This window comes from Klebsiella sp. JN_Kp127, assembly GCF_040062505.1.
In the GTDB taxonomy this organism is placed as follows: domain Bacteria; phylum Pseudomonadota; class Gammaproteobacteria; order Enterobacterales; family Enterobacteriaceae; genus Klebsiella; species Klebsiella quasipneumoniae.
This window is the reverse complement of the sequence record NZ_JBEAHS010000054.1, coordinates 169,870-226,659: the sequence shown is the minus strand read 5'-3', so window position 1 is coordinate 226,659 and position 56,790 is coordinate 169,870. Positions and strand designations below refer to the sequence as shown.

53 protein-coding genes and 1 other RNA gene (2 of these 54 cut by a window edge) are annotated in these 56,790 nt (G+C 57.1%); 34 read left to right on the top strand and 20 right to left on the bottom strand.

Annotated features, from left to right (window positions below; translation table 11 throughout):
• Together ampG and ABLV04_RS25145 are read right to left on the bottom strand one after the other, a co-directional pair.
• On the bottom strand, positions 1-966 hold the 5' portion of the coding sequence (gene ampG, locus ABLV04_RS25150) for a muropeptide MFS transporter AmpG (protein WP_032453853.1). 510 nt of this gene lie to the left of the window's left edge; 966 of the gene's 1,476 nt are visible here — the first part of the coding sequence; the start codon lies at positions 964-966; the stop codon falls past the left edge of the window.
• Positions 967-1,009: 43 nt separating this feature from the next.
• Positions 1,010-1,588, bottom strand: coding sequence for a lipoprotein (locus ABLV04_RS25145; protein WP_004204800.1), 579 nt, complete (start codon positions 1,586-1,588; stop codon positions 1,010-1,012).
• A 302-nt stretch (positions 1,589-1,890) separates the two neighbouring features.
• Here ABLV04_RS25145 and bolA point away from each other — a divergent pair, with 302 nt between their 5' ends.
• The 9 genes from bolA to ABLV04_RS25100 all read left to right on the top strand — a co-directional run bounded on the left by bolA (position 1,891) and on the right by ABLV04_RS25100 (position 12,448).
• A complete protein-coding gene (bolA, locus tag ABLV04_RS25140; RefSeq protein WP_002891649.1) occupies positions 1,891-2,208 on the top strand; it encodes a transcriptional regulator BolA in 318 nt (105 codons plus the stop codon).
• Positions 2,209-2,553: 345 nt separating this feature from the next.
• Positions 2,554-3,852, top strand: coding sequence for a trigger factor (tig, locus tag ABLV04_RS25135; protein ID WP_023288613.1), 1,299 nt, complete (start codon positions 2,554-2,556; stop codon positions 3,850-3,852).
• 309 nt (positions 3,853-4,161) lie between these two features.
• A complete protein-coding gene (gene clpP / locus ABLV04_RS25130; protein WP_002891804.1) occupies positions 4,162-4,785 on the top strand; it encodes an ATP-dependent Clp endopeptidase proteolytic subunit ClpP in 624 nt (207 codons plus the stop codon).
• A 249-nt stretch (positions 4,786-5,034) separates the two neighbouring features.
• On the top strand, positions 5,035-6,309 hold the full coding sequence (gene clpX / locus ABLV04_RS25125; RefSeq protein ID WP_002891807.1) for an ATP-dependent protease ATP-binding subunit ClpX: 1,275 nt from the start codon (positions 5,035-5,037) through the stop codon (positions 6,307-6,309).
• Between the two features lie 183 nt (positions 6,310-6,492).
• Positions 6,493-8,847, top strand: coding sequence for an endopeptidase La (lon, locus tag ABLV04_RS25120; protein ID WP_023288614.1), 2,355 nt, complete (start codon positions 6,493-6,495; stop codon positions 8,845-8,847).
• A gap of 209 nt (positions 8,848-9,056) precedes the next feature.
• Complete coding sequence (gene hupB / locus ABLV04_RS25115) at positions 9,057-9,329, top strand: nucleoid-associated protein HU-beta (protein WP_002444653.1); 273 nt, start codon at positions 9,057-9,059, stop codon at positions 9,327-9,329.
• A gap of 214 nt (positions 9,330-9,543) precedes the next feature.
• Positions 9,544-11,418 carry a peptidylprolyl isomerase gene (gene ppiD / locus ABLV04_RS25110; RefSeq protein ID WP_180266058.1) on the top strand — a complete coding sequence of 625 codons (1,875 nt, stop codon included), beginning with the start codon at positions 9,544-9,546 and terminating at the stop codon, positions 11,416-11,418.
• A 148-nt stretch (positions 11,419-11,566) separates the two neighbouring features.
• Positions 11,567-11,935 carry a helix-hairpin-helix domain-containing protein gene (locus ABLV04_RS25105; RefSeq protein ID WP_048334171.1) on the top strand — a complete coding sequence of 123 codons (369 nt, stop codon included), beginning with the start codon at positions 11,567-11,569 and terminating at the stop codon, positions 11,933-11,935.
• Between the two features lie 111 nt (positions 11,936-12,046).
• Positions 12,047-12,448 carry a YbgC/FadM family acyl-CoA thioesterase gene (locus ABLV04_RS25100; RefSeq protein ID WP_023288617.1) on the top strand — a complete coding sequence of 134 codons (402 nt, stop codon included), beginning with the start codon at positions 12,047-12,049 and terminating at the stop codon, positions 12,446-12,448.
• Between the two features lie 128 nt (positions 12,449-12,576).
• On the opposite strand, the gene queC is transcribed toward ABLV04_RS25100, so the two are convergent.
• A complete protein-coding gene (gene queC / locus ABLV04_RS25095; RefSeq protein ID WP_147733608.1) occupies positions 12,577-13,278 on the bottom strand; it encodes a 7-cyano-7-deazaguanine synthase QueC in 702 nt (233 codons plus the stop codon).
• A 66-nt stretch (positions 13,279-13,344) separates the two neighbouring features.
• On the bottom strand, positions 13,345-15,042 hold the full coding sequence (locus ABLV04_RS25090) for an SgrR family transcriptional regulator (RefSeq protein WP_048296861.1): 1,698 nt from the start codon (positions 15,040-15,042) through the stop codon (positions 13,345-13,347).
• 127 nt (positions 15,043-15,169) lie between these two features.
• On the opposite strand from ABLV04_RS25090, the gene cof reads away from it, so the two are divergent.
• Positions 15,170-15,988: an HMP-PP phosphatase gene (gene cof, locus ABLV04_RS25085; protein WP_044521268.1), complete on the top strand. Its 819-nt coding sequence runs from the start codon at positions 15,170-15,172 to the stop codon at positions 15,986-15,988.
• Between the two features lie 44 nt (positions 15,989-16,032).
• On the opposite strand, the gene ABLV04_RS25080 is transcribed toward cof, so the two are convergent.
• Positions 16,033-17,085 (bottom strand): PLP-dependent cysteine synthase family protein, encoded by a 1,053-nt coding sequence (locus tag ABLV04_RS25080; protein ID WP_180266059.1) that lies wholly within the window; start codon positions 17,083-17,085, stop codon positions 16,033-16,035.
• Between the two features lie 115 nt (positions 17,086-17,200).
• On the opposite strand from ABLV04_RS25080, the gene ABLV04_RS25075 reads away from it, so the two are divergent.
• The 5 genes from ABLV04_RS25075 (at position 17,201) to amtB (ending at position 23,148) form a co-directional block, all read left to right on the top strand.
• Entirely contained in the window at positions 17,201-17,659 is a 459-nt protein-coding gene (locus ABLV04_RS25075) for an Lrp/AsnC family transcriptional regulator (protein ID WP_048296864.1), read from the top strand.
• 43 nt (positions 17,660-17,702) lie between these two features.
• Positions 17,703-19,475, top strand: a complete 1,773-nt coding sequence (locus ABLV04_RS25070; RefSeq protein ID WP_023288622.1) for a SmdA family multidrug ABC transporter permease/ATP-binding protein — start codon at positions 17,703-17,705, stop codon at positions 19,473-19,475.
• Positions 19,468-21,246, top strand: a complete 1,779-nt coding sequence (locus ABLV04_RS25065) for a SmdB family multidrug efflux ABC transporter permease/ATP-binding protein (protein WP_064157825.1) — start codon at positions 19,468-19,470, stop codon at positions 21,244-21,246. Before ABLV04_RS25070 ends, ABLV04_RS25065 begins: the two co-directional genes overlap by 8 nt.
• A gap of 243 nt (positions 21,247-21,489) precedes the next feature.
• Positions 21,490-21,828: a P-II family nitrogen regulator gene (gene glnK / locus ABLV04_RS25060; protein WP_002891893.1), complete on the top strand. Its 339-nt coding sequence runs from the start codon at positions 21,490-21,492 to the stop codon at positions 21,826-21,828.
• A 33-nt stretch (positions 21,829-21,861) separates the two neighbouring features.
• Entirely contained in the window at positions 21,862-23,148 is a 1,287-nt protein-coding gene (gene amtB, locus ABLV04_RS25055; protein ID WP_004204781.1) for an ammonium transporter AmtB, read from the top strand.
• A 51-nt stretch (positions 23,149-23,199) separates the two neighbouring features.
• Here amtB and tesB read toward each other — a convergent pair whose 3' ends face one another.
• Complete coding sequence (gene tesB, locus ABLV04_RS25050; RefSeq protein WP_023288624.1) at positions 23,200-24,063, bottom strand: acyl-CoA thioesterase II; 864 nt, start codon at positions 24,061-24,063, stop codon at positions 23,200-23,202.
• A 216-nt stretch (positions 24,064-24,279) separates the two neighbouring features.
• On the opposite strand from tesB, the gene ABLV04_RS25045 reads away from it, so the two are divergent.
• Complete coding sequence (locus ABLV04_RS25045) at positions 24,280-24,771, top strand: YbaY family lipoprotein (protein WP_023288625.1); 492 nt, start codon at positions 24,280-24,282, stop codon at positions 24,769-24,771.
• Between the two features lie 37 nt (positions 24,772-24,808).
• Here the strand turns inward: ABLV04_RS25045 and ABLV04_RS25040 are convergent, their stop codons facing one another.
• The gene (locus tag ABLV04_RS25040; protein ID WP_023288626.1) at positions 24,809-25,120 is read right to left on the bottom strand and encodes an MGMT family protein; all 312 of its coding nucleotides are present in this window, start codon (positions 25,118-25,120) and stop codon (positions 24,809-24,811) included.
• A gap of 65 nt (positions 25,121-25,185) precedes the next feature.
• A complete protein-coding gene (locus tag ABLV04_RS25035; protein ID WP_017898905.1) occupies positions 25,186-25,593 on the bottom strand; it encodes a hypothetical protein in 408 nt (135 codons plus the stop codon).
• Between the two features lie 241 nt (positions 25,594-25,834).
• Between ABLV04_RS25035 and ffs the strand changes: the two genes are divergently transcribed.
• The 3 genes from ffs to ABLV04_RS25020 all read left to right on the top strand — a co-directional run bounded on the left by ffs (position 25,835) and on the right by ABLV04_RS25020 (position 26,710).
• An RNA gene (gene ffs / locus ABLV04_RS25030) (signal recognition particle sRNA small type) lies at positions 25,835-25,931 on the top strand.
• A 309-nt stretch (positions 25,932-26,240) separates the two neighbouring features.
• Complete coding sequence (locus tag ABLV04_RS25025; RefSeq protein WP_023288627.1) at positions 26,241-26,498, top strand: hypothetical protein; 258 nt, start codon at positions 26,241-26,243, stop codon at positions 26,496-26,498.
• Positions 26,495-26,710, top strand: coding sequence for a hypothetical protein (locus ABLV04_RS25020; protein ID WP_004142688.1), 216 nt, complete (start codon positions 26,495-26,497; stop codon positions 26,708-26,710). Before ABLV04_RS25025 ends, ABLV04_RS25020 begins: the two co-directional genes overlap by 4 nt.
• 134 nt (positions 26,711-26,844) lie before the next feature.
• On the opposite strand, the gene ABLV04_RS25015 is transcribed toward ABLV04_RS25020, so the two are convergent.
• Positions 26,845-28,272 (bottom strand): PLP-dependent aminotransferase family protein, encoded by a 1,428-nt coding sequence (locus tag ABLV04_RS25015; protein WP_032453861.1) that lies wholly within the window; start codon positions 28,270-28,272, stop codon positions 26,845-26,847.
• Positions 28,273-28,360: 88 nt separating this feature from the next.
• Here ABLV04_RS25015 and ABLV04_RS25010 point away from each other — a divergent pair, with 88 nt between their 5' ends.
• A complete protein-coding gene (locus tag ABLV04_RS25010; RefSeq protein WP_032453862.1) occupies positions 28,361-28,975 on the top strand; it encodes a membrane protein in 615 nt (204 codons plus the stop codon).
• Between the two features lie 44 nt (positions 28,976-29,019).
• Here ABLV04_RS25010 and ABLV04_RS25005 read toward each other — a convergent pair whose 3' ends face one another.
• Complete coding sequence (locus ABLV04_RS25005) at positions 29,020-29,856, bottom strand: nickel/cobalt efflux protein RcnA (protein WP_180266060.1); 837 nt, start codon at positions 29,854-29,856, stop codon at positions 29,020-29,022.
• Positions 29,857-30,020: 164 nt separating this feature from the next.
• Here ABLV04_RS25005 and ABLV04_RS25000 point away from each other — a divergent pair, with 164 nt between their 5' ends.
• Positions 30,021-30,293, top strand: a complete 273-nt coding sequence (locus ABLV04_RS25000) for a metal-sensing transcriptional repressor (RefSeq protein ID WP_004204767.1) — start codon at positions 30,021-30,023, stop codon at positions 30,291-30,293.
• Positions 30,294-30,355: 62 nt separating this feature from the next.
• Here ABLV04_RS25000 and ABLV04_RS24995 read toward each other — a convergent pair whose 3' ends face one another.
• Positions 30,356-31,915 carry an EAL domain-containing protein gene (locus ABLV04_RS24995; RefSeq protein ID WP_117128685.1) on the bottom strand — a complete coding sequence of 520 codons (1,560 nt, stop codon included), beginning with the start codon at positions 31,913-31,915 and terminating at the stop codon, positions 30,356-30,358.
• A 235-nt stretch (positions 31,916-32,150) separates the two neighbouring features.
• Positions 32,151-33,260, bottom strand: coding sequence for a sn-glycerol-3-phosphate ABC transporter ATP-binding protein UgpC (gene ugpC / locus ABLV04_RS24990; protein ID WP_023288632.1), 1,110 nt, complete (start codon positions 33,258-33,260; stop codon positions 32,151-32,153).
• A 354-nt stretch (positions 33,261-33,614) separates the two neighbouring features.
• Between ugpC and ABLV04_RS24985 the strand changes: the two genes are divergently transcribed.
• The 6 genes from ABLV04_RS24985 (at position 33,615) to ABLV04_RS24960 (ending at position 40,753) form a co-directional block, all read left to right on the top strand.
• The gene (locus tag ABLV04_RS24985; RefSeq protein ID WP_180266061.1) at positions 33,615-34,847 is read left to right on the top strand and encodes a maltodextrin ABC transporter substrate-binding protein; all 1,233 of its coding nucleotides are present in this window, start codon (positions 33,615-33,617) and stop codon (positions 34,845-34,847) included.
• 62 nt (positions 34,848-34,909) lie between these two features.
• The gene (locus ABLV04_RS24980) at positions 34,910-36,217 is read left to right on the top strand and encodes a sugar ABC transporter permease (RefSeq protein ID WP_048296875.1); all 1,308 of its coding nucleotides are present in this window, start codon (positions 34,910-34,912) and stop codon (positions 36,215-36,217) included.
• 10 nt (positions 36,218-36,227) lie between these two features.
• Positions 36,228-37,079 (top strand): sugar ABC transporter permease, encoded by an 852-nt coding sequence (locus ABLV04_RS24975; protein WP_004204761.1) that lies wholly within the window; start codon positions 36,228-36,230, stop codon positions 37,077-37,079.
• 4 nt (positions 37,080-37,083) lie between these two features.
• Complete coding sequence (locus tag ABLV04_RS24970; RefSeq protein ID WP_180266062.1) at positions 37,084-38,286, top strand: arabinogalactan endo-beta-1,4-galactanase; 1,203 nt, start codon at positions 37,084-37,086, stop codon at positions 38,284-38,286.
• Positions 38,287-38,316: 30 nt separating this feature from the next.
• The gene (locus tag ABLV04_RS24965; protein ID WP_110211636.1) at positions 38,317-40,374 is read left to right on the top strand and encodes a beta-galactosidase; all 2,058 of its coding nucleotides are present in this window, start codon (positions 38,317-38,319) and stop codon (positions 40,372-40,374) included.
• Positions 40,375-40,438: 64 nt separating this feature from the next.
• On the top strand, positions 40,439-40,753 hold the full coding sequence (locus ABLV04_RS24960; protein ID WP_023288637.1) for a glucose PTS transporter subunit EIIB: 315 nt from the start codon (positions 40,439-40,441) through the stop codon (positions 40,751-40,753).
• 136 nt (positions 40,754-40,889) lie between these two features.
• On the opposite strand, the gene ABLV04_RS24955 is transcribed toward ABLV04_RS24960, so the two are convergent.
• Positions 40,890-42,161, bottom strand: a complete 1,272-nt coding sequence (locus tag ABLV04_RS24955; protein ID WP_023288638.1) for a maltoporin — start codon at positions 42,159-42,161, stop codon at positions 40,890-40,892.
• A gap of 270 nt (positions 42,162-42,431) precedes the next feature.
• Between ABLV04_RS24955 and ABLV04_RS24950 the strand changes: the two genes are divergently transcribed.
• The 3 genes from ABLV04_RS24950 (at position 42,432) to ykgO (ending at position 44,022) form a co-directional block, all read left to right on the top strand.
• Complete coding sequence (locus ABLV04_RS24950; RefSeq protein ID WP_023288639.1) at positions 42,432-43,502, top strand: LacI family DNA-binding transcriptional regulator; 1,071 nt, start codon at positions 42,432-42,434, stop codon at positions 43,500-43,502.
• Positions 43,503-43,618: 116 nt separating this feature from the next.
• Positions 43,619-43,882 carry a type B 50S ribosomal protein L31 gene (locus ABLV04_RS24945; RefSeq protein WP_004204754.1) on the top strand — a complete coding sequence of 88 codons (264 nt, stop codon included), beginning with the start codon at positions 43,619-43,621 and terminating at the stop codon, positions 43,880-43,882.
• Entirely contained in the window at positions 43,882-44,022 is a 141-nt protein-coding gene (gene ykgO, locus ABLV04_RS24940; protein WP_002892018.1) for a type B 50S ribosomal protein L36, read from the top strand. The genes ABLV04_RS24945 and ykgO overlap by 1 nt, the downstream gene beginning before the upstream one ends.
• Here the strand turns inward: ykgO and ABLV04_RS24935 are convergent.
• Positions 44,019-44,717 carry a GNAT family protein gene (locus tag ABLV04_RS24935; RefSeq protein WP_180266063.1) on the bottom strand — a complete coding sequence of 233 codons (699 nt, stop codon included), beginning with the start codon at positions 44,715-44,717 and terminating at the stop codon, positions 44,019-44,021. The genes ykgO and ABLV04_RS24935 overlap by 4 nt on opposite strands.
• 100 nt (positions 44,718-44,817) lie before the next feature.
• Here ABLV04_RS24935 and ABLV04_RS24930 point away from each other — a divergent pair, with 100 nt between their 5' ends.
• Positions 44,818-46,275 carry a PLP-dependent aminotransferase family protein gene (locus ABLV04_RS24930; RefSeq protein WP_147733616.1) on the top strand — a complete coding sequence of 486 codons (1,458 nt, stop codon included), beginning with the start codon at positions 44,818-44,820 and terminating at the stop codon, positions 46,273-46,275.
• Here the strand turns inward: ABLV04_RS24930 and ABLV04_RS24925 are convergent.
• The gene (locus ABLV04_RS24925) at positions 46,244-46,714 is read right to left on the bottom strand and encodes a YlaC family protein (protein ID WP_023288642.1); all 471 of its coding nucleotides are present in this window, start codon (positions 46,712-46,714) and stop codon (positions 46,244-46,246) included. The genes ABLV04_RS24930 and ABLV04_RS24925 overlap by 32 nt on opposite strands.
• A gap of 33 nt (positions 46,715-46,747) precedes the next feature.
• On the opposite strand from ABLV04_RS24925, the gene ABLV04_RS24920 reads away from it, so the two are divergent.
• On the top strand, positions 46,748-46,879 hold the full coding sequence (locus tag ABLV04_RS24920) for a hypothetical protein (RefSeq protein ID WP_032428629.1): 132 nt from the start codon (positions 46,748-46,750) through the stop codon (positions 46,877-46,879).
• On the opposite strand, the gene maa is transcribed toward ABLV04_RS24920, so the two are convergent.
• From maa to acrA, 5 genes are all read right to left on the bottom strand, one after another.
• Positions 46,851-47,417 (bottom strand): maltose O-acetyltransferase, encoded by a 567-nt coding sequence (gene maa, locus ABLV04_RS24915; protein WP_023288643.1) that lies wholly within the window; start codon positions 47,415-47,417, stop codon positions 46,851-46,853. The genes ABLV04_RS24920 and maa overlap by 29 nt on opposite strands.
• Before the next feature lie 158 nt (positions 47,418-47,575).
• On the bottom strand, positions 47,576-47,794 hold the full coding sequence (locus ABLV04_RS24910) for an HHA domain-containing protein (protein ID WP_002892050.1): 219 nt from the start codon (positions 47,792-47,794) through the stop codon (positions 47,576-47,578).
• A gap of 26 nt (positions 47,795-47,820) precedes the next feature.
• A complete protein-coding gene (gene tomB / locus ABLV04_RS24905) occupies positions 47,821-48,195 on the bottom strand; it encodes an Hha toxicity modulator TomB (RefSeq protein ID WP_002892066.1) in 375 nt (124 codons plus the stop codon).
• A gap of 480 nt (positions 48,196-48,675) precedes the next feature.
• Positions 48,676-51,822, bottom strand: a complete 3,147-nt coding sequence (acrB, locus tag ABLV04_RS24900) for a multidrug efflux RND transporter permease subunit AcrB (RefSeq protein ID WP_023288644.1) — start codon at positions 51,820-51,822, stop codon at positions 48,676-48,678.
• A gap of 22 nt (positions 51,823-51,844) precedes the next feature.
• Entirely contained in the window at positions 51,845-53,038 is a 1,194-nt protein-coding gene (gene acrA / locus ABLV04_RS24895) for a multidrug efflux RND transporter periplasmic adaptor subunit AcrA (RefSeq protein ID WP_023288645.1), read from the bottom strand.
• A 142-nt stretch (positions 53,039-53,180) separates the two neighbouring features.
• Between acrA and acrR the strand changes: the two genes are divergently transcribed.
• Positions 53,181-53,831 (top strand): multidrug efflux transporter transcriptional repressor AcrR, encoded by a 651-nt coding sequence (gene acrR, locus ABLV04_RS24890; RefSeq protein ID WP_023288646.1) that lies wholly within the window; start codon positions 53,181-53,183, stop codon positions 53,829-53,831.
• 129 nt (positions 53,832-53,960) lie between these two features.
• On the top strand, positions 53,961-56,790 hold the 5' portion of the coding sequence (gene mscK, locus ABLV04_RS24885) for a mechanosensitive channel MscK (RefSeq protein ID WP_044521298.1). 518 nt of this gene lie beyond the right edge of the window; the window shows 2,830 of its 3,348 coding nt (coding positions 1-2,830); the start codon lies at positions 53,961-53,963; its stop codon lies off the right edge, out of view.

Genomic DNA, 56,790 nt, shown 5'->3' with positions numbered 1-56,790 from the left:
CGCGGTCGCCATGGAATAGAGGTGCTTATCGGTAATCGACAGCAGCCAGTAGCCGGCGTTGGAGACCCCCTGCAGCAGACCGAAGATCAGCAGCGCCCGGAACAGCGTCAACCGCTGCATCAGGACGCCGCCGTACAGGGCACCGAGAATGGTGGCGAACAGGCCTAAGGTTTTGTTCACCATCCCCACTTCACCGGCGTCAAAACCGACGCCGCGGATGAGAAAGGTGGTGGTCAGGCTCATGGCAAACGCATCGCCAAGCTTATAAAGAACGATGAGCAACAGAATAAGCCAGGCGTTGTTGCGGCCGAAAAAATCGCGCAGCGGTGCAACCACCGCCTGCTCCAGCGATCGGGGAACCGGGATGACGTCGCTCGGCTCGGGCGCCAGCAGCGTGGCGATGATGCAGGGCACCAGCAGCGCCGCCATCAGCCAGTACATCCCCTGCCAGCCGAGATAGCGGTCGGCGAGCCACAGAGCCAGACCGCCGGAGACCAGCATCCCGAGGCGATAGCCCAGCACGCTGATCGCGGCGCCGGCGCCGCGCTCTTCCGCCGGCAGAACGTCGGTTTTCCAGGCGTCAAAGACAATGTCCTGCGACGCTGAACAGAAGGCGATCACCACCGCCAGCGCCGCCATCCAGCGCAGCTGGGAGACGGGTTCAAGAAAGCCCATCGCCGCGATGGCCAACAGGAGCAGGATCTGGGTGGTGACCAGCCAGCCGCGACGTCGGCCGAGAAACGGCGGCGTGTAGCGGTCCATCAGCGGGGACCAGAGAAATTTAAAGACATAGGCCTGGCCGACCAGCGAGAAAAAACCGATCGTTTTCAGATCGATATTTTCCACCGTCATCCAGGCCTGCAGGGTACCGGAGGTGAGGGCCAGCGGCAGACCGGAGGCGAAGCCGAGGATCAGCAAAATCGCTGATTTAGGCTGCTGAAAAATGCGTAAGTAATGACTGGACATAGCATAAAGCACGAACCCGGCGGAGGCCGGGTTCGTGGTGGCATTAACGCGCGTTTTGCTTGATGAAATCGTGAATGCTGGTGTCCTGCGCCATATCGGCGATGGTATCGGTCAGGACGCTGTTAACGGCATCAGCGATGTTTTTGTTCGAGGCCTGGAAGGCGCCTTCAACCGAGTAGCTGGCGCGGTAGTTTTTGGTCATCTTGGTGCCGTTTGCCGCGGTGGCGATGATGGCGATATCGGCTTTGGTGGCGATGTTGTAGCGCACGTTGCCCTGGGAGACGTCAGCGTAAAGTTTGTTGACGATGATCTGCAGATCGACTGCGCCGTTCGGGCCAATCATATAGCCGCGCGCGGTCATTTGTTTCTCCAGCACTTCCTGCAGCAGGAAGCGCAGGTCGCGGGAGGCGGTGAGGGTGACCTGTTGGTTGTCGCGCGTCACTTTCGCCAGCGCCTGGTCCGGACGCTGGTCGGCGCCGTTGATGCTGACGGTCACGCCCATCAGGCTCGGATCCTGCTGCGGCAGCGTGATTTTCGGCGATACTTCAATGGTGGTCGGCGGCGTGGCGCATCCTGCCAGCATAAACATGGCGACCAACGGGAAAAGGATCTTCTTAAGCATGTTCAGGTCTCAACGCATGGTGTTGTTATAAGGAAAATTACCGCCATCATAGCATTGCCAACGGCAAGGGGAAGTGGCAACGCGTGTAAATCCATCGCCCTGGCGGTTTTCTGAGCGCCCCGCTACGGTTAATCGCTCTTTCCCCGGCGGATCTGGCGACCAGAGCCAGTAAACGTGATACTTTTGAATGAAAATATCAGAACAATGCTAATTTTTTGTTGTTTTCTCCTAATGGAAGCGGTAAAAGCGGCTAACATTTAAAAGGAGTGGCGGCATCTCAGCGTTGTCGGAGGAGAAAATTCATGATGATACGTGAACAGATCGAAGCAAAACTTAGAGCAGCGTTCGACCCGATGTATCTCGAAGTCGTGGATGAAAGTTATCGTCACAACGTCCCTGCGGGCTCTGAAAGTCATTTTAAAGTGGTGTTAGTGAGCGATCGCTTCACTGGCGAGCGTTTCCTTAATCGCCACCGTATGATCTACGGCACGCTAACCGAGGAGCTGTCGAATACGGTGCACGCCCTGGCGTTGCACACCTACACGATTAAAGAATGGGAAGCGCTACAGGATACGGTTTTCGCCTCGCCGCCGTGCCGCGGCGCGGGGAGCATCGCCTAGAAATCCCATTTGCAACCGCTGGCGCTTTTCCAGTATGTTGCTTGCAGATTTAGCAAAAACGGCCTACGGGCCGTTTTGTTTTGCCTGGAAAATGCGCAAAGTCAGCGCTTTTGCGGACAAAATTGAGCGGGAAATGTGAAAAATGCCGCAGCACCAGGCGACAACCGTTCTCGACTCACAAAAGTGATGCCGCTATAATGCCGCGTCTTATATATGAATGTCTTCGGGATGATTCTGACGACAGGGAATGTGTTTCTGATTTGAAGAGGGCATCCCGGTTCTGCGAAGCCACCTACACGCGCTTCCAGAGTTGACCGAGCACTGTGATTTTTTTGAGGTAACAAGATGCAAGTTTCAGTTGAAACCACTCAGGGCCTTGGGCGCCGTGTAACGATTACTATCGCCGCTGACAGCATCGAGAATGCTGTCAAAAGCGAGCTGGTCAACGTAGCGAAAAAAGTTCGCATTGACGGCTTCCGTAAAGGCAAAGTGCCGATGAATGTTGTTGCTCAGCGTTATGGCGCATCCGTTCGCCAGGACGTGCTGGGCGACCTGATGAGCCGTCATTTCGTTGACGCGATCATCAAAGAAAAAATCAATCCGGCCGGCGCGCCGAACTACGTTCCGGGCGAATACAAACTGGGCGAAGACTTCACCTACGCGGTAGAGTTCGAAGTGTACCCGGAAGTTGAACTGCAGGGTCTGGAAGCGATCGAAGTAGAAAAACCGGTTGTTGAAGTGACCGACGCTGACGTTGACACCATGCTGGAAACCCTGCGCAAGCAGCAGGCCACCTGGAAAGACAAAGAAGGCGCAGTTGACGCTGAAGATCGCGTAACCATCGACTTCACCGGTTCCGTAGACGGCGAAGAGTTCGAAGGCGGCAAAGCGTCTGACTTCGTACTGGCGATGGGTCAGGGTCGTATGATCCCGGGCTTCGAAGACGGTATCAAAGGCCACAAAGCGGGTGACGAGTTCACCATCGACGTGACCTTCCCGGAAGAGTACCACGCTGAAAACCTGAAAGGTAAAGCGGCTAAGTTCGTTATCAACCTGAAGAAAGTTGAAGAACGTGAACTGCCGGAGCTGACCGAAGAATTCATCAAACGTTTCGGCGTGGAAGATGGTTCCGTCGCTGGCCTGCGCGCTGAAGTGCGTAAAAACATGGAACGCGAGCTGAAAGGCGCTGTGCGTAACCGCGTGAAGTCTCAGGCTATCGAAGGTCTGGTTAAAGCTAACGAAATCGACGTTCCGGCGGCCCTGATCGACAGCGAAATCGACGTGCTGCGTCGCCAGGCTGCTCAGCGTTTCGGTGGCAACGAGAAACAGGCTCTGGAACTGCCGCGTGAGCTGTTCGAAGAGCAGGCTAAACGCCGCGTAGTGGTTGGCCTGCTGCTGGGCGAAGTGATTCGCACCAACGAGCTGAAAGCTGACGAAGAGCGCGTGAAAGGCCTGATCGAAGAGATGGCTTCTGCTTACGAAGATCCGTCAGAAGTGGTTGAGTTCTACAGCAAGAACAAAGAGCTGATGGACAACATGCGCAACGTGGCGCTGGAAGAGCAGGCTGTTGAAGCCGTGCTGGCGAAAGCCAAAGTGTCTGAAAAAGCCACTTCCTTCAACGAACTGATGAACCAGCAGGCGTAATTTCGCCGCGATGGTTTAAGGTTCGTGCAAAAACCCGTTGCCGAAAGGCGGCGGGTTTTTTTTTAGGATAATGCCAGCCTCAGGCACGGTGCTAAAACGCATTTACCATGATAGCGTTACAGCAAAAGCTTGTTATGCTTGAAATATGGCAACGCCATCCCCATTACCGGGGGAGGCAAGTGCATCCGCAATTGCACGCGTGTTGAAGAGGCGGTGACGCGTTCAGCGGATAGAAACTGTGGCTGATAATCCGTCCGTAAGGTTACAATCAGTGCAGCAGGTATTTTAAAATTACTCCAGGAGACGGAAATGTCATACAGTGGCGAACGAGACAACTTTGCACCCCATATGGCCCTGGTGCCGATGGTCATTGAACAGACCTCACGCGGTGAACGTTCTTTTGATATCTACTCCCGTCTGCTTAAGGAACGCGTCATTTTTCTGACCGGCCAGGTCGAAGACCACATGGCAAACCTGATCGTGGCGCAGATGCTGTTTCTGGAAGCGGAAAACCCGGAAAAAGACATTTACCTGTACATTAACTCTCCGGGCGGGGTGATCACCGCCGGGATGTCGATCTATGACACCATGCAGTTCATCAAGCCGGACGTCAGCACCATCTGTATGGGACAGGCCGCGTCCATGGGCGCGTTCCTGTTGACCGCCGGGGCGAAGGGCAAGCGTTTCTGCCTGCCGAACTCCCGCGTGATGATCCACCAGCCGCTGGGCGGCTATCAGGGGCAGGCGACGGATATTGAGATCCACGCCCGTGAAATCCTGAAGGTGAAAGGACGCATGAATGAGCTGATGGCGCATCATACCGGCCAGTCTCTTGAGCAGATTGAGCGTGACACCGAGCGTGACCGCTTCCTCTCTGCTGCGGAAGCCGTGGAGTACGGACTGGTCGACTCTATTTTGACCCATCGTAATTGATGCCCGAGGCGCAAGGGTGCCGCTTTACGCTGCATCCTTCTCGCCACGTCTGCTAAGCGGTTGGCATTTTTCCGGAGGCTTGCCGGGCAGGCAGGCGGCCGGTAGCTTCGCTACCGCCTCGATGTAGCGCGAAGGATTTTGTGTATATACTAATGAAGGGCGGCACAACGCTATATGGCGGCTTGCGCCTGAGAATGGCATTTGCGTCGTCGTGTGCGGCACAAAGAACTTAAAAAGAGGTTTGGACTCATGACAGATAAACGCAAAGATGGATCGGGCAAATTGTTGTATTGCTCTTTTTGCGGCAAAAGCCAGCATGAAGTGCGTAAGCTGATCGCCGGGCCATCCGTGTATATCTGCGACGAATGCGTTGATTTATGTAACGACATCATTCGCGAAGAGATTAAAGAAGTTGCGCCGCACCGCGAGCGCAGCGCGCTGCCGACGCCGCACGAGATTCGCCACCACCTTGATGACTACGTCATCGGTCAGGAACAGGCGAAAAAAGTGTTGGCGGTCGCGGTATACAACCACTACAAACGTCTGCGCAATGGCGATACCAGCAATGGCGTAGAGCTGGGTAAAAGTAACATTCTGCTGATCGGGCCGACCGGCTCCGGTAAAACGCTGCTGGCGGAAACGCTGGCGCGCCTGCTGGATGTGCCGTTTACCATGGCGGACGCCACCACCCTGACCGAAGCCGGTTATGTGGGTGAGGACGTCGAAAATATCATTCAGAAACTGCTGCAGAAGTGCGACTACGACGTGCAGAAAGCGCAGCGCGGCATCGTCTATATCGACGAAATCGACAAAATTTCGCGTAAATCCGACAACCCGTCGATTACCCGCGACGTCTCCGGCGAAGGCGTGCAGCAGGCGCTGCTGAAGCTTATCGAAGGCACCGTCGCCGCCGTTCCACCGCAGGGCGGGCGCAAACACCCGCAGCAGGAGTTCCTGCAGGTTGATACCTCCAAGATCCTGTTTATCTGCGGCGGCGCGTTTGCCGGTCTGGATAAAGTGATTTCCCACCGTGTGGAAACCGGCTCCGGCATTGGTTTTGGCGCGACGGTTAAAGCGAAGTCCGACAAAGCGAGCGAAGGCGAACTGCTGGCCCAGGTCGAGCCGGAAGATCTGATCAAGTTTGGTTTGATTCCGGAATTCATTGGCCGTCTGCCGGTAGTGGCGACCCTGAACGAGCTGAGCGAAGAAGCGCTGATCCAGATCCTGAAAGAGCCGAAAAACGCCCTGACCAAGCAGTATCAGGCGCTGTTTAGCCTGGAAGGCGCAGAGCTTGAATTCCGCGACGAAGCGCTGGATGCCATCGCCAAGAAAGCGATGGCGCGTAAAACCGGCGCCCGTGGCCTGCGTTCCATTGTGGAAGCGGCGCTGCTGGACACCATGTATGACCTGCCTTCGATGGAAGATGTCGAAAAAGTGGTCATTGATGAGTCGGTTATCGCCGGGCAGAGCAAACCGTTGCTGATCTACGGCAAACCGGAAGCTCAGCAGGCATCTGGCGAATAATTAGCCATTTCACTCAAGCAGTTAACAAAAAGGGGGGATTTTATCTCCCCTTTTATTTTTCCTGCATTCCCGCCGTTGAATGTGTGGAATACATCCCCATATACTGGATTACATATTAACGACGATGCAGTGGAGTGTGGCGTCGTCGGCTACCTGGCGGACTTTAAACTAAGAGAGAGCTCTATGAATCCTGAGCGTTCTGAACGCATTGAAATCCCCGTATTGCCGTTGCGCGATGTGGTGGTTTATCCGCACATGGTCATACCCCTGTTCGTAGGGCGGGAAAAATCTATCCGTTGCCTCGAAGCGGCCATGGACCATGATAAAAAAATCATGCTGGTTGCGCAGAAAGAAGCGTCGACGGATGAGCCGGGTGTAAACGATCTTTTCACCGTTGGAACCGTGGCGTCTATTTTGCAGATGCTGAAGCTGCCGGACGGCACCGTGAAGGTGCTGGTCGAAGGGCTACAGCGTGCACGCATTTCTGCGCTGTCTGATAATGGCGAACATTTCTCGGCGAAAGCGGAGTATCTCGACTCGCCGGCGATTGACGAACGTGAGCAGGAAGTGCTGGTTCGTACCGCTATCAGCCAGTTTGAAGGCTATATCAAGCTGAATAAAAAGATCCCACCGGAAGTGCTGACGTCGCTGAACAGCATCGACGATCCGGCGCGCCTGGCGGATACCATCGCGGCGCATATGCCGCTGAAGCTGGCGGACAAGCAGTCCGTGCTGGAGATGTCCGACGTCAACGAACGTCTGGAATATCTGATGGCGATGATGGAATCGGAAATCGATCTGCTGCAGGTTGAGAAGCGCATTCGCAACCGCGTCAAAAAGCAGATGGAGAAATCCCAGCGCGAGTACTATCTGAACGAGCAAATGAAAGCGATTCAGAAAGAACTCGGCGAGATGGACGACGCCCCGGACGAAAACGAAGCGCTGAAGCGCAAGATCGACGCGGCGAAAATGCCGAAAGAGGCGAAAGAGAAAACCGAAGCGGAACTGCAGAAGCTGAAGATGATGTCGCCGATGTCTGCGGAAGCGACCGTCGTGCGTGGCTACATCGACTGGATGGTGCAGGTGCCGTGGAATGCGCGCAGTAAGGTCAAAAAAGACCTGCGTCAGGCCCAGGAGATCCTCGATACCGATCACTATGGTCTGGAGCGCGTGAAGGACCGCATCCTTGAGTATCTCGCGGTGCAGAGCCGGGTGAACAAAATCAAGGGGCCGATCCTCTGCCTGGTGGGACCGCCGGGGGTAGGTAAAACCTCGTTGGGTCAATCTATCGCCAAAGCGACCGGCCGGAAATACGTCCGCATGGCGCTGGGCGGCGTGCGCGATGAAGCGGAAATTCGCGGTCATCGTCGGACCTATATTGGCTCGATGCCGGGCAAACTGATCCAGAAAATGGCGAAAGTGGGGGTGAAAAACCCGCTGTTCCTGCTGGATGAGATCGACAAAATGTCTTCCGACATGCGCGGCGACCCGGCTTCCGCGTTGCTTGAGGTGCTGGATCCGGAACAGAACGTGGCCTTTAACGACCACTATCTGGAAGTGGATTACGATCTCAGCGACGTGATGTTCGTGGCGACGTCCAACTCCATGAACATTCCGGCGCCGCTGCTGGACCGTATGGAAGTAATTCGCCTCTCGGGTTACACCGAAGATGAAAAACTGAACATCGCCAAGCGTCACCTGCTGCCGAAGCAGATCGAACGCAACGCGCTGAAGAAAGGCGAACTGACCGTCGACGATAGCGCCATTATCGGCATTATTCGTTACTACACCCGTGAAGCGGGCGTTCGTAGCCTGGAGCGTGAAATCTCCAAGCTGTGCCGTAAGGCCGTTAAGCAGCTGTTGCTGGATAAAACGCTGAAACACATCGAAATTAACGGTGAGAATCTGCATGATTATCTCGGCGTGCAGCGCTTCGACTATGGCCGCGCCGATAGTGAGAACCGCGTCGGTCAGGTGACCGGTCTGGCGTGGACGGAAGTGGGCGGCGATCTGCTGACCATCGAAACCGCCTGCGTACCGGGTAAAGGCAAACTGACCTACACCGGCTCGCTGGGCGAGGTGATGCAGGAGTCGATTCAGGCTGCTCTGACCGTGGTACGTTCGCGGGCGGACAAGCTGGGCATTAACGCCGACTTCTACGAGAAGCGTGATATTCACGTCCACGTACCGGAAGGGGCGACGCCGAAGGATGGTCCGAGCGCGGGTATCGCCATGTGTACGGCGCTGGTCTCCTGCCTGACCGGCAACCCGGTACGCGCCGATGTGGCGATGACCGGGGAGATTACGCTGCGTGGTCAGGTGCTGCCAATCGGCGGTCTGAAGGAAAAACTGCTGGCGGCGCATCGCGGCGGTATTAAGACTGTTCTGATTCCTGATGAGAACAAACGCGACCTTGAAGAAATTCCGGATAACGTTATCGCCGATTTGGATATCCATCCGGTGAAACGAATCGAGGAAGTTCTGACACTTGCGCTGCAGAACGAACCGTTCGGCATGCAGGTTGTGACCGCGAAATAGTGATTCTGCGCAAATTGCGCTAATAAAAATAGGGCTGGTAAGTCATTTCGGACTTGCCAGCCTTTTTTTGTGTAGCTAACTTAGATCGCTGGCAGGGGGGTCATCGACAACTGCTGTTGTAAGGGCATGACAGTCCTGATATAACTGCTGCGCGGTCGCACTATGAAGGACTCTGGTGCGATATAAATTATAAAGAGAGGAAGAGAACAGTGAATAAATCTCAACTGATTGACAAAATTGCTGCGGGTGCGGACATTTCTAAAGCTGCAGCTGGACGTGCGTTAGATGCTTTAATCGCTTCTGTTACTGAATCTCTGCAGGCTGGGGATGACGTTGCGCTGGTAGGTTTCGGTACCTTTGCTGTTAAAGAACGTGCCGCCCGTACTGGTCGCAACCCACAAACAGGTAAAGAAATTACTATCGCTGCCGCAAAAGTGCCGGGCTTCCGTGCTGGTAAAGCGCTGAAAGACGCGGTGAACTGATCGGCTTTCCCGTCAGGGAATGTGACGAAGTACAAGGGCGCATCGTGAGATGTGCCTTTTTTATTGCCTTTTCAGACCACTTTATGTGTGTTTATCGCCACTTGTGGGCTGACAATCACCCTGTTTTCTTGTCAAAATACGTCCTCACGCGCGGCGGCCATCACGTGCTATGCTGCGCGAGCTAAAGTCATCTACAGCGGAGCGTTGTTACACCATGATGGACAACCTACGCACGGCCGCCAACAGCGTCGTGCTCAAGATTATTTTCGGTATCATTATCGTCTCGTTCATTTTGACCGGGGTGAGTGGTTACCTGATTGGCGGTGGCAAAAACTATGCCGCAAAAGTGAATGGCCAGGAGATTGGCCGTGGGCAGTTTGAAAACGCCGTCGCCAGCGAACGTAACCGTATGCAGCAGCAGCTTGGCGACCAGTTCTCCGAGCTGGCGGCGAACGAAAACTACATGAAAACCATGCGCCAGCAGGTGCTGAACCGCCTGATCGATGAGTCGCTTCTGGATCAGTATGCCCGCGAGCTGGGCCTCAGCATCAGCGATGAGCAGGTGAAGCAGGCGATCTTCCAGACCCAGGCGTTCCAGACGAACGGTAAGTTCGACAACCAGCGTTTCAGCGGTATTGTCGCCCAGATGGGAATGACCACCGATCAGTACGCCCAGGCGCTGCGTAACCAGCTGACCACGCAGCAGCTGATTAACGCCATTGCGGGTACCGACTTCATGCTGCCGGGCGAGTCCGATCAGCTGGCGGCGCTGGTGTCTCAGCAGCGTGTCGTCCGCGAAGCGACCATCAACGTCAACGCCCTGGCGGCAAAACAGACCGCCAGCGATGAGGAAATCAACGCTTTCTGGCAGCAGAATCAGGCCCGTTTTATGGCGCCGGAGCAGTTCCGCGTGAGCTACATCAAGATGGATGCCGCCAGCATGCAGGAAAACGCCTCTGACGAAGAAATCCAGTCATGGTATGACCAGCATAAAGATCAGTTCACTCAGCCGCAGCGTAATCGCTACAGCGTGATTCAGACTAAAACTGAAGCCGACGCGAAAGCGGTGCTGGCCGAGCTGCAAAAAGGCGCTGATTTCGCCACGCTGGCAAAAGAAAAATCGACCGATATTATCTCTGCCCGCAACGGCGGCGATATGGGGTGGATGGAAGATGCCTCTACCGTGCCTGAGCTGAAAGAGGCCGGCCTGAAAGAGAAAGGCCAGCTCTCCGGGGTGATCAAATCCTCGGTTGGCTTCCTGGTGGCCCGTCTGGACGACGTCCAGCCGGCGCAGGTCAAACCGCTGGCTGACGTGCGCAATGACATTGCGGCGAAAGTGAAGCAGGAGAAAGCGCTGGATGCTTACTATGCGCTGCAACAGAAGGTGAGCGATGCGGCCAGCAACGATAATGAATCGCTGGCGGGCGCGGCGCAGGTCGCCGGAGTGCAGGTGGTGGAAACCGGCTGGTTTGGCCGCGATAACCTGCCGGAAGAGCTGAACTTTAAACCGGTCGCTGACGCTATCTTCAACGGCGGTCTGGTCGGTGTGAACGGCGCGCCGGGCAGCAACTCTGACATCATTACCGTTGATGGCGATCGCGCTTTTGTTCTGCGTATCAGCGAGCACAAAGCCGAGGCGGTGAAACCGCTGGCCGAAGTGAAGGCGCAGGTCAGCGATATCGTTAAGCACAATAAAGCGGAACAGCAGGCGAAGCTGGATGCCGATAAGCTGCTGGCGGCGCTGAAAGACGGCAAAGGCGATGAGGCGATGAAGGCGGCTGGCCTGAGCTTTGGCGCGCCGCAGACGCTTTCCCGTACCGGCCAGGATCCGCTGAGCCAGCTGGCATTCACTCTGCCGCTGCCGCAGCAGGGCAAACCGGTCTATGGCGTTGGCAGCAACATGCGAGGCGATGTGGTGCTGGTGGCGCTGGATGAAGTGAAAGCAGGCAGCATGCCGGAAGAGCAGAAGAAGGCTATGGTTCAGGGGATTACCCAGAACAATGCCCAAATCGCTTTCGAAGCGCTGATGAGCAACCTGCGCAAGGCGGCGAAAATTAAGCTGGGCGACAGCATCGACCAGCAGCAGTAATTTCGCGTCGTTTCGCAAAAATACGCAACACCATGTAATCCTCAGGGGCCGCTTTCGCGGCCCTTTCCATTTCTGTGATTTGCCTTTTGTCGGCCATCCGCACTGACGCTATCGTAGCCTTGCTGTCTACACACAAGGAGATATCAGCATGAAATATGGAATAAAAGCACTGATGGCCGCGGGCGTTCTGGTTTTCGCGGTAGGCGCACAGGGCGCGCTGGCCGCCCCCGCCAGCGGCAAAGCGGTGGTAACCAAAGAGCATGTCCCGGGGTCCTCTTCGGCGAAAGCGAAAGCGGAACCCGGCGAGGCCGACAACGGGGCGACCAAAGTCAGCATTAACCACGCCAGCGCCGAGCAGCTGGCGCAGGCTCTGAATGGCGTGGGGTTGAAAAAAGCCCAGGCGATTGTCAGCTACCGTGAGGAGTACGGGCCGTTTAAAACCCTTGATGACCTGAAGCAGGTCCCGGGGATGGGCAGTGCGCTGGTGGAGCGGAATTTAGCCCATCTAACGCTGTAAATTTTATGCCAGCGCTTGCACAGCGGTGATTTTTTGCCAGGATAAAGAGGTTGCATTAAGTGGTGTGACCTCTTACCTCACAAACAACAATAACAGAAAGGCATTGATGCTATGCAAACACAAATTAAAGTTCGCGGCTATCATCTGGACGTCTACCAGCATGTGAATAACGCACGCTACCTGGAGTTCCTTGAGGAGGCCCGCTGGGATGGTCTGGAAAATAGCCCGGCGTTTCAGTGGATGACCGAGAAAAACATCGCCTTCGTGGTGGTGAATATTAATATCAACTACCGCCGTCCGGCGGTCCTGGGCGATGTGCTGACGGTGAGCAGCAAACTGGAGCAACTCAACGGCAAAAGCGGCACGCTCAGCCAGGTGGTCACCCTCAACCCCAATGGCGAGGTGGTGGCCGATGCGCTGATCACCTTCGTCTGTATTGATTTGAAAACCCAGAAGGCGCTGCCGCTGGAAGGGGAACTGCGTGAGAAACTCGACCAGATGAACTTGCGCTGACAACCGTCGCGTGCGTGCCGGGCGGTGGCGCGCCTCGACCTCCGGAAGGTGATGAACCCCTTGCCCCGGTATGCGTAGCGCCACCGGGGAATTTGAACTGAAGCTTCGGGCAGATACCTCTTCGGAGGCTATGCCTGTGTCAAGCCGGTTTTTTGCTTCATCGCCGCCATTACCCCGACCTTATCGGCCAGATACTGGTTGAGCCCGTTAGCGCGCAGGTTGCAGGCGGCGCACTGGCCGCAGCCATCGCCCTTAATGCCGTTGTAGCAGGTGAGGGTTTCCCGGCGCACCAGATCCAGCTGACCCCAGTAGTCGGCCAGCGCCCAGGTCTCGGCTTTGTTCAGCCACATCAGCGGGGTTTCAAAGCGAATGTCTTTCGCCATCCCAAGGCTGACGGCGTGGTGCAGCGCTTTGACAAACTCATCGCGGCAGTCCGGGTAGCCGGAGAAATCGGTCTCGCACACGCCGGTGATGATAGCCTCGGCTTTTACCTGATAGGCGTAGATTGCCGTCAGGGTTAAAAACAGAATATTGCGCCCCGGGACAAAAGTATTGGGAATGCCCTCGGCATCAGGCTGATAGTCCGGTACCGGAATGTTATCGCGGGTCAGGCTGCTGACCGCCAGTTCATTGAGCAGGGTAACGTCCAGCACTTTATGCGCGACGGCGCCAAGTTTCAGGGCGAGTTCGCGCGCAACGTCGATTTCCGCGCGGTGGCGTTGGCCATAATCAAAAGTGACGCAATGCACTTCATCATACTGTTGCAGAGCCTGCACCAGACAGGTGGTTGAATCTTGTCCTCCGCTGAAGACAACTACGGCGCGTTTCATGGCAATTCCTGACTTAATGAGTAAAGGCGATATGGTAGCGCCAGACGCCCGCCACCACCAGCTCTCTCACGTCGACGCCGGCAGCCAGGCGCTGGCGAAGTCGAACCAGCCGCGGGCGTTGAGGCGCAAGCCATTGACACCCGGCGGGGCGCTGATCCGATAGTTGTATTTAAACAGCGGCGTCATGATGGCGTCTTCCATCAGGTTGTTGAATACGTTGCGCAGCGCATCGTTGCGGCTGCGGGCTTCCGGCTGCGCCTGTACCGCGTCTAATGTCGCCTGCAGATGGGCATATTGCGCCCCGGTCAGCAAATTGGGCCACAGCATATCGCAGCGCAGCCACTGCTCCAGGGCATACTCTGGCGCTTCGCCGATCAGGCGGTCGCCCATCATCAGGTCGGCCTGCCCCAGATGCTGGCAGCCCTCCCAGTTTTTGGCGTCATGAAACAGAAGCGTCAGCTCGCAGCCCAGCACAGCCAGCCGCTGTCTCAGCTGTTCGGCCATGGCGTGGAGTTCGACCGGCAGATGGTAGAGCAGCGTGAGCCTGGCCGGCAGCGGCACCGCGCTGTTTTCCGGCCCCTGCGGGATGGACCATCCCGGCAACACCTCATGGCTTGGCGTAATCAGATCCTCGTCGAGCGGCAGCGTTTCCAGCAACGATGAGCGGTGAATTATCGATACCAGCCGCTGGGCCTGCGCTTTGCTAAGCCGAGGGCTGTGACGCAGGGTCAGATAGCAGAAGCCAAGACTGATGCTGTTGCTGACCTGGCGCAGGTTATGGAGCTCTTCGCGATCGCCAATCGTGATCTGCACCGGGTGGCGGCAGCTGGTCCCGAGATCGCGATCGAAGAGCTGGGGGGTGATCCAGTACTCCACCGCCTGGATCAGCGGATGCCGCAGATGGTAGCGGGGATGGTTCTCCAGGCGGACGAGTTCCGGACTAAACCGCTTCAGGCGGAACGGTCCGCAGCCGATGGCCGGATCGTCAGGATGGGCCAGCACGCTGCAATAGCTGGCGAGGCGGAACGGCAGCCAGTAGTCAGGACGATGCAGCGTGATGGTGAGGCACTGGGCGTGAGTGACATCGATGCGGCTGATGCTGGCGAAGAGGGTCCGCAAGGCGGGCAGATCCAGCAGCAGCAGTAAGCGCTGCCGCAGCTGTGCGGTTTCCACCGCATCGCCGTTGTGCCAGCACAGCGTGGAGCGGATATAAAACTGCCAGCGCAGGCCGTCAGGGGAGACCTGCCAGTGGTGCGCCAGATCGCCGATCGGCATAGTGTCGCCTTCGTCGAAGCGCGTCAGCCCGGCATAGATCTGCCCGGCCAGATGCTGCTCGGCGCGTCCGGGCAGAAAGCCGGGGCGTAGCGGCTCCAGCGGGCGATAGTATGGAATACGCAGCGTCGGGGTATTGTTTTGCCACTGACCGCCCAGAAAGGGGTGGAGCAGGGCTTTCAGCTCCACCGGGGCCAGCTGCGCCAGCTCCAGCGCGTTTTGCTGCTGACCTTTATGCAGCGCCAGCTCCATCATCTCATTGCGCAGACGTTCCGGCGTTTTATAAAAAGAGAGCAGTCCGCGCTTGCCGCGCCCGGAGCGGGCCTGCCAGCTTAACCATCCGGCCTCTTGCGCCTGACGCAGCAGGGTACGGACATGGCGTTCGCTGCAAAAACAGCGTTCCGCCAGTTCGCCGACGGTGACCTGCTGCGGCGCCCCGGCTGAGGGTTGCCACAGCCGCTGGTACTGATTTAAACGGTGTAAGAGTCGCATAAGCGCTGTCGTCCACCGGGCCGTAATAAACCCGGAACAATTTATATTATCTATTCACTATTACTTCCGTATATCCCAGGTGATACTGCAGCACAAGCGAAGCCCATCACACATTGGGGAAAACACCATGGCAAAACTGGCAGCATTTGATATGGACGGCACCTTGCTGATGCCGGACCATCGTCTCGGAGAAAAGACGCTCACCGCGCTGAAACGGCTGCGGGAACGCGATATCACCCTGACGTTCGCCACCGGCCGCCATGCGCTGGAGATGCACCATGTGATGGGTGAGTTTTCCCTGGACGCCTTTCTGATCACGGGCAACGGGACGCGCATCCACTCGCTGGAAGGGGAGGAGCTGTACCGTCAGGATCTCAATCCCGAGGTAGCGGAAGAAGTGCTGCATAGTCGATGGGATACCCGGGCCAGCATGCACGTGTTTAATGACGGCGGTTGGTTCACCGGCCAGGCAAGGCCTGAGCTGCTGAAGGCGCATGTCTTTAGCGGGTTTCGCTATCAACTGTGCGATCCGAAACGTATGTCGGCGCATCATGTCACTAAGATCTGCTTCTGCGGCGATCATGACGATCTGCGCCGCCTGCGGATCCAACTGAATGAGGCGCTGGGCCAGCGCGCGTTTCTCTGCTTCTCGGCGATGGACTGTCTGGAAGTGCTGCCGGTTGGCTGCAATAAAGGCGCGGCGCTGGCGAGGCTGAGCCAGCACCTGGGCCTCACCCTACAGGAGTGCATGGCCTTCGGCGATGCGATGAACGATCGCGAGATGCTTCGCAGCGTCGGGCGGGGGTTCATCATGGGCAACGCGATGCCGCAGCTGAAAGCCGAGCTGCCGCATCTCCCGGTTATCGGCGACTGCCGGCATCAGGCGGTCTCCCATTTTTTAACGCATTGGCTGGATAATCCTGATCTTCCTTATTCCCCCGAATAGAGAGACCCTTCCAGCAAGCCAGATAGCATTCTATCTGGCTTTTTTTATGTTCTGCCGACCAGCCGGGCGAGCTCCGCCTGCCAGGGGGTGATATCGCCGATGTTGGCCGCCACCCACTGTGGGTTGTAATAGCTTTCCAGATAACGCTCGCCGCTGTCGCACAGCAGGGTCACGAGGGAACCCGTGCGTCCTTCCTCGCGCATCCGCGCGGCCAGCTGCAGCACCCCCCACATATTGGTTCCGGTCGAGGCGCCGACTTTCCGTCCAAGCTGCGTTTCCAGCCACAAAGCAGTGGCCACGCTTGCCGCATCCGGCACGCGCAGCATCTCATCGACAACGTCGGGAATAAACGATGGTTCGACCCGCGGTCGGCCGATGCCTTCAATTTTGCTGCCGACCGGGCTGCGCAGGCTGGCGTCGCGTGTCTGCCAGTAATCGAGGAACACCGAATTTTGCGGGTCGACAACCATCAGCTGCGTCTCGTAGCCCTGGCTGCGAATATAGCGGCCAATGGTCGCTGAGGTGCCGCCGGTGCCGGCGCTCATCACGATCCACGATGGCTGCGGGTGCGGCTCATGGCTCATCTGGCGGAAAATACTGTCGGCGATATTATTATTGCCGCGCCAGTCGGTGGCCCGCTCGGCGAAGGTAAACTGATCCATATAGTGACCGTTCAGCTCGCGCGCCAGCGTTTCGGAAGCCGCATAGATTTCGCAGGCGTTCTGCACAAAATGGCAGCGTCCGCCGTAGAACTCGATCTGTTCGATTTTGCGTCTGGCGGTGCAGGAGGGCATCACGGCGATAAACGGCAGCCCCAGCAGGCGGGCGAAATAGGCTTCAGAAACCGCGGTCGAACCCGAAGACGATTCGATAATCGTGGTGCCTTCTTTGATCCAGCCGTTGCACAGGCCATAGAGAAACAGCGACCGCGCCAGACGGTGTTTAAGGCTACCGGTCGGATGCGTACTTTCATCCTTCAGATAAATCGGGATCCCGGGAAAACCAGGCAGCGCCAGGCGAATCAGGTGTGTATCGGCGGAACGCTGATAGTCGGCGTTAATTTCACTAATGGCGTGTTTTACCCAGGCGCTATTCATCTCGGATTCCTGTTTGTCATTTAGTGCCCAGCTTAGCGGATTGTGCGGGAAAAATTGTTGCTATTTAGCCTTTCAATTACAATTGCGGGAGTAAATTATTCTCTCTGGTGGCCCTATGTTAGATAAAATTGACCGTAAGCTGCTGGCGCTGCTGCAGGAAGATTGTACCCTCTCTTTGCAGGCGCTGGCTGATGCCGTTAATCTGACCACGACCCCTTGCTGGAAACGCCTGAAACGACTCGAGGATGACGGTATTCTCCGCGGGCGCGTCGCCTTACTGGATGCGGAAAAGGTGGGGCTGGGGCTGACGGCGTTTGTCCTGATCAAGACCCAACATCACAGCAGCGACTGGTATTGCCATTTTGTGAGCGAAGTGACGCAGATGGCTGAAGTGCTCGGCTTCTGGCGGATGGCGGGGGAGTATGACTATCTGCTGCGGGTACAGGTGGCCGATATGAAGCGCTATGACGACTTTTATAAACGTTTGGTGAACAGCGTGCCGGGGCTGTCGGATGTCACTTCGAGTTTTGCCATGGAACAGATAAAATACACCACCGCCTTGCCTGTCGAATAACGGTATTGCGCCGTAACCCATAACAAAATCAGGATCTTACTGCTTGCGATTATTTGCACAACTCAGCTGGTATTTCCGCCGGGAGTGGCGCCGCTATCTTGGCGCCATTGCCCTGCTGGCCATTATTGCCGTCCTGCAGCTTGTTCCGCCGAAGGTGGTGGGCATTGTGGTCGACGGCGTGACGCAACAACATTACACCGCGGAGAAGGTGTGGATGTGGATCGGCGCGCTGGTGCTGATCGCGGTGATGGTTTACCTGCTGCGCTATGTCTGGCGCGTGCTGCTGTTCGGCGCCTCTTACCAGCTGGCGGTTGAACTGCGGGAAGACTTTTACCGGCAGCTGAGCCGCCAGCATCCGGCGTTCTATTTGCGCCATCGTACCGGGGATCTGATCGCCCGCGCCACCAACGACGTGGACCGGGTGGTGTTTGCCGCCGGTGAAGGGGTGTTAACCCTGGTGGATTCCCTGGTGATGGGCTGTGCGGTGTTGATTGTGATGTCGACGCAGATTAGCTGGCAGCTCACCCTGCTGGCGCTGCTGCCGATGCCGCTGATGGCCCTGGCGATCAAACGCAACGGCGATGCCCTTCACGAACGTTTTCGCGTTGCCCAGGCGGCCTTTTCCAGCCTCAACGATCGCACGCAGGAGAGCCTGACCAGCATCCGCATGATTAAGGCGTTCGGGCTGGAGGATCGCCAGTCGGCGCAGTTTGCCGCCGATGCGGCCGATACCGGAGCGAAAAATATGCGCGTGGCGCGCATTGACGCTCGCTTCGACCCTACTATCTATATCGCCATCGGGGCGGCGAATCTGCTGGCCATCGGCGGCGGCAGCTGGATGGTGATCCACGGTAGCCTGACGCTGGGTCAGCTCACCAGCTTTGTGATGTACCTTGGTCTGATGATCTGGCCGATGCTGGCGCTGGCGTGGATGTTTAACATCGTGGAGCGCGGTAGCGCGGCCTATGGTCGTATTCGCACCATGCTCGAAGAGGCGCCGGCGGTGGACGACGGGACCGAGACGGTACCGGCTGGCCGCGGCGTCCTGCAGGTCGCTATCCGCGATTTCATCTATCCGCAGGCGAGCAAGCCTTCGCTGGAACAGGTTAATTTTACCCTGCAGCCGGGGCAAATGCTGGGCATCTGCGGGCCGACGGGCGCTGGCAAAAGCACCATTCTGGCCCTGCTGCAGCGCCATTTTGACGTCACCAGCGGCGAGATCCGCTTTCACGATCTGCCGCTACCGCGTCTGCAGCTCGACAGCTGGCGCGAACGGCTGGCGGTGGTCAATCAGACGCCGTTTTTATTCTCCGATACCGTCGCTAATAATATCGCGCTGGGAAAACCGGACGCGACGCCGGAACAGATTGAGCGGGTGGCGCGGCTGGCCAGCGTGCATGACGACATTCTGCGTCTGCCCCAGGGGTACGATACCGAAGTGGGCGAGCGCGGCGTGATGCTCTCCGGCGGCCAGAAACAGCGCATCTCGATTGCCCGCGCCCTGCTGCTGGAGGCCGAAATTCTGATCCTTGATGATGCTTTATCCGCGGTGGATGGCCGCACCGAACACCAGATCCTGCATAACCTGCGTCAGTGGGGAGAGGGGCGGACGGTGATCATCAGCGCCCACCGCCTGTCGGCGCTGACTGAGGCCAGCGAAATCCTGGTGCTGCAGCATGGGCATGTCGCCCAGCGCGGCCGCCATGAGGCGCTGGCGGTGCAGCCCGGCTGGTACCGCGACATGTATCGGTATCAGCAGCTGGAAGCCGCGCTCGACGAGGTTCCCCAGGAGCAAGAGGAGGCCCTGGATGCGTAGCTTTACCGAACTCTGGCCGACGCTTAGACGCCTGCTGGCCTATGGTTCACCGTGGCGTAAGCCGCTGGCCATCGCGGTGGCGATGATGTGGATCGCGGCGGCGGCGGAGGTGAGCGGCCCGCTGCTTATCAGCTATTTCATTGACAATATGGTGGCGAAACAGACTCTGCCGCTGAAGCTGGTGGCAGGCCTGGCGGCAGCCTATATCGGTCTGCAGCTGCTGGCGGCGCTACTGCATTATAACCAGTCGCTGCTGTTTAACCGCGCCGCGGTCGGCGTGGTCCAGCAGTTACGCAGCGATGTGATGGATGCCGCCCTGCATCAGCCGCTCAGCGAGTTTGATACTCAGCCGGTCGGGCAGCTGATCTCACGCGTGACCAACGATACCGAAGTCATTCGTGACCTGTATGTGACGGTAGTGGCGACGGTGCTCCGCAGCGCGGCGCTGATTGGCGCGATGCTGGTGGCGATGTTTAGCCTCGACTGGCGGATGGCGCTGGTGGCGATCGCGATTTTCCCGGCGGTGCTGATCGTGATGATCATTTATCAGCGCTATAGCACGCCGATCGTGCGCCGGGTGCGCGCCTGGCTTGCCGACATCAACGATGGCTTTAACGAAGTGATCAACGGCATGGGGGTCATCCAGCAGTTCCGCCAGCAGGCGCGCTTTGGCGAACGGATGCGCGAGGCCAGCTACGCCCACTACCTGGCGCGGATGCAGACGCTGCGCCTGGACGGTTTTCTGCTGCGTCCGCTGCTGAGCCTCTTTTCCTCGCTGGTGCTGTGCGGGCTGCTGATGCTGTTCGGCTTTAGCGCGGCGGGCACGATTGAGGTCGGGGTGCTGTACGCGTTTATCAGCTATCTCGGACGCCTCAACGAGCCGCTCATTGAGCTGACCACCCAGCAGTCGATGCTGCAGCAGGCGGTGGTCGCTGGCGAACGCGTTTTCGAACTGATGGACCGTCCGCGCCAGGCGTGGGGCGCCGATGACGCGCCGCTGAGCAGCGGTCGGGTGGAAATCGACCATCTCTCCTTTGCCTACCGCGGGGATCGTCTGGTCCTCCAGGATATCACGCTGGATATACCTTCCCGCAGTTTTGTGGCGCTGGTCGGGCATACCGGCAGTGGGAAGAGTACCCTCGCCAGTCTGATGATGGGCTATTACCCGTTAACCCACGGGGAGATCCGTATCGATGGCCGGCCGCTCTCTTCTCTCAGCCACAGCGCGTTGCGTCGGGGCATCGCGATGGTGCAACAGGATCCGGTGGTGCTGGCGGATACCTTCTACGCCAACGTCGCGCTGGGCCGGGACATCAGCGAAACACAGGTCTGGGAAGCGCTGGAGGCGGTGCAGCTGGCGGCGGTGGCGCGCAGCATGAGCGACGGCCTGTATACCCAGCTGGGCGAGCAGGGCAATAATCTCTCCGTCGGACAGAAGCAGCTGCTGGCGCTGGCGCGCGTGCTGGTGGAGACCCCGCAGGTTCTGATTCTGGATGAGGCGACGGCGAACATCGACTCCGGCACCGAGCAGGCGATCCAGCAGGCGCTGGCGAAGGTTCGCCAGCATACCACTCTGGTGGTCATTGCCCATCGCCTGTCGACCATCGTTGAGGCGGATACCATTCTGGTCCTGCATCGCGGTCAGGCCGTCGAGCGGGGCAACCATCAGCAACTGCTGGCGGCGAAAGGCCGCTACTGGCAGATGTATCAGCTACAGCTGGCTGGTGAAGAGCTGGCGGCCAGCGCCAGAGAAGAGTCGCTCAGCGCCTGATGCACCACCAGCAGGCAGCGAAGGCGGGTCGGCCTGTCGTGGTGCAAAAACGTTACATCAAATGCACCGCCGTGGTGCATTTTTGCTCGTTAAACGCCTTTACGCAGGCTAATGCCTGACCTCTCGCCTGTTTTTTGCCATCAAAGGGCCGCTCAGCGGCCTTTTTTCATTTCTGGCATAGCCCTTGCTTTATATCCATCGTGTTAGCTGCGGCCATTACCGAATACTGACTGGAGGGGACTTATGAAGCTGGTTACCGTGGTAATCAAACCATTCAAACTGGAAGACGTGCGTGAAGCCTTGTCTTCCATCGGCATTCAGGGCCTGACGGTCACTGAAGTCAAAGGATTTGGCCGTCAGAAAGGTCATGCGGAGCTCTACCGCGGCGCCGAGTATAGCGTCAACTTTCTGCCAAAAGTGAAGATTGATGTGGCGATCGCCGACGATCAGCTGGATGAAGTTATCGATGTCATCAGCAAAGCGGCTTACACCGGAAAAATTGGCGACGGCAAAATTTTTGTCGCTGAATTGCAGCGCGTCATTCGCATCCGTACCGGCGAAGCTGACGAAGCGGCACTGTAATTTCCAGACCACACAGTGATGGGGAACGAAACAATGAAAATGGCAACAATGAAATCGGGTCTGGGGGCGTTAGCCCTTCTTCCGGGGCTGGCGATGGCCGCGCCTGCGGTGGCGGACAAAGCCGATAATGCGTTTATGATGATTTGCACCGCGCTGGTTCTGTTTATGACTATCCCGGGGATTGCGCTGTTTTACGGCGGGCTGATCCGCGGTAAGAACGTTCTTTCCATGCTGACGCAGGTGATTGTCACCTTTGGCCTCGTCTGCGTACTGTGGGTCATTTATGGCTATACCCTGGCCTTCGGCACCGGCGGCAGCTTCTTCGGCAGCTTTGACTGGGTAATGCTGAAAAATATTGAACTGAAAGCGCTGATGGGCACCTTCTATCAGTATATCCACGTCGCCTTCCAGGGCTCGTTCGCCTGCATCACCGTCGGGCTGATCGTCGGCGCGCTGGCTGAACGTATCCGTTTCTCCGCGGTGCTGATTTTCGTGGTGGTGTGGATGACGCTCTCCTACGTGCCGATTGCGCATATGGTCTGGGGCGGCGGTCTGCTGGCGACCCATGGCGCGCTGGATTTCGCCGGCGGCACCGTTGTGCACATCAACGCCGCGGTCGCCGGGCTGGTGGGCGCCTATATGATGGGCAAACGCGTGGGCTTCGGCAAAGAAGCGTTCAAACCGCATAACCTGCCGATGGTGTTCACCGGCACCGCTATCCTCTATGTGGGCTGGTTCGGCTTCAACGCCGGCTCTGCCAGCGCAGCGAATGAAATCGCGGCCCTGGCGTTCGTTAACACCGTCGTGGCGACCGCCGCGGCTATCCTGGCGTGGACCTTTGGCGAATGGGCTCTGCGCGGCAAACCTTCACTGCTGGGCGCCTGCTCCGGGGCAATTGCCGGTCTGGTTGGCGTTACGCCGGCGTGTGGTTATATCGGTGTCGGCGGCGCGCTGATCGTCGGTATCGCCTCTGGCCTGGCGGGCATCTGGGGCGTGACTGCGCTGAAACGCTGGCTGCGTGTGGATGACCCTTGCGACGTCTTCGGCGTCCACGGCGTCTGCGGCATCGTCGGCTGCATCCTGACCGGTATCTTCGCGGCGACGTCTCTGGGCGGCGTCGGTTATGCGGAAGGCGTCACCATGGGCCATCAGCTGCTGGTGCAGCTGGAAAGTATCGGCATTACCGTGGTCTGGTCCGGCGTCGTCGCTTTCATCGGCTACAAAGTGGCGGATATGACCGTAGGGCTGCGCGTACCGGAAGAGCAGGAGCGCGAAGGGCTGGACGTCAACAGCCATGGCGAAAACGCCTACAACGCCTGACAGAAAACCCTTCTCCATGTAGCAAAAAGCCTCCCGTCAGGGAGGCTTTTTTTATGCGTTGCGGTTGCGCATCACCCCTTCCTGGACCGTTGAGGCAACCAGCGTGCCATCCTGCGTGTAAAACTCGCCGCGAACGAAGCCGCGGGCGCTGGAGGCCGAGGTGCTTTCAACGCTGTACAGCAGCCACTCATTGATATTAAACGGCCGATGGAACCACATTGAGTGGTCGATGGTGGCGACCTGCATGCCGGGCTCAAGGAAACCAACGCCGTGCGGCTGCAGCGCCACCGGCAGGAAGTTAAAGTCCGAGGCATAGCCCAGCAGATACTGATGAATGCGCAGATCGTCGGGAACGGCGCCGTTGGCGCGCAGCCAGACCTGGCGCGCCGGCTCGGCGATATGGCCTTTCATTGGGTTATGAAATTCCACCGGGCGGATCTCCAGCGGCTTATCGCAGAGGAATTTGTCTTTCACCTGCGGCGGCAGGAGATGCGCCAGCTTGCGGGCGATGTCGGTTTCCGAAGGCAGTCCGTCAGGGGAGGGGGCGGCCGGCATCGCTTTCTGATGCTCATAGCCGTGCTCTGGCGCCTGGAAGGAGGCGGTCATATAGAAGATCGGCTTCCCGTTCTGGATGGCGGCGACCCGGCGGGCGCTAAAGCTGTTGCCGTCGCGCAGGACCTCCACATCGTAGACGATCGGTTTTTGACTGTCGCCGGGGCGCAGAAAGTAGCTGTGAAACGAATGCACCAGACGTTCAACGGGCACGGTCTCTTTTGCGGCATACAGCGCCTGGCCCACCACCTGGCCGCCAAAAACCTGGCGCAATCCCAGGTCTTCGCTCTGTCCACGGAACAACCCTTCCTCAATTTTTTCCAGATCTAATAATGCCAGCAGGTTAGAGAGTGCCTGACTCATACTTATCCTCAATTAACAATGGCGGCGCCGTGCGCGTAATGTGGCAAAGTATAACCTGGAATCGCAAGTGGTCCGATGGGTGTAATAATCTGAATAACAACCGGTCAACAGGAAGAAATCTGAGATCTGTGCCACACTTATTGACGACACGAAAGTTCCTGCCGGCGAAGCGGCGGAACATCCTCCTGGGTATAAAGGGATGATAAGGAGAACATCATGAAATTTGCCTATATGTTTAGTGCCTTAGCCGTCGCCGCGACGCTGACCGCCTGTGCTAATCACCACTCCACCAGTTCTTCCGCTCAGGCAGCCGCACCCGACCCTTACGGTATTGCGACGCTGAGCGTGGCGCAGCAGCAGCCGAGCGTCACGGGGACGATTAATATCCGCCAGAGAATCGCATTACCGCCGGATGCGGTGCTGACGGTGACCCTGTCGGATGCTTCTCTGGCAGATGCGCCAGCCCGCGTATTGTCGCAAAAAGCGGTGCGTACCGAAGGCAAGCAGGCGCCATTTAACTTTGCCCTGCCTTACAACCCGGCAGATATTCAACCGAACGCCCGCATTCTGTTGAGCGCAGCGATTACGGTTAATGGCCAGCTGATGTTCATTACCGATACCGTGCAGACGGTGATCAATCAGGGGGGCACCCATGCCGACCTGACGCTGGTTCCGGTTCAGCAGACCGCCGTACCTGTCGCACAGTAAGCTCGATGAGCCCCCGGATGGGGGCTTTTTTTTGTCTTCAGTAAACCCAGCGATAGTGCTGGAGATCGATATGGCCGCTGCCGGAGACCTGTACCCCTTCGGCCAGCAATGCCTGACGCTGCCGCTGCAGATCGGGGCCGGTGAGGGAGATATCGCCATGGCGATTGACCACCCGATGCCAGGGCAGAGTGGACCCTTCCGGCAGACGCTTCAGCACACCGCCCACCTGGCGCGCCGCGCGCGGAGAACCGGCCAGCCTGGCGACATCGCCATAGGTCGTGACATACCCTTCCGGTATTGACGCCACAATGTGCCAGACACGTTGGGGAAATGTATCGAGCGGATCCATATTCAGTCCTGTTACCCGAAAAACGCCAGCATAAGCGCTGATCTGCAGGCTGTACAGCCTGCAGATCAGGCGGGCTGTTCGACGGTGAACGTCAGGGCCAGGCCGAGGATCTGCATGCCATGGACATTGTCGGAAGGTGAACTGGCGATGAGGCTCTCCAGGAATTTTAACCGCTGCGAGGTGGCGTTGATGATCAGCTTCGCACGCAGGCCCGGCATGGTCAGCGACGAGATGGGGTAGACCACCCGACCGCTGATGTAGACCGGTAGCTTGCGCAGTTCCACCTGACGCAGCACGCCGACGGTGGAATAGAGCAGCGCCAGCGGCGTGACCGCCCGCACCGGCGCCTGACTGATAGTCACGAAGTCGAGCATTTTTTCCGGGCGCAGATAATTCACCCCCTGAAAGGCGATGGTCATCCCTTCAATGGCGGGTAAAGGCAGAGTGATGGTCTGTGGTGATGAGTCAGTCATTCGATTACCGTAGAGACAATGCGCTGATGATAAAAGAGAACATAAGGTGGATAAGTATGGTGGATATCCCGACTGTGTGCTGAGCGCACGCTCTCACTCTCACAGATTGAGCGTGAGTGACTGGTTTTATTCGCGTTATTGCGCAATAAACCAGCAGGCAGTCGGGGCGCGCTTGCAATTCACCAGGTCAGCAGGGATAATGCGCCAGCGCGTTGGGTAACAACGCTCTCAATGGGGGCTCTGTTGGTTCTCCCGCAACGCTACTCTGTTTACCAGGTCAGGTCCGGAAGGAAGCAGCCAGAGCAGACGACGTGTGTGCCGGGATGTAGCTGGCAGGGCCCCCACCCATTTCGCCCTCATGATATATCCCTTATATTTTCCCGGTCTTTATTCCTGCTATATTTAATACCTGATACAGATCACATATTATTTTTTGTTGCTAAAACAACCCGTTTTTATTCCATAATATTGACTTGTCATAAATCTGAAATGCTACTGCAATATTAATGTCATTTTCGTGTCATAAACAAAGCGCATCTTATTGCTGGGAATTTGTTGCCAGATCCATGCTATAAAATATATCTCTGGATCAGCATGTTAACTTCGTGTATTAATTATGATGATTTTATTGCACGGGAAGCGTAGCTATGACCACAGTGGTTTTGAATGTAAAAATTGACGCTGAGTTAAAAGAGAAGTTGCGTCATTATGCGGAAGTGAATAACGAGAACCTGGGTACGGCAACGGAAAAGCTGCTGCAGCTGGCTTTTCAGCTGGAGGCATCAGCAGGTGAGGCGGGGGTGACGGAAGAGGACATTGACAGCCAGCATACCGAAGAGGAAGCGACGCCATTAACCCCTAAAGAAATCAAAGCATTAAGAAAACTTCTGAAGAAGAAAAAATGAAACAACAATTCTCTACAGCCAGCAACTATAGCGAAGCCTGCGATATGTTGCGCTCAGGATACGTAAAACACGTTCGCCTGAACTGGAATATCGGTAGTGATGAGTTCTTTCGCATTGCCTCCGACTGGTGTGACACCGGCGCTAAAATTAAAAAAGATGAAGATGGCTTTATTATTTCCCTGAAAGGGTTTCCTATTCCGCGCCAGCATTAATGAAATTGCCTTATTTCCGTCACCGGGTTGCCATAACCAGATGGCAGGATACTCAGGCAATTTTATAAAAACATCTCATATACCTCATGGATGACGGACTTTTGACGGGCTGAAGCCAGCCCGTCGATATTTTCTTATATTATTTTCCGCAAACGCGTATTTTCCCGCTGTTCTGCAAGGCTATGCCACAATGGTTGTAGCGTGGAGAAGGCCTGGCGCAATGCTTCGTCCGGCAAGGTAAACGGCAGACGTAAATAGCGATCGAACGCGCCCTCCAGACCAAACCGCGTCCCGGTGCCGATATGGATCCCCTGGCTTTCCGCCCGCGCAGAGAACAGGGTGGCCAGCATGTCAGGGAGTTCCACCCAAAAAGAGAGTCCGCCTTCCGGTGGCGTAAAGCGCCAGCGGGGAAAATACTCTTTCATCAGCACTTCGCACATGTCCCGGCGCGCCTGCAGCATTTCCCGTCGCGGCGGCAGCAGCGTGGCGGCGTTTGCCAGCAGCCAGCTGCAGGCCAACTGCTCCAGCAGCGGCGTACCCAGGTCCAGAGAGTCGCGGGCCTGAATCAGCGAGGCGATCGTTCGCGCGCTGGCGCGGATCCAGCCGATGCGCAGTCCCCCCCAGAAACTTTTCCCGGCCGAACCGATAGTGATCACCGCGGCGTCGGGATTAAAGCAGGCCAGCGGCGGCGGGGGCGGGGCGTTATACCAGAGGTCGACCATGGTCTCATCGATCACCAGCGTTGTTCGCGTCCTGGCCGCGATGTCCGCGACCCGCTGGCGGGTAGGGGCATCCATACAGCGCCCGGTAGGGTTGTGAAAATCCGGCATCAGCCATGCCAGACGCGGCGCGGTCTGCGCAATGGTCGCCGCTAATCCATCACAGTCCCATCCCTGCTGGGGGAGTGCGACCCCGACGGGCCGGCAGGAGGCGCCCTGAATGGCGCTGATGGCCATTGGATAGGTCGGGGCGTCAATGACCACCCGGTCACCGGGGCCGGTGAACAGACGCAGGATCAGCGCGAAGGCGCTGAGCGCGCCGTTGACCACCATCACTTCATCGGGCCGCGTCGGCAGGCCACGTTCGCTGTAGCGCCGGGCAATCGCCTCCCGCAGCACCGGGAGCCCCTGCTGATCGTAGCCGGTCTGGGTGAGATAGGGCGGCAGCAGGGTCATGGCGTGCTGGAAGGCCTGATGGACCTCCGGACCGGCGCTGAGGGCAGCGGTAGAGAGATTGATCGTCGAGGGGGTCGCAGAGGGCGGCGGCAGATCGGCAGGGCGTTCCGGCAGGACAATGCGCGACCCGCTCCCCTGGCGGCTATGGAGAAACCCCTCCTCCCGCAGTTGGCCGAGGGCGCTGGCGATGGTCGTCCGGCTGACGTTGAGGGCTGCCGCCAGCTCGCGCTCGCCGGGCAGGCGCGTCTGTAGCGTCAGACGGCCATCGAGGATCAGCAGGCGGAGCGCTTCCGCCAGCTGGCGCCATAGCGGTGTGCGGGAACTGGACTCCTGCCAGTTGCCAAGCAGGCGTACCAGGGACTGTGTTCCAAAGCGTCGGGCTGACATAGCGATCCACTTTTCCAAAACTGGCCATTAATTATCAGTCCATTTTTGCTGATGATGAGGGCATTCGCAATGATGTTGAGGAAAAAATATGCTTCGTCGCCTGCTGCAGTTATATATCGGTCTGGTGCTCTACGGCGTGTCCACGGCGCTCTTCGTGCATGCTAATCTCGGCGCCGATCCGTGGGACGTTTTTCATCTTGGGGTGGCTAAACAGCTGGGGATCAGTTTCGGGACCGTGATTATCCTGACCGGCGCCGCGGTGCTGCTGCTATGGATCCCGATTCGGCAGATGCCGGGGCTCGGCACGGTGAGTAATGTTATCGTGCTGGGGCTGGCGGCGGACGCCACGCTGGCCGTCCTGCCTCCGCTGGAGTCGCTGGTGGCGCGCAGTGCGCTGCTGGTGGTGGCGATTGTGATGAACGCTATCGCCACCGGGATGTACATTGGCGCGGGCTTTGGCCCGGGTCCGCGCGATGGCCTGATGACCGGCCTGCACGCTCGCACCGGCTGGTCATTGCGCGGTATCCGTACGGCGATCGAGCTCTCCGTGCTGCTGATTGGCTGTCTGCTGGGGGGCAAGTTTGGCGTCGGAACCGTCATTTACGCGCTGTCGATTGGGCCGCTGATCCAGCTGTGCCTGCCGTGGTTCAGCCAGCCCGTCCGCCGCCGGGCGGTCAGCACTCCCCGGGAGAGCGTCTCCTGAAGGGAACCCGCGCCCTCGTCGTCAAGAAGAGGGCGCATTGTGGTTTACAGGCCGCTCAGGCCATGAAGCATCATGTAGATCCCCACCACAATAATCAGTAAGCCTGAGATCCAGGGCGCTTTGCGCGAGATGTCGTTAAGCCACGGCCAGCGGCGGGTGGCATGTTTCATGCTCAGGGCGGCGATAGCCCCGGAAGCCACCAGCGTCAGCGCCAGACCGACGCTAAAGCCCAGTACCAGCGTGGCGCCCAGCGAGAATTTCTTCAGCTGTAAACAGATAAGCAGCACGGTAATGGACGCCGGGCAGGGGATCAGCCCGCCGGTCAGGCCAAACATCACAATCTGCCCGGTCGTCACCTGGCGGCCATCGAAGCGCCGGTTAATCTCCTGAGCATGGGCCCGCTGATGCGCGTCCTGCCACTCCTCCGCCACCAGCGGCGCGCCAGGGGAGTGAGAATGATGGTGGTCATGATGTTCATGATGATGATGGTCATGGTCATGGTCGTGCCCGTGCTGAGGATGATGGTGGTGGGCGTGGGGCCGCGATTCGCGCCAGGTGCGCCAGAGCATCCAGCAGGCAATCAACACAATGACAATCCCCGAGATCAGCTGAAACCAGGGCTCAGAAGTCTGGGCGTTCCAGCCGCGGCCAAACCACAGGCCGGCCATGGCGATCAGCCAGACCACCGCGGTATGCGAGACCGTCGCCGCCAGCCCCAACAGAACCGCCTGCTTTAAGGTTCCCCGTACCGCCACGATAAAGGCGGCCATCATCGTTTTTGAGTGGCCGGGTTCAAGGCCGTGCAGCGCGCCGAGCAGTATCGCGCTGGGAATAAACAGCCAGGCATTGCCCTGCTGCAGAAGGGAAGTGAAATCGCTCATATCGGGATCCTTGCCAAAAGTGGCTCTATGCTACTCCCCCCCAGTAGTAAAATACTACCCCCCAGTAGAAAAAGAGGCTGATAAAAGGGATCATGCTATGCTGGCAAGCGTTGCCGGCGTCGAAGGTCGGGCAATGACGGCAGAATTAAACGGTGGATCGCGCAATGTCACACACAGTGAGAGACAAAAAGAAGTTACTGACCCGGCTGAAGAAAATTCAGGGGCAGAGTACCGCATTAGAGAAAATGCTTAATCGCGAGCATGAGTGCGCTGAGGTGCTACAGCAGCTGGCGGCGATCCGCGGCGCGGTCAATGGCATGATGCTGCAGGTTATCCAGGGGCATCTGACCGACCATGTGGTGAAAGAGCCAGATGAGACGCAGCGTGAAGCGGATCTGGAGACGGTGATGCAGGTGATTAAATCCTATCTGAAGTAGCCTCCGGCAGAGGGCGGCGAAGAGGCTGCGCCCGCTGACCTTCTGCGCAGGCTGCCTGCCGCTTAATGCGCATGGAGATTATCTTCCGCCCACTGAATAAATGACTCTTTTGGCAGCGCTTTGCTGTACAGCCATCCCTGGGCGTACTGAACGCCATGCTGTCGCAGCCAGTCGCGCTGGCTTTCGGTTTCCACACCTTCGGCGACGGTGGTCAGATTGAGCGCCTTGGCCATTTCAATAATGTGCGGCGTCAGCGGCCGGTACTCGAGGGTATCGACAAAGGATTTATCGATTTTCAGCGTGTCGACGTCCAGCTTCTGCAGATAGCTCAGACTGGAGTAGCCGGTACCGAAATCGTCAATCGAGATCCGATGGCCAGCCTGACGGTAGTGAGCGATCACCGGCATGGTGGTCTCCGGGTCGACAAACCCGCGCTCGGTGATCTCAAGGATGATCTGTTCGGCGGCGATCCCCCAGTGCTGCAGCTCATCGTGTAACAGCGTGGGCAGGGTGGGAGAGCGTAAGTCATCCACCGACAGGTTGATGGAGATATGCACTTCCGGCCGCTGCCTCAGCCAGGGGCCCAGATCGGCGAAAATTTTCCTGACGATATCTTCCGTCAGCTGGGTGATCAGTCCGGTCTGCTCGGCCAGGGGAATAAAGATATCCGGCGATAAATAGGTACCGTCGGGTTGCTGCCAGCGCGCCAGCGCTTCGGCTCCGGCGATTTTCCCGTCCTGCAATGAAATAATCGGCTGATAGTGAACCTGAATCGCCTGGGAATGGAGGGCGTCCAGCATACTGTTACGCGGTGAACGCAGGTGTCTCAGCAGGCGCAGCAGCAGCCAGGTGGCAAGCAGGCTGGTGAAGATGCCGGCCGGGAGCCAGAAGATCAACTGCTGTCGTATGTGCTGCTGCAGCGGCAGGGTGGATGACCAGGTCACAATGCCGGATCCCAGCTCGGGAATGCGCTGGATCCGGTAGACCGTATTATCCAGGGTAAGCATATTCAGGTGCGGGTCTTTAATCCGTTGCCAGGCCTTCGCCGGCAGCGGCTGGCTGCTGATCACCATTTTCAGATGGTCCAAACCAAACAGCATGCTATGGATCTTCTCCTCGCTGACGGGCGCCACATCAATGAAGGAGATGGGATCGATCATTACCATATGCTGCTGGCTGGCCATGGCCGTCATCTGGTGATTGAGGCCAAGATCGTTAATCGAGGTCAGCCAGGTGCGATAGCCGTCGGAGGCAATGTGGTCCGGTGGCGGGAAGGTCACCGCGACGCTGTGGTCTTCCAGGGAGGAGCATTGCGGCACGGAATCCTGCAGCCAGAGCACTTCCTGAACGTAGCGGTGGGTATAGGCGATCCGGCGGAGCATGAGCAGATGTTCAGGGCTACAGGACGAGGCTGTATGTGCATCGGCCTCCCGCAGCGCTTCCCGGGCCTGATCGGCGACCTGCAGCGTGCGGACGACGATGCGGTTGGAATAATCATCCAGTTCACGATAGAACTGCATTTTGGCCTGCCGCGCCGCCTGCCAGATGCTGAGCGAGATGGGCAGGATGATGGCCAGTATCAGCACCCCTGTAAACAGCGCCATCAGATGCCGGGTCCTCATGCCTGTGTCCTTATCGTTCGCCGGGTGTCATCAGTATATGCGAAAGATAAACCGGGCGCAGTGGGAGAAATCGCGCTGTGCGGGGAAAAAAACCGGCATCACAATAGCCTGCGATGCCGGGAGAGAAGGATGATTCCGATGCAGCAGAATAAAAATGAGGGTGTGAATGCCGGGCAGGATGTATTCCGGCATTCAGTCGCAGCATACGCTGCGCAGATGACAGCAATATGTTGGCTTAGTGCGCGTCTGGCGCCGTGATATCGGCGCTGATGCGCAGATCGTTCTCATCAAACACCATGCAGAAGCGGTCATCGAAGGCCAGATTAATCTTCTGCCACGGGCGGAAATGGACGTCGCCGGGCAGCAGAACCTTGACGTTATCGTGACCATAGCACTGGCCGAACAGGTAGGTATTGTTGCCCAGACGTTCCACCACTTCACATTGAAACTCCACCACGGTACCGGTGGAGACTTCAGGCGTGAGGTGCTCTGGCCGGATCCCCAGCGTTACCGCGGCGCCGGGGTTAAGCGGTTGGGTGGCAACGTTCAGGGTGAGCTGATGGTCCTGGGCGAGGGTGACCGTTAAACGCTCTGGCTGCCAGTCGCTGACGGTGGCGGGTAAAAAGTTCATCTTTGGCGAGCCGATAAAACCGGCGACGAATTTGTTGACCGGATTGTAGTAAAGCGCCATCGGCGAACCCATTTGTTCAACCTTTCCGTAGTTCATGACCACGATTTTATCAGCGAGAGTCATCGCCTCCACCTGATCGTGAGTGACATACACCATGGTGGTCTTCAGCTCCTGGTGCAGGCGGGCAATATGCAGGCGCATATCGACGCGCAGTTCCGCGTCGAGGTTAGAAAGCGGCTCATCGAACATAAACACCCGGGGATTACGCACGATAGCGCGGCCAATGGCCACGCGCTGCCGCTGGCCGCCGGAGAGCTGCTTCGGTTTACGGTCCAGCAGGTGAGAGAGCTGCAGCGTTTTGGCCACCATTTCCACCTGGCGACGGATCTCCGCTTTCGGCACTTTATTCACCTTCAGCCCGTAGCCCATATTCTCCGCCACCGTCATGTGCGGGTAGAGCGCATAGGACTGAAAAACCATCGCTACGCCGCGGCGGGCGGGGACCACATCGTTCATCACCTCATCGCCGATCAGCACTTCCCCGTCGCTAACCTCTTCCAGCCCGGCAATCATACGTAACAGCGTCGATTTTCCACAGCCGGAAGGGCCGACGAAGACCGCAAACTCGCCATCTTCAATATCGAGATTGACCTGGTGCAGCGTCACCGTGCTGCCGAACCTTTTGGTGACATTCCTCAGTCGTATATTGGACATCCACATTCCCCGAAGTGAGTAGCCGTTGTTTGCCGTTGGCGTGTCGCTGAGTTGAGTGAAATTGTATTACGTGTAACAAAGCAGCGTGACGATATTCAACAGCGCTAAAATCATGTCCTGACTATAACTTCCGCGGATTTTGCGCCATACAGCGGCGTTTCATTTCTGCAAGGATGATCACACAACTGGCAGCTTATGGTAGTTTTATCCCTAATCAAAGCGTAGCGTATAACAAAAGCGAATCAGCGTCTGTTTTCTATGTAACAACGCAGTTTGAAATGATTTTTTTTCTAACTGTCAGATGTAATTCAAATAAAAACCATTAAATTGTTATACCTTCACATGAGGTTGATAATGAAAAAGAACACGCTTGCTGCACTGATCCTTACCACCCTCGCGGCGGGGCAACTTACCAGCCTGCAGGCGCATGCCGCCGGGCAGCTCAACGTTTGGGAAGACATTAAAAAATCCACTGGCATCAAAACCGCGGTCAGCGATTTTGAGAAGCAGTACAACGTGAAGGTCAATCTGCAGGAGATGCCTTATGCCCAGCAGCTGGAAAAGCTGCGCCTCGACGGCCCGGCGGGCATTGGGCCGGACGTGCTGGTGATCCCGAATGACCAGCTCGGCGGCGCCGTCGTTCAGGGGCTTCTCTCGCCGCTCAACGTCGAGCAGGCGAAACAGGATGCCTTTACGCCAGCCTCTATCAATGCCTTCCGCATGGACAACGCGCTGTACGGCATCCCGAAAGCGGTGGAAACCCTGGTGCTTATCTACAACAAGGACCTGATCGACAAGCCGCTGGACAGCCTGCAGGCCTGGCTGGACTATTCGAAGACCCAGCGCGAGCAGAACAAATACGGCCTGCTGGCGAAGTTTGATCAGATCTACTACAGCTGGGGAGCCATTGGCCCGATGGGCGGCTATATCTTCGCGAAGAACGACGGCGGCGGTTTCAACCCGCAGCAGGTGGGGCTCAATACTCCCGGCGCTGTGGAAGCCGTGACCTTCCTGAAAAAATTCTATGCCGAGAAGGCTTTCCCTGCAGGGATCCTCGGCGATAACGGGCTGAACGCCATTGATTCGCTGTTTACCGAGAAAAAAGCGGCGGCGGTGATCAACGGCCCCTGGGCCTTCCAGCCGTATGAAGCCGCCGGTATCAACTATGGCGTGGTGCCGCTGCCGACCCTGCCGGACGGCAAGCCGATGAGCTCCTTCCTCGGCGTTAAGGGCTACGTGGTATCGACCTGGAGTAAAGACAAGGCGCTGGCGCAACAGTTTATCGAGTTCATCAACCAGCCGCAGTATGTAAAAGCCCGCTATGTCGCCACCGGCGAAATCCCGCCGCTGAAGGCGATGATTGACGACCCGGTGATTAAAAATGACGAAAAGGCCAGCGCCGTCGCCGTACAGTCGGCGCGGGCGATGGCCATGCCGGGCATTCCGGAGATGGGGGAAGTGTGGGGGCCAGCTAATGCCGCGCTTGAACTGAGCCTCACCGGCAAGCAGGCGCCGCAGGCCGCGCTCGATAACGCGGTGAAACAGATCAAGATGCACATCGAAGCGATGCAGGCCAGCAATCAGTAATTTACCGTCACGTGAAGTCACCGAGCGGGAGGGGGACCTCCCGTTTGTAGAAGGAGTCGAGTGTGAGCATCCATTCCAGCGAAAATTATAGCGACGCGCGCGGGCCCGGGCGCCATGCGTGGTGCGGCCTGCTGCTGGCAATCGTGCCGGGTTTCGGTCAGTTTTATCATCGCCAGTGGCTGAAGGGGCTGGTCTTCCTGGTGTTGTTGAGCAGCTTTCTGGGTATTTTTTATGACTTCCTGCGCGAGGGGCTGTGGGGGCTCTATACCCTGGGTGAAGAGGTGCCCCGGGATAACTCTATCTTCCTGTTAGCGGAGGGGATTATCAGCGTGCTGATCGTCGCTTTTGGCGTGCTGATCTATTTTCTCTCGCTGCGGGACGCGTGGCTGAACGGCAAAAAACGCGATGAGGGGGTCGCGCTGAACAGCGTGCGTAAGCAGTACCAGATGCTGCTGAGCGATGGCTTCCCGTACCTGATGATCACGCCAGGCTTTATTCTGCTGGTCTTTGTGGTGATCTTTCCCATTCTGTTTGGTTTCGCCATCGCCTTCACCAACTATAACCTGTACCACACGCCGCCGGCGAAGCTGGTGGACTGGGTGGGCCTGAAAAACTTCGTCAATATTTTCACCCTCTCCATCTGGCGCTCCACCTTCCTGGATGTGCTGCAGTGGACCGTGGTGTGGACGCTGCTGGCGACCACCCTGCAGTGTACTGTGGGCGTGCTGTTGGCGATTCTGGTGAACCAAAAAGATCTGCGCTTTAAGCCGCTGATCCGCACTATCTTTATTTTGCCGTGGGCGGTGCCGGGGTTTGTCACCATCCTCGTCTTTGCCGGGATGTTCAATGACTCCTTCGGGGTGATTAACAATGCGATCCTGTCATTCTTCGGCATCAGTCCAAAGGCATGGCTGACCGACCCGTTCTGGACCAAAACCGCGCTGATCATGATGCAGACCTGGCTTGGCTTCCCGTTTGTCTTTGCCATGACCACCGGCGTGCTGCAGGCGATCCCGGACGATCTGTATGAAGCGGCGACGATGGACGGCGCCAGCGCCTTTACCCGCCTGCGCACCATCACCCTGCCGCTGGTGCTGTACGCGATCGCGCCGATCATCATCACCCAGTACACCTTCAACTTTAATAATTTCAACATCATTTATCTGTTTAACAACGGCGGCCCTGCGGTGGCGGGATCTAACGCCGGCGGGACGGATATTCTGGTGTCGTGGATCTATAAGCTGACGATGTCCTCGTCGCAGTACGCCATCGCGGCGACCATCACTATCCTGCTGTCGATCTTCGTCGTCGGCCTGGCGCTGTGGCAGTTCCGCGCCACCAAATCCTTCAAAAATGACGACATGGCGTAAGGGAAGCAACATGGCTCAATCACCCAGTATTAAACGCGAAAAGTGGATCCGACTCTCTCTCACCTGGCTGGTGGTTATCCTGGTCTCGGTGGTGATTATCTATCCGCTGGTCTGGACCGTCGGGGCGTCGCTGAACGCCGGCAATAGCCTGCTGAGTACCTCGATCATTCCGGAAAATCTGTCGTTCCAGCACTATGCCGATCTGTTCAATGGCAATGTGAATTACCTTACCTGGTACTGGAACTCGATGAAAATCAGCTTCCTGACCATGGTGCTGACCCTGATTAGCGTCAGCTTTACCGCCTACGCCTTCTCCCGCTTCCGCTTTAAAGGGCGGCAGAACGGGCTGATGCTGTTCCTGCTGCTGCAGATGATCCCGCAGTTTTCCGCGCTGATTGCCATCTTTGTGCTGTCGCAACTGCTTGGCCTGATTAACAGCCATCTGGCGCTGGTGCTGATCTACGTCGGGGGAATGATCCCGATGAACACCTGGCTGATGAAGGGGTATCTCGACGCGATCCCCAAAGATCTGGATGAGTCCGCCCGCATGGACGGCGCCAGCAGCTTTCGCATCTTTATCGAGATCATCATGCCGTTGTCGAGGCCGATCCTCGCGGTGGTGGCGCTGTTCTCCTTCACCGGCCCGCTGGGGGATTTCATCCTCTCCAGCACCATCCTGCGTACCCCGGATAAATACACCCTGCCTATCGGTCTGTATAACCTGGTGGCGCAAAAAATGGGGGCCAGCTACACCACCTACGCGGCGGGGGCGGTGCTGATTGCCGTGCCGGTCGCGATCCTCTATCTGGCGTTACAAAAATACTTCGTCTCCGGCCTGACCTCGGGCAGTACTAAAGGATAAGCACATGAAAAGATTTACACCCGCATGGCTTGCGGTTTGTCTGGCATGCAGTTTTTCCCCCCCTTCGCTGGCGGCGGACGCGCTTGAAACCCGCGCCTTTCAGGGCATGCCGGCGGACTTTATTAAAGGCGCGGATATCTCCACGCTGCTGGATGCTGAAAAGCACGGGGCGACCTTCTACGACCAGAATAACCAGCGTAAGGATCCGATCGCCATTCTGAAAGAGAACGGCGTCAACTATGTTCGCCTCCGCCTGTGGGTGGATCCGCAATCGGCAAGCGGCGAGGGCTATGGCGGCGGGAATAACGATCTGGCCACGACCCTGGCGCTGGCGAAACGCGCGAAAGCCCAGGGAATGAAGCTGCTGCTCGACTTTCATTACAGCGATTTCTGGACCGATCCCGGCAAGCAGTTCAAACCGAAGGCCTGGGAAAAGATGGATTACCCGCAGCTGAAAACGGCGATTCATGACTATACCCGGGATACCATCGCCCGCTTTAAGCAGGCGGGCGTCCTGCCGGATATGGTGCAGATCGGCAATGAGATCAATGGCGGTATGCTGTGGCCGGAAGGGAAAAGCTGGGGGCAGGGGGGCGGAGAGTTCGACCGGCTGGCTGGTCTGCTGAACGCGGCCATTGATGGCCTGAAGGCGAACCTGCACAACGGCGAGCAGGTGAAAATCATGCTGCATCTGGCTGAAGGGACCAAAAACGATACCTTCCGCTGGTGGTTTGACGAAATAGAGAAACGCCATATGCCGTATGACGTGATCGGTTTGTCGATGTACACCTACTGGAACGGGCCGATCAGCGCCCTGAAGGCCAATATGGATGACATCAGCAAACGCTATAACAAAGACGTTATTGTCGTCGAGGCGGCCTATGCCTATACCCTGGCCAATTGCGATAACGCGGAAAATAGTTTCCAGGCCAAAGAGGAAAAGGATGGGGGATATCCCGCCAGCGTGCAGGGACAATATCGCTATATCCACGATCTGATGCAGGCGGTCATCGATGTTCCCGACCAGCGCGGCAAAGGGATTTTTTACTGGGAGCCCACGTGGATTGCCGTTCCGGGAAATACCTGGGCCACCCCGGCGGGGATGAAATATATCCATGACGAATGGAAAGAGGGCAATGCGCGTGAAAATCAGGCGCTATTTGATTGCCAGGGAAAAGTATTGCCGTCGGTAAAAGTATTTAATTAATTTTTTGTCGTTCTTTTCAGGAAGTTTATTATGAATAAATTTGCACCTTTACATCCAAAGGTTAATACGCTGCTGCATGGCGCAGATTATAACCCGGAACAATGGGAGAATGACCCCGATATTATTGATAAAGACATTGCCATGATGCAGCAGGCAAAATGCAATGTGATGTCGGTGGGAATATTTAGCTGGGCGAAACTTGAGCCGCGCGAAGGGGTATTTGATTTCGCCTGGCTGGATACTATCCTCGATAAACTGTATGCCGCCGGCATTCATGTTTTTCTGGCCACGCCGAGCGGCGCGCGTCCGGCGTGGATGTCACAGCGCTATCCGCAGGTTCTGCGGGTGGGGCGCGATCGGGTGCCAGCCCTGCACGGCGGCCGTCACAACCACTGTATGTCATCGCCGGTTTATCGTGAGAAGACCCTTAAAATCAATACTCTGTTGGCGGAGCGCTATTCTGCGCATCCGGCGGTGCTGGGCTGGCATATTTCCAATGAATATGGCGGCGAATGTCATTGCGAGCGCTGCCAGACTCGCTTTCGCGACTGGCTGAAGGCGCGATACCAGACCCTGGAGAATCTCAACCAGGCCTGGTGGAGCACTTTCTGGAGCCATACCTACAGCGACTGGTCGCAGATTGAATCGCCTGCGCCGCAGGGCGAGGTGTCGATCCACGGCCTGAATCTGGACTGGCATCGCTTTAATACCGCCCAGGTGACAGATTTCTGCCGCCATGAAATCGCCCCGCTGAAGGCGGCGAATGCCTCCCTGCCGGTGACCACCAACTTTATGGAGTATTTTTATGATTACGACTACTGGCAGCTGGCGGAGGTGCTGGACTTTATCTCCTGGGACAGCTATCCGATGTGGCACCGCGACAAAGACGAAACCGCGCTGGCCTGCTATACCGCGATGTATCACGACATGATGCGCAGCCTGAAGGGCGGCCAGCCGTTTGTGCTGATGGAGTCCACGCCGGGCGCCACCAACTGGCAGCCGACCAGCAAACTGAAGAAACCGGGGATGCATATTCTCTCTTCGCTGCAGGCGGTGGCGCATGGCGCCGACTCGGTGCAGTATTTCCAGTGGCGCAAGAGCCGTGGTTCGGTTGAGAAATTCCACGGCGCGGTGGTCGACCACGTTGGGCATATTGATACCCGCATTGGCCGTGAAGTCAGCCAGCTCGGCGAGATCCTCAGCAAGCTGCCGGCGGTGAGGGGGTGTCGCACCGAGGCGAAAGTGGCGATTATTTTCGACCAGCAGAACCGCTGGGCGCTTGATGACGCCCAGGGGCCGCGCAATCTGGGTATGGAGTATGAGAAGACGGTCAATGAGCACTACCGTCCGTTCTGGGAGCAGGGCATCGCCGTCGATGTGATTGACGCCGACGCTGATTTAACGCCGTATCGGCTGGTGATCGCCCCGATGTTATACATGGTGCGCGACGGCTTTGCCGGGCGGGCGGAGGCGTTCGTCGCCAGCGGCGGCCATCTGGTGACCACCTACTGGACCGGCATCGTCAACGAGTCCGATCTCTGCTATCTCGGCGGCTTCCCGGGCCCGCTGCGCAATCTTCTGGGCATCTGGGCGGAAGAGATCGACTGTCTGAATGACGGCGAGTTTAATCTGGTGCAGGGCCTGGCCGGGAATCAGTGCGGTCTTCAGGGCCCCTATCAGGTGCGCCATCTCTGTGAACTGATCCATACCGAAAGCGCGCAGACGCTGGCCACCTACCGGGATGATTTTTATGCCGGAAGGCCAGCGGTGACGGTGAACGGCTTCGGGAAAGGTAAAGCCTGGCATGTGGCCTCCCGCAACGATTTGGCCTTCCAGCGCGACTTTTTTGCCGCCCTGAGCAAGGAGCTGGCGCTGCCGCGGGCGATCGCGGCGGATTTACCGCCCGGAGTGGTGGCCACCGCGCGCACCGACGGTGAGAGTACGTTTGTCTTCCTGCAGAACTACAGCGCGCAAAGCCATACCCTGAGCCTGCCGCCAGGGTATCGGGATTGCCTGACCGACGCGGCGGTGGCGGACCCGCTGACCCTGTCAGCATGGGATTGCCGTATTCTCCGTCGCCACGCGTAATCCTTTTTCTCCACGCCTGCTCTGCCGAGCAGGCTTTTTTTTATCTATTACCCTGGAGTTTATGATGGTGAGTTTAAAATCTTTCCTGCACTATTTCTCGCCTGCGCGTCCGGCACAGCCGTTAAGCGAAGCGGAAAAACAGCAAATCGAGGCGCTGATTCAGGCCTTCGGCGGTGAAGCGAATATTACCCAAGTGGACGCCTGTATTACCCGTCTGCGGGTAACGGTTCGTCATCTGGCGGCCGTGGACTCTGACGCATTACAGCAGCAGGGCGCGCTGGGCGTCATTATTCTTGGTCAGCAGGTTCATGCTATTTTCGGTAAGCAGTCCGATGCGCTACGTCAATTGCTGGATGACCATTTTGCCGCGCGGAAATAAATAAAACGGGATAACCTGAAAACAGGTTATCCCGAAAATAAGACAAAGACAGCAGTGGCAATAATGATTACCGGAGGGTAATTAATGACCTTAGCGTTGGAGATATCAATAACGTATTTTTCTTACCAGAGCGATATTACCACCAGGCCTCAACCTGCACGCCGAAATTCCAGGTATTATTCGCCGTCTGGTCTTCAAATGGTTTACCATCTTCGGAATCATTCAGATACGACGCGAAAATACGTAATTCCGGACGTGACATAAAGTCCGGCCCGTCCGCCAGACCCAGCGCAATGGTATATTTCTCACCGGCCTGTTTGTAACTGGTGCCATTGTTGTAGCTGTCTTTCTGATAGAAACCGCCGACTTCGCCAATCAGGCGCACGTAGTCGGTGAACTGATACTGCCCGCGGGCGACCAGCGACAGCATCCGCGTTTTGTCGGTGTAGTCGGTAATATCATCCGCCGAGCCCCAGGTCAGAACGTGGTTGATGGAGAACTTCTCGGTAATGGGGATCAGACCGGTGTTAATCACGCGATAGCCGGTGGCGTCATTCACGTAGTTCCACATATCGTACCAGCCGCCGCCCTGGGAGACCATATTCTGCGCCAGCCCTTTGTTGGCATACTGCAGCACGGTTTTGTTATAGCCGCCCAGCATATCCTGACTGATTTCACCGGTTAGCATCACGCCATTTTCGGCATCGTACAGCCCGCCGTAGCTGTCCTGTTTTTTGGTGGTGTTCGGCATGGCGTAGTCGATGCCGAATTCGGTCCACGACCCGGACCACGGCTTCCATCCCGCATAGCGTAAATCGATATAGTTGATATTGACGTTGCTGTCGCCATCGACGCGATAGTCAACGTCGTTGGCATCGCCGCGGATCCACGCCAGCGAGACGGCGCCCGGGCCAAGGGTGTAGTTTTCCACCCCGGCCCCGGAGCCGGAAATGTTCCAGTATTTGGTATCGATGATGTGCAGATCGTGACGCTGATAGTAACGTTTGCCGCCCCAGATCACCGCATTCGGATCGCCCGGGATCAGCCCTTTGATCTGCAGATTCAGCTGACGTAAGCCGAACTGCGCGTCATCGTTCAACGTGGTTTCATTATCGTTAGAGCCATCGGAGACCATGCTGACCATGCTGTCGAGATAGAAACTGACATCATCTTTTTTGTAGACCTCGGAGCCCAATTCCAGTTCGCCATAGGTATCCGATTCGTTCCCCAACCGGCCCAGCTTGTTCTTTTGCCATTCCGCTTCGCTACCGTCGCCGGAGACCCCAACCCCGGCGCGCAAATAGCCATGAAAATCAACGGTCGGGATCGCAGCGGTAGCCGCAAAGGCGGAAGGGGTAATTAGCGCAGCGGCTAATGCTGTGGAAAGGGCGCGCAGTGTCGTATTCATCTCTATCCTCTTATTGTTTTGTATTACGTTCACATAACTGATGTCATAAAATGCCTAAATGTAACTTCAGGCAAACGAGATATGATTATTGTGTGACTAAGTGCAAATAATAACGCTGGTTTTTGTTGTGATGAGTGAGGTGATTCACAATTAACCTGGTTGTGAACGTAATACTTTTTGTGGTCTAATTTTGCGGTGAGAAGTGGCGGTGAGCGTTTTTTCAAATGGCCCCTGTTACAATCATGGGATAACAACATAAGGAACCGGACCATGAAGTCTAAAAGCGCTACTCTGGAAGACGTCGCACGTCATGCGGGTGTCTCTTACCAGACCGTGTCCAGGGTACTCAACAAATCTGCCAATGTATCCGAAGCGACGCGCCGCAAGGTGGAGAAATCGATAGAGGCTCTACGCTATGTGCCCAACCGGCTGGCGCAGCAGCTGGTGGGGAAGGAGAGCCAGACGGTGGGGCTGGTGACGATTTCGCTGGCCTGGCATGCCCCCTCCCAGGTGGCGGCGGCGGTAAAACGCTATGCCAACCTGGAAGGTTACCAGGTCCTGATTTCGATGATCGATGAGAGCGTCAACCAAAGCATCCAGGATTCCATCAATGAGCTGAAGTCTCAGCGGGTGGATAAGGTCATTATCAACGTGCCGCTGGAGACCGAACAGGCGCAGAAAATCGCCGCTGACAACGATGATATCGTCTGCCTGTTTCTCGATGTTGATCCCTACAGCTCCGTGTTTAACGTTTCGTTTAACCCGGCGGACGGCACCCGGGCCAGCGTCAAATATCTCTACGAGATGGGGCATCGGGAGATCGCGCTGCTGGCGGGGCCGGACAGCTCCGTATCGGCCAAACTGCGGCTGAAAAGCTGGCTGGAGACCCTGGATGGCTACGGCCTGAAGCCGGTGACCGTCCTGCACGGCAACTGGGATGCGCAAAGCGGCTACGCCGGCGCGCTGCAGATGCTGCGTGAAACGCCGAACTTCAGCGCTGTGCTGGTGGGCAATGACCAAATGGCGCTGGGGGTGCTCAGCGCCTTCCATCAGCATCAGGTGGCGGTGCCGGGAGAGAAATCGGTGATTGGCTATGACGATACCTATGAAAGCTCCTTTTTCTATCCGGCATTGAGTACGGTATCGCTGGACCTCGACCTGCAGGGTAAAGAGGCGGTGCGGCGGATCCTCGCCAGTACCAGCGGCGCGGCGCATACCTCATCCATCCTGCCGGCGCGCCTGGTGATTCGCCATTCCAGCGGCGCCAGAGTCGAGCAGGGGAAAGATCTGCAGGCTATCGCGGAGCAACTTCGCGCTATCGCCCACCGTCTGGCGCCCTGAAGCCAAAGGCGAGGAAACTCGCCTCTTTGTTATTACCCCTGCTATGACCATGGTTGATCTTTGTCGTGGAACGGCGTAACTTAATTGTTATGTTATAACATAATGACGAGGCCATCATGAAAGCTCATATCCATCCTCCCTATCGCACGGTGGTGTTTCACGACACCAGCGCCAATGAATATTTTAAAGTTGGCTCAACCATCCGCACCGAACGCGTAATTGAGCTCGACGGTGAGACGTATCCGTATGTGACGATCGATGTCTCATCGAAATCGCATCCTTACTACACCGGCAAACAAAAAACGTTCGCCAGCGAGGGTAGCGCGGCCCGTTTCCGCCAGCGCTTCGGCGGCTTTATTGATGCAAAAAGGAAGGCATGATGCAGGTCGTTAACTCATTACGCAGCGCCAAACAGCGCCACCCGGATTGCCAGCTGGTCAAACGCAAAGGGCGGCTGTACGTGATCTGTAAGAGCAACCCCCGCTTTAAAGCGGTGCAGGGGCGCAAAAAACGTCGTTAACGGAAGCTTTCCAGGGGACGGCGCTGCTGGCCGTCGGCGGTAAAATTGTCGGCGGCCAGCCATTGGCGCATGGCGCTATCCAGCTGCGGCCATTCGCCATCAATCACTGAAAACCAGTCCGTGTCCCGGTTGTGTCCTTTGCTCACCAGCGCCTGACGAAAACGTCCTTCGTACTGAAATCCCAGTCGCCTTGCCGCCCGGCCTGACGGCGTATTGAGGCTATTGCATTTCCATTCATAGCGACGGTAGCCGAGCGTCTCGAAAACATACTGCATCAACAGCCAGTGCGCTTCGGTGGCCATAGCCGTTCGGCTCAGCAACGGAGAGAAATGGACATGCCCCACCTCGACCACGCCGTGGTTGGCATCGATGCGCATTAACGCCAGCGACCCGACCGCCGTCCCGCGCTGCTGGTCAACGACGGCGAAATGGATAGGATCGGTCAGCGTCGAAACCTGCGCCACCCAGGCGCTAAATTCAGCCAGACTGCTTTCCGGTTCGCGCAGCAGCCACGTCCAGCTGCGGGCGTCGGGCGCCAGCTGGTGGGCAGCAAACAGATCGCTGGCGTGGGCGAGGGTGAGCGGTTCGAGCCGACAGCGGCTGCCCTGAAGTACCTGCCGCGTTGGCCAGGGGCGGGGTTGCCAGTCGGGCAGCTCGGCGCCGAGCGCCTGTCCAAACTGATTGTATTCACACATTGCGGTTTCCTTATTGGGGATGTACAGGCAGCGTACGCGCTGGCTGGTTCCATAAAAAGTGCCACCAGAGTATGTTTTTATGGATCCACGAGGAGGTGACATGAACATACCGGACGATGCGTTTTATGGGTTGGTGACGCAGGGGATGCGGCAGCGAACGGACGAAACCCTGCAGCGGGCCCTTTACCACACTTTGCGCCATGCCATCCTGCAGGGAACCCTGGCGGCCAGCTGCCGTTTGCCAGGATCGCGCGTGATTGCCGGTCGACTGCATCTGTCGCGCAATACGGTGAATGCCGCACTGGAGCAGCTGACGCTGGAAGGATACCTGACGCGAAGCCGTCAGGGGACGCAGGTTGTGCCGCTCGCCGCCAGCCGCCGGCAGGAGGTAAACGCGCCACCCGTTGTGCTGTCTGAGCGGCTGCAGGGGCTGCCAGCCGCTATGCGCCGTGACTCGCCGGCGCTGCCGTTTACGCCTGGCATGCCGGCGGTGAACTATTTCCCGCTGCCGCTGTGGCGGCGGTTAATGGATAAAGCATTGCGCGACGAGGGCAGCACGCTGCTGGGCTACGGTGAGGCCGCGGGCGATCCCCAACTGCGGGAGGCGATCGCTCGCCATCTGGCGCTCTCCCGGGGTATTCAGTGCGATATCCGGCAGATCGTCATCACCGAGGGGGCGCTGGAAGGGGTCAACTTATGCGCCTCGCTGTTGACCAACCCGGGCGACACCGTGTGGCAGGAAGAGCCGGGATACCTGGGCGCCAGGAGTGGTTTCCAGCGGGCGGGGCTGCAGGTCTGCGGGATGGCCGTCGATCATGAAGGGATGTGTATGGCCAACGGCGCGGCAGAGCCACCCCGGCTGATTTTCACCTCTCCCTCTCATCAGTATCCCCTTGGGAGCGTTATGAGCGCCGCGCGGCGTCTGGCGCTGGTGGAGTATGCCCATCGGCACGGCGCGTGGATTGTGGAGGATGACTACGACAGCGAGTTTCGCCACAGCGGAGAGCCGATCCCGGCGATGCTGGGAATGGTCCCGGATGCCCCGGTGGTCTATCTCGGCACCTTCAGCAAAACCCTTTTTCCGGCGCTACGTATCGGTTTTATGGTAATGCCGCCCGCGCTGGCGGATGCCGCTCAGGAGGCCATTGGCGCGCTGCTGCGCGGGGGGCACCGCGCTGAACAGCGGGCGCTGGCCAGCTTTATCGAGAAGGGGCACTATGCGCGTCATCTGGCGGCGATGCGTCGTCTGTATCGCAAACGTCAGCAGCTGCTGCGCGAGGCGCTGGCGCAAGAGATCACCGTGCCGTGCGAAGTCCTTGGTGGGGAAGGGGGGCTCCATCTGACGCTGGCCATCGAGGGGATCGACGATCGCGCGATAGCGCAGCAGGCGCGTCAGTTTCAGCTGGCGCCCGCTGCGCTAAGTCATTTCTATCTCGACCCGCGGCGGGGGCGGAGCGGGCTGGTGCTGGGGTATGGCAATACTTCTGCTTCCCGCTATCCGCTGGCGCTGCGGACGCTGAATCGTCTTATTGCGCAGTACCGGCTCGGGTCAGCGTAAAGACATCGTAAAAGGAGAGATCGCCTTTGGTGTCGACCATTTTTTTAAGCTGCGCCTTCTGCTCGCTATCGACGTCCGGCGACTGCAGAATACGGTCGATCAGCTGTCGGGGGACAAAGCGGGTGTTGTACCATTCGCCGTTGTAACACACGCGAAAGTCGAGGACATCGATATCTTCGTAACGATAGCGTGGATAGACGTCAAAGAAGAAAAAAGCGTTGAACAGGATGAACAGCACCACCAACAACCAGACCGAATCCACCAGCGTTTCAGAGCGCAGCATCACCACCAGCGTCGCCAGAAACGCGGCATACATGGCAACAAACAGGCCCGGATGGTTACGGATAAAACTGATGCTAAAACGCGGGCGATTATCGCGTTTTTCCTGCACGTTCAGTTCGTCAATGGTGTGAGTAAGCAGGCGTTGTATTTCTGTCATCTTGATCCCCGAATTCTGCAATAAGCCTGCCCCGTGCGCCCGGTGGCTCGGGCGTGGCAGGCTCAGCCTGAAGGCTATTTTATGTTGCAGTATTCTGCGGAGAAAGTAACAGATCAGTTACAGAAAAGCATAACAGTTACGCATTTGGCGGCGGAAGGCGCTTGATGATCTGCGCCGGGTTGCCGCCGACAACGGTACTGGCGGGGACGTCTTTAGTGACCACCGCTCCGGACGCGATGACCGCATTATCGCCAATGGTCACCCCGGGATTGATCACCGCCCGACCGCCAATCCACACATTGTGGCCAATGGTCACCGGTTTGCCATATTCCTGGCCGCTGTTTCGGGCCTCAGCATCCAGCGGATGGGTGGCGGTATAGATATGGACGCCCGGGGCCAGCATGCAGTTATCGCCAATATGGATAGGGCAGACGTCCAGCATCACGCAGTCAAAATTGGCGTAAAAACCGGCGCCGAGAAAGATATTGTAGCCGTAGTCGCAGCGAAAGCTTGGCTCGATATACGCATCGCCAGCGCGACCGAGCAGCTCGGCGAGAATACGCTGACGTTCTTCCTGTGCATCCGGGGCGGAATGATTATAACGGTGCAGCAGCTGTCTGGCGCGCAGACGATCGGCGCGTAGCGTTGGGTCGCCAGATAAATAGAGCTCACCGGCGATCATTTTGCGTTTTTCTTCACTCATTGGTCTTCCTTATACCTGACGTTAGATGGCCGCAGCAGTATAAAAAAGAAACCGGTTACAGGTTTGCTGTTGGCTAAATGATGTGATGACTATCACAAAGATACCCTGCTGAGGCTGGCGATTACCGTCCGGTCAGCAGACCGCGTCGGGCGCGGTAATTAGCGGATAAATTTCCAGACGGACGTCGGGATCTTATCGTACAGCTTATTCATGGTCAGTTCAGCCAGACGATGATCGGCGGCTGAGTAAAATACCGCCAGCTCATTATCAGAAAGTTCATATTTGTTTTTTTCAATGACGCGCTCCAGCGTGTCAATTGTCTGGCAACGGCGTAAGCGCATCAAATAGTCTGTTTTAGTTAATGGCTTATCAGACATAATTCCACCTTTTGATTGTAATAATCCTAACACGAAAGACTGGCCGGATTTTCCCGGCTGGCGTTGACAAAACAACGAAATAACCGATTACCGGATTTTTTCCACTTTTGCAAATCCGTAGAGTTAATGCCGTAGTTACTGAACAACGTAAATGTATCGTCCAGATATTCGTCAACCTGAGCGATCAGCTTATTATCCTCAGCGTACTTAATTTTATAATTAAGGGCGAATGTGGCAATGTGCTCGATCAGTTCATTTAACTGGAGATTGACAGCCGATGTCGGGTCGTTGACCCAGCCATGGTTGCTCTCTTCCAGGTTTGCAAGGCAGTCATGATACAGCGTTTCGCAGAGAAAGCGTAGTTGTGCGATATCATGTCTTTTTGGCGAGTATTCGTCCATAACGCATCCCCTTTTGAGTGGTTTAAACGACGACTAACAAACACCGTTGTGGGATGAACACGACTAACTGACCTGACACTAACTGAGTAATCCTGCTGATTTAACTATAATCCACTCTCCAACAGATTTCATCGTGCTATTACGAAAAATTACAATTATCAGAGAGAAATTATCTTAAAAATAGACGAATTAAATTCTCCGGCCCGGGCGCGCAGCCTGAAAAATAGAGATGTCTTATCAATCATTGGCTTAAGGCAGGCAGTCGTCGCGTTCAGAAACCGCCGGCCGTGATGATATTAGGATTATTCCTGGTAAATGAGTGTAAGAAGATCCTAAGGGCTAAACAGCGTGATAGATATAGCCGGGAACACATCGATATATATTAAATGCAGCGCGAAAAATAAACAATGGCAATATGTGCCCTGTGGGTAATGATCAAAAAAAGGGCCGCAGTAGCGGCCCTTTGTTCATCAGTGCAGATTAATGATGCTCAACCTGATGGCTGTGCTCAATATCTTCCGATTTCTTACTAAAGCGGCGTCGCACCACCACAAAGAACACCGGCACGAAGAAGATTGCCAGGATCGTCGCGGTCACCATCCCGCCCATTACGCCTGTACCTACGGCGTTCTGCGCACCGGAGCCCGCTCCGGAGCTGATAACCAGCGGCATAACCCCAAGGATAAACGCCAGGGAGGTCATCAGGATCGGACGCAGACGCATACGTACCGCTTCAAGCGTCGCCTCAATCAGCCCTTTGCCCTCTTTCTCCATCAGGTCTTTGGCGAATTCAACGATCAGTATCGCGTTCTTCGCCGACAGGCCGATGGTGGTCAACAGGCCGACCTGGAAGTAAACGTCATTGGTTAAACCGCGGAAGGTGGCGGCTAACAGCGCGCCGACCACACCCAACGGTACGACCAGCATGACCGAGAACGGAATCGACCAGCTCTCATACAGCGCTGCCAGACACAGGAAGACGACAATCAGCGAGATGGCATACAGGGCAGGGGCCTGGTTACCGGACAGCCGCTCCTGATAAGACATCCCGGTCCAGTCGTAGCCAATACCCGACGGCAGTTTACCCGCCAGCTCTTCCATCAGGCTCATCGCCTCACCGGTACTCTTGCCTGGCGCTGCCTGGCCAAGAATTTCCATTGATGGCAGACCGTTGTAGCGTTCCAGACGCGGCGAACCGTATTCCCAACGCGAGGTGGAGAAGGCGGAGAACGGCACCATCTGGCCATCACTGCCGCGAACATACCACTTGCCGATGTCTTCCGGCAGCATACGGTATTTCGCTTCGGACATGATGTACACTTTCTTCACGCGGCCGCGGTCGATAAAGTCGTTGACATAGCTTCCGCCCCAGGCGGCGCCCAGCGTGGTGTTAATGTCGCTGATGGAGACGCCCAGCGCCTGGGCTTTTTCCTGATCGATATCGACTTTGAACTGCGGTGTATCTTCCAGACCGTTAGGACGCACGCCGGTCAGCACGTCAGGATGCTGCGCCACCATGCCAAACAGCTGGTTACGTGCCTGGGTCAGTTTTTCGTGTCCCAGGCCGCCCTGGTCAATCAGCTGGAAGTCAAAGCCGGTCGCGGTACCCAGTTCAACGATAGCCGGCAGGTTAAAGGCGAAGACCATCGCGTCTTTAATCTGCGAGAAATAGCCCATCGCCCGACCGGTGATCGCTTCAACTTTGTTTTCGTCGCCTGGACGCTGACTCCAGTCTTTCAGCGAGACGAACGCGATACCGGTGTTCTGGCCGCGGCCGGCGAAGCCGAAGCCGTTAACCGCAAACACGGATTCCACGTTGTCCTTCTCTTTGGTGAGATAGTAATTCGTCATCTCATCCAGCACTTTCTGCGTGCGCTCCTGGGTGGCGCCGGCAGGCAGCTGGGCCATACTCAGGAACACCCCCTGGTCTTCGTCCGGCAGGAACGAGCTCGGCAGACGAACGAACAGCCACGCCATACCCACCACGATGATCAGATACAGCACCAGATAACGACCGGTGCTGCGCAGAATGTTGCCTACGCTGTCGGTGTAATGGTGCGTGCTCTTATCGAACATGCGGTTAAACCAGCCGAAGAAACCCGTGGTCGCGCCATGGCTGCCTTTCTGAATAGGCTTCAGCATCGTGGCGCACAGCGCCGGCGTCAGGATCAGCGCGACCAGCACCGATAGCGCCATCGCGGAAACGATGGTGATGGAGAACTGGCGATAGATGGCCCCGGTTGAGCCGCCGAAGAACGCCATCGGGATAAATACCGCCGACAGCACCATGGCGATACCTACCAGCGCGCCCTGAATCTGCCCCATCGATTTACGCGTCGCTTCTTTCGGCGGCAGGCCTTCTTCGGCCATGACGCGCTCGACGTTCTCGACCACCACGATGGCGTCATCCACCAGCAGGCCGATGGCGAGCACCATCCCGAACATCGTCAGGGTGTTTATCGAGAAGCCAAACGCCGCCAGCACCGCGAAGGTCCCTAACAGGACCACCGGCACCGCGATGGTCGGGATCAGGGTGGCGCGGAAGTTCTGCAGGAACAGATACATCACCAGGAAGACCAGGATGATCGCTTCCACCAGCGTTTTAACCACTTCGTGAATAGAGATTTTCACGAACGGGGTGGTGTCATACGGGTAAACGATTTTCATCCCCGACGGGAAAAACGGCTCCATCTTCGCCAGTTCAGCGCGGATCGCGTTGGCGGTATCCAGCGCGTTCGCGCCGGTAGCCAGTTTAATACCCAGACCGGACGCAGGCTGGCCGTTATACTTCGCCACCACGTCATAGCTTTCGCCACCCAGTTCAATTTTGGCGACATCACGCAGACGAACCTGGGAACCATCCTGGTTCACCTTCAGCAGAATGTTGCCAAACTCTTCCGTATTAGTCAGACGCGTCTGCGCGACGATGGAGGCGTTGAGCTGCTGGCCTTTCACCGGCGGCGTACCGCCTAACTGACCAGCGGCTACCTGGGCGTTCTGCGCTTTCAGCGCGCTGATCACGTCCACCGGCGTGAGCTGGAAGTTATTCAGTTTATTCGGATCCATCCAGATACGCATCGCGTACTGGGAACCGAACAGCTGAACGTCGCCGACGCCGCTGGTACGGCTGATCGGGTCCTTCATGTTGGCCGCCACGTAGTCCGAAATGTCGTCCTGGTTCATGGTGCCGTTGGTGTTAATGACGCCGACAACCATCAGGAAGCTGCTGGACGCTTTCTCAACGCTGATCCCTTGCTGCTGTACTTCTTGCGGCAGCAGAGGGGTGGCCAGGGCCAGCTTGTTCTGAACCTGAACCTGGGCGATGTCCGGATCGGTACCGGATTCGAAGGTCAGGGTGATGGTCGCCGTACCGGTGGAGTCGCCATTCGAGGACATGTACATCAGGTGATCGATACCGTTCATATTCTGTTCGATAACCTGAGTCACGGTGTTCTGCACGGTTTCGGCGTCAGCACCGGGGTACATGGCGGTAATGGAAATTGCTGGCGGCGCAATCGTCGGATATTGCGCCACCGGCAATTTGAGGATCGATAATCCCCCAGCCAGCATGATGATGATGGCGATCACCCATGCAAATATGGGGCGATCGATAAAGAAATTAGGCATGTCTTAACGGCTCCTGTTTAAGTTAAGACTTGGTTTGTTCTGATGGCGCGTTGCCTGCGGCTTGCTGTTTATCATCAGAAGCTACTTCCTGCGCTTTTACCTGCACGCCTGGTTTGATTTTTTGCAGGCCGGTGACGATAACGCGATCGCCGGATTTCAGACCGTCAGTGACCAGCCATTTATCGCCAATCGCTTGAGAAGCAGTGACCTGGCGGACTTCGACCTTATCGCCTTCACCCACTACCATGACGCTGGCGTCACCGCGCGGCGTACGGGTCACGCCCTGTTGCGGCACCAGCAGGGCGTCAGGGTTAACCCCTTCTTCCAGACGCGCGCGGACAAACATCCCCGGTAACAGGGTGTGATCCGGGTTGGGGAAAATGGCGCGCAGCGTGATAGAACCGGTGGTCTGGTCGACGGTCACATCCGAGAACTCCAGGGTGCCGGACTGCGGATACTTAAGACCGTCGTTAGTCACCAGCTCCACTTTCGCTTTACCGTTTTCCTGTTTCAGACGGCCATCGGCCAGCTCCTGTTTCAGGCGCAGGAAATCATTGCTCGACTGGGTGACGTCAACATAGATCGGATCCAGCTGCTGAACGGTTGCCAGAGCGGTTGACTGACCATTCTGCACCAGCGCCCCTTCGGTCACCGCGGATTTACCAATGCGGCCGCTGATCGGCGAGGTGACTTTGGTGTAGGCCAGATTGATGCGCGCGGTTTCCACGGCCGCTTTCGCCGCGACTACGGCCGCATTGCTCTGCTGCGCCGTCGCGACGGCGGTATCGTAGTCTTGTTGACTGATATACTTAGTGCCTAACAGTTTCTGATAACGCTTGACCGTCAGTTGATCCATGTTTGCCGCCGCCTGGGCTTTTGCCAGGTCGCCTTTGGCGCTGTCATAGCTGGCCTGATAGGTGGCTGGATCGATCTGATACAGGGAGACGCCGGCCTGGATATCGCTACCTTCGACGAAGTTACGTTTCAAAATAATGCCACTGACCTGAGGGCGGACTTCCGCAATGCGATAGGCGCTGGTGCGGCCTGGCAGTTCGGTGGTCATTTGTAGAGGTGCGGATTTGAGCGTCACAATACCGACTTCCGGCATGTGCTGGGCTCCCTGTTGAGCCGGTTTATCGTCACATCCTGTTAGCGCTAAGCTGCCTGAGAGCATCAGAACGACCGCCAGAGGCGTTAACCCTCTGTTTTTGTTCATATGTAAACCTCGAGTGTCCAATTTCAAAATGTTCAGTGGCTCAAACAACCACAAACCCACTACAGTCTTTCTATTATGGTCGTGCTATGGTACATACATTCACAAATGTATGTAAACGTAACCTCTGTAAAGTCATTAACCTATGGCACGAAAAACCAAACAACAGGCACGTGAAACCCGGCAACTGATTCTGGATGTTGCTCTGCGTCTGTTTTCGCAGCAAGGCGTATCATCTACCTCGTTGGCAACAATTGCAAAAGCTGCGGGTGTAACGAGGGGGGCTATCTACTGGCATTTCAAGAATAAATCAGATTTATTCAACGAAATTTGGGAGCTGTCAGACGCCAGTATTAGCGATCTCGAAATTGAGTATCGGGCAAAATTCCCTAACGATCCACTCTCAGTTATCAGGGAGATATTAGTCTATGTTCTTGAAGCGACGGTGACAGAGGAGCGCCGTCGGTTGATGATGGAGATTATCTTCCATAAGTGCGAATTCGTCGGTGAAATGACCGTGGTGCAGCAGGCCCAGCGGCAGTTATCCCTGGCGAGCTACGAGCGCATTGAGCAGACCTTGAAAGAGTGCATCGCCGCGAAGCTGTTGCCCGCCAATTTACTCACCCGGCGAGCGGCGATTTTAATGCGCAGCTATCTTTCCGGCCTGATGGAGAACTGGCTGTTTGCCCCCGACTCGTTCGACCTGCATGCGGAAGCGCGCGACTATGTTGCCATCCTGCTGGAGATGTATCAGTTCTGCCCCACGCTGCGCGGCCCGGAGAACCTGTCAGCGTAAACGTCGCGCGCGGAGGGACGTGAATTTTTAGCGCCGTCCGCCGCTATTCGCCAGCGATGAGAAGTGTTATTCTTCGCGCTTGCGACGACCCCCGGTATTCTCCGGCATTTGCATTCATTCATATTAACTATGCTGCACACGATCTCCAGGCAACGCGCCACGTTCATCTTTATCATTATACTGCTCTGTTTTATTGGCCTTTTCAGTCCAGTTCAGGGCCGCGCCGCGGACCTCCCTGACCGGGCGGAGGTGCAGAGTCAGCTCAATACCTTAAACAAGCAAAAAGAACTGACTCCGCAGGATAAACTGGTCCAGCAGGATTTGACCCAGACCCTGGAAACGCTGGATAAAATCGATCGCATCAAGAGCGAGACGACGCAGCTCCGCCAGCAGGTCGAGCAAGCCCCGGCGAAGCTGCGCCAGGCGGTGGACAGCCTTAACAATCTGAGCGATGTCCCGAACGACGACGCGACGCGCAAAACGCTAAGCACGCTCTCCCTGCGTCAGCTGGAATCACGCGTCACCCAAACGCTGGACGATCTGCAGAATGCGCAAAACGATCTGGCGACCTACAACAGCCAGTTGGTTTCCCTGCAAACGCAGCCGGAACGCGTGCAAAATGCGATGTACAAAGCCTCCCAGCAGCTGCAGCAGATCCGCAATCGTCTGAATGGCACCTCGGTGGGGGATGAGACTCTGCGTCCGACCCAGCAGGTGCTGCTGCAGGCCCAGCAGGCGTTGCTTAACGCGCAGATCGAGCAGCAGCGCAAGAGCCTCGAAGGCAATACGGTGCTGCAGGATACCCTGCAGAAGCAGCGTGACTACGTCACCGCCTGGAGCAACCGGCTGGAGCATCAGCTGCAGCTGCTGCAGGAGGCGGTGAACAGCAAGCGGCTGACGCTGACTGAGAAAACCGCCCAGGAGGCGGTCACGCCCGACGAAACGGCGCGTATTCAGGCCAACCCGCTGGTCAAGCAGGAGCTGGATATCAACCACCAGCTGAGCGAGAAGCTGATTCAGGCGACGGAGAACGGCAACCAGCTGGTGCAGCGCAATATTCAGGTGAAGAACTGGCTCGACCGCGCCCTGCAGTCTGAGCGGGATATTAAAGAGCAAATTTCCGTGCTCAAGGGCAGCCTGCTGCTGTCGCGCATTCTCTACCAGCAGCAGCAGACGCTGCCGTCGGCGGATGAGCTGCAGGATATGACCAATCGCATTGCCGATCTGCGGCTCGAACAGTTCGAGGTGAATCAGAAACGCGACGCGCTGTTCCAGAGCGATGCCTATGTCGCTAAGCTGGAAGAGGGGCACAGCGCTGAAGTAAACGATGAAGTGCACGCCGCGCTGCTGGAAGTGATCGACATGCGCCGGGAGCTGCTCGACCAGTTCAATAAACAGCTGGGGAATCAGCTGATGATGGCCATCAACCTGCAGATCAACCAGCAGCAGCTGATGAGCGTCTCGAGCAGCCTGAAAGAAATTCTAACCCAGCAAATTTTCTGGGTGAACAGCAATAAACCGATGGACTGGGAGTGGATTAAGGCCTTCCCGGAAGCGCTGAAAGGTCAGTTTAAGGCGATGAAAATCACCGTGAACTGGGAAAAAGCGTGGCCGGCGGTGTTTGTCGCTTTTCTTGCCGGATTACCGCTGCTGCTGATTGCCGGCCTGATCCGCTGGCGTTTGCAGTGGCTCAAGGATTATCAGGCAAAGCTTGCTTCCCAGGTAGGCCAGCTGCGCAATGATACCCAACTGCATACGCCGAAGGCGATCCTTATCGACCTGATCCGCGCCTTACCGGTGGTGCTGGTGATTCTGGCGATTGGCCTGATCTTACTCACCATGCAGCTCAATATCAGTGCTCTGCTGTGGGCGTACAGTAAAAAGCTGGCGATGTTCTGGCTGGTGTTTGGCCTGTGCTGGAAAGTGCTGGAAAAGAACGGCGTTGCGGTCAGCCACTTTAATATGCCGGCGCAATTGACCAGCCATTGGCGGCGGCAGATTGTTCGCGTCAGCCTGGCGCTGCTGCCGCTGAATTTCTGGTCGGTGATTTCCGAGCTGTCGCCGCTGAACCTGATGGACGACGTGCTGGGGCAGCTGGTGATTTTCTTCAACTTACTGCTGATAGCGGTGCTGGTCTGGCCGATGTGCCGGGAAAGCTGGCGCGATAAAGAGTCGCACAGCCTGCGCCTGCTGACGATCACAGTGCTGTCTATCGTTCCGGTGGCCCTGATGGTGCTAACGGCGACCGGCTACTTCTACACCACGCTGCGCCTGGCGGGACGTTGGATCGAGACCGTCTATCTGGTCATGATCTGGAACCTGCTGTACCAGACTGTACTGCGCGGCCTGAGCGTGGCGGCGCGGCGCATCGCCTGGCGCCGGGCGCTGGCGCGCCGTCAGCATCTGGTGAAGGAGGGCGCGGAAGGCGCCGAGCCGCAGGAGGAGCCGACTATCGCCCTCGAGCAGGTCAACCAGCAGACGTTACGCATCACCATGCTGGTGATGATCGCGCTGTTCGCGGTCATGTTCTGGGCGATTTGGTCGGATTTGATCACCGTTTTCGCCTACCTCGACAGCATTACCCTCTGGCATTACAACGGCACCGAGGCAGGGGCCAGCGTGGTGCGCAGCGTCACGATGGGCAGCCTGCTGTTTGCCATTGTGGCGTCGATGGTTGCCTGGGCGCTGATCCGCAACCTGCCGGGGCTGCTGGAGGTGCTGGTCCTCTCGCGGCTCAACATGCGCCAGGGGACTTCCTACGCCATCACCACCATTCTTAACTATGCGATTATCGCCATCGGGGCGATGACGGTATTCGGGTCGCTGGGCGTCTCATGGGATAAACTGCAGTGGCTGGCGGCCGCGCTGTCGGTTGGTTTAGGTTTTGGTCTGCAGGAGATCTTCGGTAACTTCGTATCCGGCCTGATTATTCTGTTCGAACGTCCGGTGCGCATTGGGG

Bases quoted from the DNA above. Each gene is read 5' to 3' on its own strand.
- ABLV04_RS24995 (WP_117128685.1), bottom strand. From the start codon at position 31,915: ATGAGGACCCGGCATCTGATGGCGCTGTTTACAGGGGTGCTGATACTG.
- acrR (WP_023288646.1), top strand. From the start codon at position 53,181: ATGGCACGAAAAACCAAACAACAGGCACGTGAAACCCGGCAACTGATT.
- ABLV04_RS25020 (WP_004142688.1), top strand. From the start codon at position 26,495: ATGAAACAACAATTCTCTACAGCCAGCAACTATAGCGAAGCCTGCGAT.
- tomB (WP_002892066.1), bottom strand. From the start codon at position 48,195: ATGGACGAATACTCGCCAAAAAGACATGATATCGCACAACTACGCTTT.
- ABLV04_RS25090 (WP_048296861.1), bottom strand. From the start codon at position 15,042: ATGCGACTCTTACACCGTTTAAATCAGTACCAGCGGCTGTGGCAACCC.
- tig (WP_023288613.1), top strand. From the start codon at position 2,554: ATGCAAGTTTCAGTTGAAACCACTCAGGGCCTTGGGCGCCGTGTAACG.
- ppiD (WP_180266058.1), top strand. From the start codon at position 9,544: ATGATGGACAACCTACGCACGGCCGCCAACAGCGTCGTGCTCAAGATT.
- ABLV04_RS24970 (WP_180266062.1), top strand. From the start codon at position 37,084: ATGAAAAGATTTACACCCGCATGGCTTGCGGTTTGTCTGGCATGCAGT.
- ykgO (WP_002892018.1), top strand. From the start codon at position 43,882: ATGCAGGTCGTTAACTCATTACGCAGCGCCAAACAGCGCCACCCGGAT.
- tesB (WP_023288624.1), bottom strand. From the start codon at position 24,063: ATGAGTCAGGCACTCTCTAACCTGCTGGCATTATTAGATCTGGAAAAA.
- ABLV04_RS25010 (WP_032453862.1), top strand. From the start codon at position 28,361: ATGCTTCGTCGCCTGCTGCAGTTATATATCGGTCTGGTGCTCTACGGC.
- queC (WP_147733608.1), bottom strand. From the start codon at position 13,278: ATGAAACGCGCCGTAGTTGTCTTCAGCGGAGGACAAGATTCAACCACC.
- ABLV04_RS25000 (WP_004204767.1), top strand. From the start codon at position 30,021: ATGTCACACACAGTGAGAGACAAAAAGAAGTTACTGACCCGGCTGAAG.
- ABLV04_RS25035 (WP_017898905.1), bottom strand. From the start codon at position 25,593: ATGACTGACTCATCACCACAGACCATCACTCTGCCTTTACCCGCCATT.
- glnK (WP_002891893.1), top strand. From the start codon at position 21,490: ATGAAGCTGGTTACCGTGGTAATCAAACCATTCAAACTGGAAGACGTG.
- ABLV04_RS24965 (WP_110211636.1), top strand. From the start codon at position 38,317: ATGAATAAATTTGCACCTTTACATCCAAAGGTTAATACGCTGCTGCAT.
- cof (WP_044521268.1), top strand. From the start codon at position 15,170: ATGGCAAAACTGGCAGCATTTGATATGGACGGCACCTTGCTGATGCCG.
- ABLV04_RS24945 (WP_004204754.1), top strand. From the start codon at position 43,619: ATGAAAGCTCATATCCATCCTCCCTATCGCACGGTGGTGTTTCACGAC.
- ABLV04_RS24975 (WP_004204761.1), top strand. From the start codon at position 36,228: ATGGCTCAATCACCCAGTATTAAACGCGAAAAGTGGATCCGACTCTCT.
- ABLV04_RS24925 (WP_023288642.1), bottom strand. From the start codon at position 46,714: ATGACAGAAATACAACGCCTGCTTACTCACACCATTGACGAACTGAAC.
- ABLV04_RS25145 (WP_004204800.1), bottom strand. From the start codon at position 1,588: ATGCTTAAGAAGATCCTTTTCCCGTTGGTCGCCATGTTTATGCTGGCA.
- ABLV04_RS25015 (WP_032453861.1), bottom strand. From the start codon at position 28,272: ATGTCAGCCCGACGCTTTGGAACACAGTCCCTGGTACGCCTGCTTGGC.
- ugpC (WP_023288632.1), bottom strand. From the start codon at position 33,260: ATGTCCAATATACGACTGAGGAATGTCACCAAAAGGTTCGGCAGCACG.
- acrA (WP_023288645.1), bottom strand. From the start codon at position 53,038: ATGAACAAAAACAGAGGGTTAACGCCTCTGGCGGTCGTTCTGATGCTC.
- ABLV04_RS25100 (WP_023288617.1), top strand. From the start codon at position 12,047: ATGCAAACACAAATTAAAGTTCGCGGCTATCATCTGGACGTCTACCAG.
- ABLV04_RS24955 (WP_023288638.1), bottom strand. From the start codon at position 42,161: ATGAATACGACACTGCGCGCCCTTTCCACAGCATTAGCCGCTGCGCTA.
- ABLV04_RS24935 (WP_180266063.1), bottom strand. From the start codon at position 44,717: ATGTGTGAATACAATCAGTTTGGACAGGCGCTCGGCGCCGAGCTGCCC.
- ABLV04_RS25105 (WP_048334171.1), top strand. From the start codon at position 11,567: ATGAAATATGGAATAAAAGCACTGATGGCCGCGGGCGTTCTGGTTTTC.
- ABLV04_RS24960 (WP_023288637.1), top strand. From the start codon at position 40,439: ATGGTGAGTTTAAAATCTTTCCTGCACTATTTCTCGCCTGCGCGTCCG.
- ABLV04_RS25065 (WP_064157825.1), top strand. From the start codon at position 19,468: ATGCGTAGCTTTACCGAACTCTGGCCGACGCTTAGACGCCTGCTGGCC.
- ABLV04_RS25040 (WP_023288626.1), bottom strand. From the start codon at position 25,120: ATGGATCCGCTCGATACATTTCCCCAACGTGTCTGGCACATTGTGGCG.
- ABLV04_RS25005 (WP_180266060.1), bottom strand. From the start codon at position 29,856: ATGAGCGATTTCACTTCCCTTCTGCAGCAGGGCAATGCCTGGCTGTTT.
- lon (WP_023288614.1), top strand. From the start codon at position 6,493: ATGAATCCTGAGCGTTCTGAACGCATTGAAATCCCCGTATTGCCGTTG.
- ABLV04_RS24985 (WP_180266061.1), top strand. From the start codon at position 33,615: ATGAAAAAGAACACGCTTGCTGCACTGATCCTTACCACCCTCGCGGCG.
- bolA (WP_002891649.1), top strand. From the start codon at position 1,891: ATGATGATACGTGAACAGATCGAAGCAAAACTTAGAGCAGCGTTCGAC.
- acrB (WP_023288644.1), bottom strand. From the start codon at position 51,822: ATGCCTAATTTCTTTATCGATCGCCCCATATTTGCATGGGTGATCGCC.
- ABLV04_RS25045 (WP_023288625.1), top strand. From the start codon at position 24,280: ATGAAATTTGCCTATATGTTTAGTGCCTTAGCCGTCGCCGCGACGCTG.
- clpP (WP_002891804.1), top strand. From the start codon at position 4,162: ATGTCATACAGTGGCGAACGAGACAACTTTGCACCCCATATGGCCCTG.
- ABLV04_RS24910 (WP_002892050.1), bottom strand. From the start codon at position 47,794: ATGTCTGATAAGCCATTAACTAAAACAGACTATTTGATGCGCTTACGC.
- clpX (WP_002891807.1), top strand. From the start codon at position 5,035: ATGACAGATAAACGCAAAGATGGATCGGGCAAATTGTTGTATTGCTCT.
- maa (WP_023288643.1), bottom strand. From the start codon at position 47,417: ATGAGTGAAGAAAAACGCAAAATGATCGCCGGTGAGCTCTATTTATCT.
- ABLV04_RS25025 (WP_023288627.1), top strand. From the start codon at position 26,241: ATGACCACAGTGGTTTTGAATGTAAAAATTGACGCTGAGTTAAAAGAG.
- ABLV04_RS25075 (WP_048296864.1), top strand. From the start codon at position 17,201: ATGTTAGATAAAATTGACCGTAAGCTGCTGGCGCTGCTGCAGGAAGAT.
- ABLV04_RS24930 (WP_147733616.1), top strand. From the start codon at position 44,818: ATGAACATACCGGACGATGCGTTTTATGGGTTGGTGACGCAGGGGATG.
- amtB (WP_004204781.1), top strand. From the start codon at position 21,862: ATGAAAATGGCAACAATGAAATCGGGTCTGGGGGCGTTAGCCCTTCTT.
- ABLV04_RS24950 (WP_023288639.1), top strand. From the start codon at position 42,432: ATGAAGTCTAAAAGCGCTACTCTGGAAGACGTCGCACGTCATGCGGGT.
- ABLV04_RS25080 (WP_180266059.1), bottom strand. From the start codon at position 17,085: ATGAATAGCGCCTGGGTAAAACACGCCATTAGTGAAATTAACGCCGAC.